50 protein-coding genes are annotated in these 47,638 nt (G+C 65.2%); 12 read left to right on the forward strand and 38 right to left on the reverse strand.

Annotation, left to right across the window (positions count from 1 at the left end; genetic code table 11):
- Positions 1 to 190: 190 nt before the first annotated feature.
- The 3 genes from FM113_RS16815 to FM113_RS16825 form a co-directional block, all read right to left on the reverse strand.
- Complete coding sequence (locus tag FM113_RS16815; RefSeq protein WP_087015986.1) at positions 191 to 4,009, reverse strand: AAA family ATPase; 3,819 nt, start codon at positions 4,007 to 4,009, stop codon at positions 191 to 193.
- Positions 4,010 to 4,149: 140 nt separating this feature from the next.
- The gene (locus tag FM113_RS16820) at positions 4,150 to 4,707 is read right to left on the reverse strand and encodes an OsmC family protein (protein ID WP_087015987.1); all 558 of its coding nucleotides are present in this window, start codon (positions 4,705 to 4,707) and stop codon (positions 4,150 to 4,152) included.
- A gap of 123 nt (positions 4,708 to 4,830) precedes the next feature.
- Positions 4,831 to 5,217, reverse strand: coding sequence for a DUF4260 family protein (locus tag FM113_RS16825; RefSeq protein ID WP_140393404.1), 387 nt, complete (start codon positions 5,215 to 5,217; stop codon positions 4,831 to 4,833).
- A gap of 101 nt (positions 5,218 to 5,318) precedes the next feature.
- On the opposite strand from FM113_RS16825, the gene FM113_RS16830 reads away from it, so the two are divergent.
- Positions 5,319 to 6,020 (forward strand): HAD family hydrolase, encoded by a 702-nt coding sequence (locus tag FM113_RS16830; protein ID WP_087015988.1) that lies wholly within the window; start codon positions 5,319 to 5,321, stop codon positions 6,018 to 6,020.
- A gap of 13 nt (positions 6,021 to 6,033) precedes the next feature.
- Here the strand turns inward: FM113_RS16830 and FM113_RS16835 are convergent, their stop codons facing one another.
- The gene (locus FM113_RS16835) at positions 6,034 to 6,396 is read right to left on the reverse strand and encodes a hypothetical protein (RefSeq protein ID WP_087015989.1); all 363 of its coding nucleotides are present in this window, start codon (positions 6,394 to 6,396) and stop codon (positions 6,034 to 6,036) included.
- A gap of 274 nt (positions 6,397 to 6,670) precedes the next feature.
- On the opposite strand from FM113_RS16835, the gene FM113_RS16840 reads away from it, so the two are divergent.
- Positions 6,671 to 7,432, forward strand: a complete 762-nt coding sequence (locus tag FM113_RS16840; RefSeq protein WP_176387281.1) for a MerR family transcriptional regulator — start codon at positions 6,671 to 6,673, stop codon at positions 7,430 to 7,432.
- Here the strand turns inward: FM113_RS16840 and FM113_RS16845 are convergent.
- On the reverse strand, positions 7,420 to 7,824 hold the full coding sequence (locus FM113_RS16845; protein ID WP_087015991.1) for a hypothetical protein: 405 nt from the start codon (positions 7,822 to 7,824) through the stop codon (positions 7,420 to 7,422). The two genes, FM113_RS16840 and FM113_RS16845, sit on opposite strands and share 13 nt — an antisense overlap.
- A complete protein-coding gene (locus tag FM113_RS16850) occupies positions 7,824 to 8,279 on the reverse strand; it encodes a MepB family protein (protein ID WP_087015992.1) in 456 nt (151 codons plus the stop codon). The genes FM113_RS16845 and FM113_RS16850 overlap by 1 nt, the downstream gene beginning before the upstream one ends.
- Positions 8,280 to 8,380: 101 nt before the next feature.
- Here FM113_RS16850 and FM113_RS16855 point away from each other — a divergent pair, with 101 nt between their 5' ends.
- Entirely contained in the window at positions 8,381 to 9,109 is a 729-nt protein-coding gene (locus FM113_RS16855; protein WP_254909067.1) for a DNA methyltransferase, read from the forward strand.
- Positions 9,110 to 9,277: 168 nt separating this feature from the next.
- A complete protein-coding gene (locus FM113_RS16860) occupies positions 9,278 to 10,438 on the forward strand; it encodes a calcium:proton antiporter (RefSeq protein WP_254909068.1) in 1,161 nt (386 codons plus the stop codon).
- Here FM113_RS16860 and FM113_RS16865 read toward each other — a convergent pair.
- On the reverse strand, positions 10,435 to 11,019 hold the full coding sequence (locus FM113_RS16865) for a TetR/AcrR family transcriptional regulator (protein WP_087015993.1): 585 nt from the start codon (positions 11,017 to 11,019) through the stop codon (positions 10,435 to 10,437). The genes FM113_RS16860 and FM113_RS16865 overlap by 4 nt on opposite strands.
- 53 nt (positions 11,020 to 11,072) lie before the next feature.
- Here FM113_RS16865 and FM113_RS16870 point away from each other — a divergent pair, with 53 nt between their 5' ends.
- The gene (locus FM113_RS16870) at positions 11,073 to 11,822 is read left to right on the forward strand and encodes an MBL fold metallo-hydrolase (protein WP_087015994.1); all 750 of its coding nucleotides are present in this window, start codon (positions 11,073 to 11,075) and stop codon (positions 11,820 to 11,822) included.
- A gap of 27 nt (positions 11,823 to 11,849) precedes the next feature.
- On the opposite strand, the gene FM113_RS16875 is transcribed toward FM113_RS16870, so the two are convergent.
- Both FM113_RS16875 and FM113_RS16880 read right to left on the reverse strand, forming a co-directional pair.
- Entirely contained in the window at positions 11,850 to 12,824 is a 975-nt protein-coding gene (locus tag FM113_RS16875; RefSeq protein WP_087015995.1) for a diaminopimelate dehydrogenase, read from the reverse strand.
- Positions 12,825 to 13,000: 176 nt separating this feature from the next.
- On the reverse strand, positions 13,001 to 14,593 hold the full coding sequence (locus FM113_RS16880; protein WP_087015996.1) for an isocitrate lyase: 1,593 nt from the start codon (positions 14,591 to 14,593) through the stop codon (positions 13,001 to 13,003).
- A 223-nt stretch (positions 14,594 to 14,816) separates the two neighbouring features.
- On the opposite strand from FM113_RS16880, the gene FM113_RS16885 reads away from it, so the two are divergent.
- The gene (locus FM113_RS16885) at positions 14,817 to 15,350 is read left to right on the forward strand and encodes a hypothetical protein (RefSeq protein WP_087015997.1); all 534 of its coding nucleotides are present in this window, start codon (positions 14,817 to 14,819) and stop codon (positions 15,348 to 15,350) included.
- A 9-nt stretch (positions 15,351 to 15,359) separates the two neighbouring features.
- Positions 15,360 to 15,722, forward strand: a complete 363-nt coding sequence (locus tag FM113_RS16890; protein WP_087015998.1) for an iron chaperone — start codon at positions 15,360 to 15,362, stop codon at positions 15,720 to 15,722.
- Positions 15,723 to 15,732: 10 nt separating this feature from the next.
- On the opposite strand, the gene FM113_RS16895 is transcribed toward FM113_RS16890, so the two are convergent.
- The 7 genes from FM113_RS16895 to FM113_RS16925 all read right to left on the reverse strand — a co-directional run bounded on the left by FM113_RS16895 (position 15,733) and on the right by FM113_RS16925 (position 21,300).
- On the reverse strand, positions 15,733 to 16,041 hold the full coding sequence (locus FM113_RS16895; RefSeq protein ID WP_140393405.1) for an SMI1/KNR4 family protein: 309 nt from the start codon (positions 16,039 to 16,041) through the stop codon (positions 15,733 to 15,735).
- A gap of 22 nt (positions 16,042 to 16,063) precedes the next feature.
- Positions 16,064 to 17,371 carry a replication-associated recombination protein A gene (locus tag FM113_RS16900; protein WP_087016000.1) on the reverse strand — a complete coding sequence of 436 codons (1,308 nt, stop codon included), beginning with the start codon at positions 17,369 to 17,371 and terminating at the stop codon, positions 16,064 to 16,066.
- A gap of 228 nt (positions 17,372 to 17,599) precedes the next feature.
- Positions 17,600 to 17,983, reverse strand: coding sequence for an MmcQ/YjbR family DNA-binding protein (locus tag FM113_RS16905; protein WP_087016060.1), 384 nt, complete (start codon positions 17,981 to 17,983; stop codon positions 17,600 to 17,602).
- A gap of 86 nt (positions 17,984 to 18,069) precedes the next feature.
- Positions 18,070 to 18,393: a putative quinol monooxygenase gene (locus tag FM113_RS16910; RefSeq protein ID WP_087016001.1), complete on the reverse strand. Its 324-nt coding sequence runs from the start codon at positions 18,391 to 18,393 to the stop codon at positions 18,070 to 18,072.
- Between the two features lie 149 nt (positions 18,394 to 18,542).
- Entirely contained in the window at positions 18,543 to 18,830 is a 288-nt protein-coding gene (locus tag FM113_RS16915; protein WP_254909069.1) for a HigA family addiction module antitoxin, read from the reverse strand.
- 10 nt (positions 18,831 to 18,840) lie between these two features.
- A complete protein-coding gene (locus tag FM113_RS16920; protein WP_087016002.1) occupies positions 18,841 to 19,119 on the reverse strand; it encodes a type II toxin-antitoxin system RelE/ParE family toxin in 279 nt (92 codons plus the stop codon).
- Positions 19,120 to 19,455: 336 nt separating this feature from the next.
- Positions 19,456 to 21,300, reverse strand: coding sequence for a hypothetical protein (locus FM113_RS16925; protein ID WP_140393406.1), 1,845 nt, complete (start codon positions 21,298 to 21,300; stop codon positions 19,456 to 19,458).
- An 83-nt stretch (positions 21,301 to 21,383) separates the two neighbouring features.
- Here FM113_RS16925 and FM113_RS16930 point away from each other — a divergent pair, with 83 nt between their 5' ends.
- Positions 21,384 to 21,944, forward strand: coding sequence for a hypothetical protein (locus FM113_RS16930; RefSeq protein WP_087016005.1), 561 nt, complete (start codon positions 21,384 to 21,386; stop codon positions 21,942 to 21,944).
- 18 nt (positions 21,945 to 21,962) lie between these two features.
- On the opposite strand, the gene FM113_RS16935 is transcribed toward FM113_RS16930, so the two are convergent.
- The 11 genes from FM113_RS16935 to FM113_RS16985 form a co-directional block, all read right to left on the reverse strand.
- On the reverse strand, positions 21,963 to 22,538 hold the full coding sequence (locus FM113_RS16935) for a DUF6434 domain-containing protein (RefSeq protein ID WP_087016007.1): 576 nt from the start codon (positions 22,536 to 22,538) through the stop codon (positions 21,963 to 21,965).
- A gap of 147 nt (positions 22,539 to 22,685) precedes the next feature.
- Complete coding sequence (gene mutM, locus FM113_RS16940) at positions 22,686 to 23,654, reverse strand: bifunctional DNA-formamidopyrimidine glycosylase/DNA-(apurinic or apyrimidinic site) lyase (RefSeq protein WP_087016009.1); 969 nt, start codon at positions 23,652 to 23,654, stop codon at positions 22,686 to 22,688.
- Position 23,655: 1 nt separating this feature from the next.
- Entirely contained in the window at positions 23,656 to 24,399 is a 744-nt protein-coding gene (rnc, locus tag FM113_RS16945) for a ribonuclease III (protein ID WP_087016011.1), read from the reverse strand.
- Positions 24,400 to 24,409: 10 nt separating this feature from the next.
- Entirely contained in the window at positions 24,410 to 24,613 is a 204-nt protein-coding gene (rpmF, locus tag FM113_RS16950; RefSeq protein WP_087016013.1) for a 50S ribosomal protein L32, read from the reverse strand.
- 13 nt (positions 24,614 to 24,626) lie between these two features.
- On the reverse strand, positions 24,627 to 25,241 hold the full coding sequence (locus FM113_RS16955; RefSeq protein WP_087016015.1) for a DUF177 domain-containing protein: 615 nt from the start codon (positions 25,239 to 25,241) through the stop codon (positions 24,627 to 24,629).
- Positions 25,241 to 25,735, reverse strand: coding sequence for a pantetheine-phosphate adenylyltransferase (coaD, locus tag FM113_RS16960; RefSeq protein WP_087016017.1), 495 nt, complete (start codon positions 25,733 to 25,735; stop codon positions 25,241 to 25,243). Before coaD ends, FM113_RS16955 begins: the two co-directional genes overlap by 1 nt.
- Positions 25,736 to 25,758: 23 nt before the next feature.
- Positions 25,759 to 26,451, reverse strand: a complete 693-nt coding sequence (locus FM113_RS16965) for a response regulator transcription factor (protein WP_087016019.1) — start codon at positions 26,449 to 26,451, stop codon at positions 25,759 to 25,761.
- The gene (locus FM113_RS16970) at positions 26,444 to 27,844 is read right to left on the reverse strand and encodes a sensor histidine kinase (RefSeq protein WP_087016021.1); all 1,401 of its coding nucleotides are present in this window, start codon (positions 27,842 to 27,844) and stop codon (positions 26,444 to 26,446) included. Before FM113_RS16970 ends, FM113_RS16965 begins: the two co-directional genes overlap by 8 nt.
- A 106-nt stretch (positions 27,845 to 27,950) precedes the next feature.
- The gene (locus tag FM113_RS16975; RefSeq protein WP_087016023.1) at positions 27,951 to 28,850 is read right to left on the reverse strand and encodes an ABC transporter permease; all 900 of its coding nucleotides are present in this window, start codon (positions 28,848 to 28,850) and stop codon (positions 27,951 to 27,953) included.
- Between the two features lie 37 nt (positions 28,851 to 28,887).
- Positions 28,888 to 29,799: an ABC transporter ATP-binding protein gene (locus FM113_RS16980; protein WP_087016025.1), complete on the reverse strand. Its 912-nt coding sequence runs from the start codon at positions 29,797 to 29,799 to the stop codon at positions 28,888 to 28,890.
- Between the two features lie 138 nt (positions 29,800 to 29,937).
- Positions 29,938 to 32,151 carry an ATP-dependent DNA helicase RecG gene (locus FM113_RS16985; RefSeq protein WP_087016027.1) on the reverse strand — a complete coding sequence of 738 codons (2,214 nt, stop codon included), beginning with the start codon at positions 32,149 to 32,151 and terminating at the stop codon, positions 29,938 to 29,940.
- A gap of 68 nt (positions 32,152 to 32,219) precedes the next feature.
- On the opposite strand from FM113_RS16985, the gene rsmD reads away from it, so the two are divergent.
- The 3 genes from rsmD to FM113_RS17000 are packed head-to-tail and all read left to right on the forward strand — an operon-like array spanning position 32,220 to position 34,512.
- Positions 32,220 to 32,825 (forward strand): 16S rRNA (guanine(966)-N(2))-methyltransferase RsmD, encoded by a 606-nt coding sequence (gene rsmD, locus FM113_RS16990; RefSeq protein ID WP_087016029.1) that lies wholly within the window; start codon positions 32,220 to 32,222, stop codon positions 32,823 to 32,825.
- Between the two features lie 52 nt (positions 32,826 to 32,877).
- Positions 32,878 to 33,204: a helix-turn-helix transcriptional regulator gene (locus tag FM113_RS16995; RefSeq protein ID WP_087016031.1), complete on the forward strand. Its 327-nt coding sequence runs from the start codon at positions 32,878 to 32,880 to the stop codon at positions 33,202 to 33,204.
- 3 nt (positions 33,205 to 33,207) lie between these two features.
- Positions 33,208 to 34,512 carry a type II toxin-antitoxin system HipA family toxin gene (locus FM113_RS17000; protein WP_087016033.1) on the forward strand — a complete coding sequence of 435 codons (1,305 nt, stop codon included), beginning with the start codon at positions 33,208 to 33,210 and terminating at the stop codon, positions 34,510 to 34,512.
- On the opposite strand, the gene FM113_RS17005 is transcribed toward FM113_RS17000, so the two are convergent.
- From FM113_RS17005 to gabT, 10 genes are all read right to left on the reverse strand, one after another.
- Positions 34,509 to 35,297 carry a TSUP family transporter gene (locus tag FM113_RS17005; RefSeq protein WP_217896043.1) on the reverse strand — a complete coding sequence of 263 codons (789 nt, stop codon included), beginning with the start codon at positions 35,295 to 35,297 and terminating at the stop codon, positions 34,509 to 34,511. The two genes, FM113_RS17000 and FM113_RS17005, sit on opposite strands and share 4 nt — an antisense overlap.
- 75 nt (positions 35,298 to 35,372) lie before the next feature.
- Positions 35,373 to 36,314: an amino acid ABC transporter permease gene (locus FM113_RS17010; protein ID WP_254909070.1), complete on the reverse strand. Its 942-nt coding sequence runs from the start codon at positions 36,312 to 36,314 to the stop codon at positions 35,373 to 35,375.
- Positions 36,311 to 36,970, reverse strand: a complete 660-nt coding sequence (locus tag FM113_RS17015; protein ID WP_087016036.1) for an amino acid ABC transporter permease — start codon at positions 36,968 to 36,970, stop codon at positions 36,311 to 36,313. Before FM113_RS17015 ends, FM113_RS17010 begins: the two co-directional genes overlap by 4 nt.
- A 71-nt stretch (positions 36,971 to 37,041) precedes the next feature.
- A complete protein-coding gene (locus FM113_RS17020) occupies positions 37,042 to 37,962 on the reverse strand; it encodes a glutamate ABC transporter substrate-binding protein (protein WP_087016038.1) in 921 nt (306 codons plus the stop codon).
- 94 nt (positions 37,963 to 38,056) lie between these two features.
- A complete protein-coding gene (locus FM113_RS17025) occupies positions 38,057 to 38,797 on the reverse strand; it encodes an amino acid ABC transporter ATP-binding protein (protein ID WP_087016040.1) in 741 nt (246 codons plus the stop codon).
- A gap of 227 nt (positions 38,798 to 39,024) precedes the next feature.
- A complete protein-coding gene (locus tag FM113_RS17030; RefSeq protein WP_087016042.1) occupies positions 39,025 to 40,008 on the reverse strand; it encodes a TAXI family TRAP transporter solute-binding subunit in 984 nt (327 codons plus the stop codon).
- Positions 40,005 to 41,375, reverse strand: a complete 1,371-nt coding sequence (locus tag FM113_RS17035; protein WP_087016043.1) for a HAMP domain-containing sensor histidine kinase — start codon at positions 41,373 to 41,375, stop codon at positions 40,005 to 40,007. The genes FM113_RS17030 and FM113_RS17035 overlap by 4 nt, the downstream gene beginning before the upstream one ends.
- 1 nt (position 41,376) lies before the next feature.
- Complete coding sequence (locus tag FM113_RS17040) at positions 41,377 to 42,051, reverse strand: response regulator transcription factor (protein WP_087016045.1); 675 nt, start codon at positions 42,049 to 42,051, stop codon at positions 41,377 to 41,379.
- Positions 42,052 to 42,231: 180 nt separating this feature from the next.
- Positions 42,232 to 43,701 (reverse strand): NAD-dependent succinate-semialdehyde dehydrogenase, encoded by a 1,470-nt coding sequence (locus tag FM113_RS17045; protein WP_087016047.1) that lies wholly within the window; start codon positions 43,699 to 43,701, stop codon positions 42,232 to 42,234.
- Positions 43,702 to 43,728: 27 nt separating this feature from the next.
- Positions 43,729 to 45,069, reverse strand: coding sequence for a 4-aminobutyrate--2-oxoglutarate transaminase (gene gabT / locus FM113_RS17050; RefSeq protein ID WP_087016048.1), 1,341 nt, complete (start codon positions 45,067 to 45,069; stop codon positions 43,729 to 43,731).
- A gap of 174 nt (positions 45,070 to 45,243) precedes the next feature.
- Between gabT and FM113_RS17055 the strand changes: the two genes are divergently transcribed.
- Entirely contained in the window at positions 45,244 to 46,824 is a 1,581-nt protein-coding gene (locus FM113_RS17055) for a PucR family transcriptional regulator (RefSeq protein ID WP_087016050.1), read from the forward strand.
- A gap of 40 nt (positions 46,825 to 46,864) precedes the next feature.
- Here the strand turns inward: FM113_RS17055 and FM113_RS17060 are convergent, their stop codons facing one another.
- A complete protein-coding gene (locus FM113_RS17060) occupies positions 46,865 to 47,497 on the reverse strand; it encodes an SIMPL domain-containing protein (RefSeq protein WP_176387282.1) in 633 nt (210 codons plus the stop codon).
- Positions 47,498 to 47,638: the final 141 nt, after the last annotated feature.

Here is a 47,638-nt window from a genome sequence, read left to right on the forward strand (position 1 = left end):
GGTCCACGGTCCACGGTCCACGGTCCACGGTCCACGGTCCACGGTCCACGGTCCAGGATCCACGATCCACGATCCACGGCCCACGGCCCCGAGGTCCCAAAGGTCCCAAAGGTCCCAAAGGTCCAGGGTCCACGGCCCACGGCCCAACGGCCCAACGGCCCAAGGCCAATGGCCCAAGAAACACCACCGCTTAGGCGGACGCCCGCTCCACATCGTCCTTCTGGATCCGCTGCCCCACAACGGCTGAAATGCCGTCCTGGCGCATCGAGACACCATAGAGGGCGTCAGCGATCTCCATTGTCCGCTTCTGATGGGTGATGATGATCAGCTGCGAGTTTTCCCGGAGCCGTTCAAACACCTGCAGCAGCCGCCCCAAGTTCGCGTCGTCGAGCGCGGCCTCAACCTCATCAACAATGTAGAACGGGCTGGGGCGCGCCTGGAAGATGGCCATCAGCCAGGCGACCGCGGCGAGTGAACGCTCCCCACCAGACAGGAGCGACATCCGCTCCACCTGCTTGCCCGCGGGCTTGACGACCATCTCAATGCCGGTGTTGAGCAGATCATCGGGATTGCTGAGCGCGATCTCACCTGAGCCACCGGGAAAAAGGATCGGGAAGACCTCAGCGAAAGCGAGTCGAGTGTCCTCGAATGCCTCCCCAAAAATGCCCTGCATCTTCTCGTCGAGCTCTGCAATGATCGAGAGAAGGTCGGCGCGAGTCTTCGTGAGATCCTGCAACTGCTCTGAGAGGAACGCGTGTCGTTGCTCGAGCGCGGCGAACTCTTCAAGAGCGAGCGGATTAATGCGCCCCAGTTCTGCCAACCGGCGCTCGGCCCGTGCGAGCCGCTTCTCCTGCTCAACACGAACATACGGCACCGTGGGAACGGATTCACGGGAAGAATCGCTCTCGCCAGCCTGAGCATCCGGTGCCGGATCCGAGGCGTCCTCCAGCGGCCCTGGACCGGGCCCCGTCAACCCCAGTTCGGCTGCGAGTTCAGCTTCAAGCCTGTTCGCGAACTGGGATTCGACACTATCTCCGGCCCCAGCTCCGGCACCGGCACCGGCACCGGAACTCGAACTCGACGCGGAGCCAGCTCCAGGTGCCGCGGCACCGACCCCGCTGAGGTCGGGCACAGGCTGATCCGGCCCGTACTCAGCGATCAGCACATCCTCGACCAAGCCAAGTTCGTTGCCGGATCGCTCGAGCAACGCCGAAAGATGCAACTTCCGCTCATAGCTTTGGAGCTCAGCACCGTGCACCCGTTCGGTCAGGGCCTGCAGCTGCTGACGAAGGGTGGAGTCCTCAGAGCGTAGCAGCGTAAGTTCTTGGCTATGCCTGGCGCGCTCCTGCTCCGCGCGCTGCTGCACAAGCCGCGCCTCCGTGAGCGAACGATCGCACGCATCAAGGATCGCGGGCAGTAGCCCGGCGACACGTTCGGCCTGCGCGACCTGACGGGCCCGCAGTACCGCACGCCGAGCAGCTTCGTCCGCTGCACGCTGCTCGGACGCGAGCTGTTCTGCAAGCGCGTCCCGCTGCGCCGCACTCACCCGAGAGCGCTCCCGCGCGGTCTCAAGCGCCAGCCGCGCCTCGAGCTCGATCGCGCGCGCGGCTTCGACCTCACCGAAGGCCAAATCGCGCTGGCTGGCGTCAAGGATCGGGCGCGGCTCGGACTCTGCCGCCGCCAGTACAGCAGCGGCTCGCTCGGCCTGGCTCTCTGTTTCCCGCGCCGACTCCGCAACGGCCGCAAGCGATTGGGTGGCCCGCTCGGCCTCGGCACCGGCGAGTTCCGCCCGGGTCACCAGGCGGTTCCGCTCCTTCGCGTGCTCGGCGAGGCGCGCATCTGCAGTGCGCAATTCCGCGAAGCTCTCGTGCGCCGCGGTCTTCGCGTGAGCAGCCGCAGCGCGAAGCTCCGCAAGTTCTGCGTCGAGGTCCGCGATGGCCTCCGCGACCTCGTTGCGCCGAGCGGCGGCCTGCTCCAGCTCAGCAGTGAGCTCAATGCGTGAGGGGGCTTGCTGAGACCCACCGCTGAGCGTGTGGGCAGTCAGCACGTCACCCTCGAAGGTAACGACAGTGTAGCCGCCGTGCGGGAATCGCTCCGTGATCGCGGATCTTGCCGCAATTGCTGCGTCGACGCTTGCTGCGATGTAGCTCCGGGACAGGAACCCGCGCACCCCGTCCGGAGCCGCGATCACCGCGTCGCCCGCGCGAGTGAGTCCTGCGATCTCGGGTGCCGGATCAAGCCCACGGCCAGCATCGTCAGAGCTTTCGCCGCCAGAACCCGCGCTGCCGGATCCCGCACCCGCACCCGCACCCGCACCGAGCACTGTGCGGAGCCGCCCAAGGTCATTTTCGCGTGCCGAGCGCACGGCCTCGGCGGCGCTCTCTGCGGAGTCCGCGAGCAACGCGTCGGCAAAGGTGCCGAGTGCCGCACCGATTGCAGCTTCGAAGCCCTCGGTGACACGCACGTGTTCGGCCACACGTCCCGAGATTCCTGCGGTTCCCGCCGCGAGCACCGCCCCAGAGGCGTCGCGTTGGTCTAGGGATCTGGCCAGCGCACTCATCCGGGCGTCGAGCCCAGCGCGTTCCTGTTCAAGTTCGTGGAGCTGATCCCGCGCGGTGTCGCGCAGCCGCTCGGCCTCGGCCTGCGTGTCTTGCGCGGTCTGGTACGCCTCGTCGAGTCCCTCCTCTGGGACATCACCGTGCTCGGACTGAGTTTCGAACTCCGCGAGCGCGCTCCGCGCCTCCGCGAGCCGGGATTGCGCTTGTTCGACCGCAAGCTCACGGCGCGTGATCTCCTGCCCCACGGCAACACGCTTCTGCGCGGCAGCCTCGCTCTGACCACGCAACTGAGAGAGTCGCAGATCGTGGGAGGACACGAGCGCACTTTGCGCGGCGATGTGCTCGTCGATCGCGTCAAGTTCGCGCTGCGCGGCCCGAGTCCCCGCACCGGCGCGTTCCCAAACAGCCTCAGCAACGGGTACCGCGGCGGCAAGCCGTTCCGCCTCCTGCGCTGCCTCGTCCACGGCGGCAGGGCTCAACCGAGTGACGTGGTCTGTTGATTCCGCCTGGGTAGCAAGGAACGTGAGGCGTTGCTGGGTCTGCGCGTACAGTCCACGCAGCTTGGACTGCGCAGATTCGAGACCGATGCTGACGCGACGGGCCGCATCAAGTTCATCGCTGTGTTGCTCCTGTTCCAGGCGCTGGATCCGGAGCTGCTTCTGCTCGACCTGCTCCTGCAGCACGATCCGCTCCGAGTGCTGCTCGGACTCCGTGCGGGAGAGCGCATCGAGTTCTCCACGCAGCCGGAACACGTCGTCGGCGAGGAGCCGGGCCTTCGCATCGCGCGCCTCCGCCGCGATACTCTGGGCGGCACGTGCGACTTCCGCCTGGCGTCCCAACGGTTTCAGCTGTCGCCGGATCTCACCCGCGAGATCGTTGAGCCGGGTGAGGTTCGTTTCCATCGCGTCAAGCTTGCGGAGGGTACGTTCCTTTCGACGGCGATGCTTCAGAATCCCGGCGGCTTCTTCGATGAATCCGCGGCGGTCCTCGGGAGTTGCCCGCAGCACTGCGTCGAGCTGGCCCTGCCCCACGATGACGTGCATCTCGCGCCCGAGCCCGGAGTCGCTCAGGAGTTCTTGCACGTCAAGCAGGCGGCAGGAGTCGCCGTTGATCGCGTAGTCGCTGGAACCGTTGCGGAACAGCGTCCGGCTGATCGTGACCTCGGCGTACTCGATCGGGAGTGCACCGTCCGAGTTGTCGATTGTGAGGCGAACCTCCGCGCGTCCCAACGGGCCGCGGGTCGCCGTGCCGGCGAAGATCACGTCCTCCATCTTGCCGCCCCGGAGCGTCTTCGCCCCTTGCTCCCCCATCACCCAGGCGAGCGCGTCAACAACATTCGATTTCCCAGACCCGTTGGGTCCGACAATCGCGGTCACGCCGGGTTCGAACTGGAAGGTCGTCGGCTGCGCGAACGATTTGAAGCCTTTCAGGGTGAGGCTCTTCAGGTGCACGCTGCCTCCTCCCGGGCTCTCGGTCGCTGGGTCTCCCCACTGACCTTAGCGCGTGCCCGGCCCACATCCGCGGAAAACCGCGGGCGCTTCGCGGCCCGGATCCCGCGTCCCACGCTTGACCCGGGCCACGATCCGGCAGCCTACGCCTTCGCGACGGTCACACTGACCGGCGTCGGGTTTGCGAACAGGTCATACACCGGGCAGTTCACGTCGACCGCATCGCGCAGCTGCTCGTAGCGTTCCTGCGTCTCCGGGCCGGTGATTTCGACGTGTACTCGAATGTCACTAAACCCGGGGCGCACCGCCGGGTCCTTGCCGAGCAGACGTGCAGCGTCGAGATCGCCCTCGGCCCGGACGTTGATGTCGTCTACCTGAATCCCGAGCGCCTGCGCGTAGAGTCGGTACACGACAACCTGGCAGCCTGCGAGCGCGCCTAGCGCAAACTCGACGGGGCTCGGCGCAACGTCATCTCCCGCGAGCGGGGCCGGCTCATCAATCACGAACTCGTGCTTGCCGGAACGCACGCGAGTCGCCACCGCACCCTCGCCCACGCCGGTGACGCGGTAGGTGAGTTTCGAGGAGTCGCGGTTCGCATCGATGTGATCGCTCCAGGCGGATCCTGCAGCGGCGAGGCGCTCGGCCCGATCCTGCGCGGTGATCTCGGGGATGGACGTTGTGGGTGCGGTGAGTGTGCTCATGCAGGTCACACTAGGTGCGGTCTGTCACCTTCGCACGCGGTGTCGACACACGGAGTTACGCAGCGTCATCCGACGTTACGTGGCGTCATCCCGCGTCACACAGTCCCCCCGTTCCGTCTCCGCTCACCGGACCGGAACGATGCGGCCCTCAGCATCGCGCAGCCCGAAGCCAAGCGCACGATCCGCCGCGATGTGCACAAACCAGGCCAGGCCCGCGAGCGCGATCCCCCAGAACCCCTCGGTGATCCCGCCGGTGAGAAGCAACACAATGAAACCGACAAGGATGATCGCCGCAGGCACCGCGACGGCGTGCATGAGGTTGTAGAAGCCGACCCGTTCCGGTTTCATGCGGCCGCGCTCAGCAAAGGCACCGAGCAGCGCGATGTCGGGAAGGACTCCGAAAATGACGACGACAAAGATGGCGGGCCACCCCCACCAGATGCACCACATCACCGCGACCGCAAGCCAGACAAGACCGCTCATGGCCCACATTGCACGAGAAAACACCATGGTCACAATCGTATCGGCCACGGCATGGGACGCACTGCGGCGAGCGCGGGCATACCGTGCACGATCGGGCCTCAGCACGGCCCCGCGATACCGTGGAGGGTGTGATCTCCCACGTCTACTTCGATTTCTTCGGCACGCTCGTCGACTACGACGCGTCCATTCACCCTGACCGAGCGAATGCGCCCGCCGAGGCCGTCTCCCGGCTCGGGCTCGAGCTATCACCGGGGCAGGCGAGCTCCCATTGGGGTCACGCGTGGGCTGAGCTCGACGGAAAAGCTCAGGAGACAGGCCGAGAGTGCTCGATGTGGGAGATCGCGACCCTGTTTTTCGAGCTCTGCGGCGCACACCGGGTCCCCCGCACGGAGCTTAATCGGCTCGTCGACGAGTATCTCAGGGCCTGGACCGCGAATGTGCGGCTGGCGGCCGGTGTTTCCGAGTGTCTGCGCACGCTTGCGGCGGCCGGTCTCAAGCTGGGCGTCGTGAGCAACACTCATCACCCCACGCTTGTCCAGGAACAGCTTGCCCGATTCGGCATCTCGGCATCGTTCGAGCGCGTGCACACCTCGGTAGAGATCGGGTGGCGCAAGCCGCATCGCGAACTGTTCGACGCGGTGCTCGCTCGGGACGGGATCTCAGCGGCCCAGGCTGCCTTCGTGGGCGACACCTGGGCCGCAGACGTCGCAGGCCCCCGGGCTGTTGGTATGCACGCCTACTACGTTGGCGCTCCTGCCCCGGGCCGTGAACCGATACGGATGCAGGATCTGCCGGCGGAGATTCGAAGCGCGGCCGGCCCTGTCGTGTGACACAGGGCGAGGACTATCGCACCCTGCGCAAACGCTCCTCCGTGGGGGTCTCCAGGGTGTAGTGGGTCCCATAGCGTTCCGGGTCTCCAAAGTCCACATGCTGCACAACGACACGATCAGGGCTTGCTTCGATGATTCGTACCGTCACATTCGCAGTGTTGTCTGGCGCGACAAGTTCCCAATTCCCCAACAGGTACTCCAATCCGAGGGAGTGAAGCAGCGCAGCCGCCGTGTCTCGCGCGACCGGCGCCGACAACGAACTCCCGAATACGGTGACGGGCACGCACATCGTGTCATCTCCTGAATCGGGCACCAGGAAGCCCAACAATTCATCGTCGTCGTCTCGATAGATTTTCGTCCAACTCGTGGGGATCATGCTCCCGCTCCTCATTGTCGTTCAGGCACGATTGTCGTTTAGGCACGATTGTCGTTCAGGCACGCCTACGAGAAGACCTGCACGTGGTCGCTGAATCGCGTGGGTTTCCCGCAGACGTGCCTACTCGCGTGATCTTCTCTCCTTCGATCCTTGCGCTCGTGCAGGTCAGCACTCGCTCACCGTCAAACGCTTTTGCGTTGGTCACGTCACAAGTCCTCATGCCCCGACGCTATTTCTTGACATGATGTCAAGGTCAAGCCCTACGCTCATCCATATGCGGATGTCGATCAGCGCCCTCGCAGCCCAGTCAGGGGTAAGCGCCCGCGTGCTGCGGCATTACGACACGCTCGGATTGCTTACCCCGAGTGAGGTCGGCAGCAACGGTTACCGCTGGTACGGCCACGCAGAACGACTCCGACTGCAGCGAATTCTCCACCTCCGGGAACTTGGCGTGCCACTCAAGATCATTGGTGAGATCCTCAGTTCGCATGACACCGAGCACGAACGACAGGTCTTGATCAGGCAACGCGCTCTCGTCGTCGAGGAACGCGACCGCCTCACGAAGATGTTGCAGACGTTCGACCGCACGCTGACGGAGATTTCTCACGGAACCCCCGTCACGGACACCGAGTTCTTCAAGGGAATGCGTTCCGCCCGCTCAATCTTGCGGGCCGAGGTGATCGCACGCTACAGCTCTGCGGCAGCGCAGGCATTCGAGCCTGAGTCTCTGCACGCTGGCCAGTGGGACGTCACCCAGTCCCAGGCGGCCGCCGACCGCAGTTCGAGGCTCTATCTGACGATGCGCACCGAGATGTTGGCGGGCCGACTCCCCGAATCGTCTGTGGCTCAGGCGCTCATACGCAAGCACTACGACATGATCTGCGAAACGTGGACACCGACGGGTGAGGCGTATCTTGGTATCGCCGATCTGCTCGGCCGTCCAGGATTCCAAAGAGACCTCGTGGCAAGCATCCACAATCGCCTGCCAGGGTGGCTCACCGCCGGGATGCGAGCCTTCGCCAATCACTTGTCCTGAATCGAGCCGTTCGAGTCTTGAGGTTTCGCGGCTCTCCGGTGCCTGATCATTCGCCCCAGTACCAGGAACGCCGCGGTGACCGCGAACCCCACGATGAGCATGTCTCCCGCGAACCACTGCCAGTGGACACTCGTCGCAATCGGATCGTCCCATGCGCGCGTGAAGTTGAACGGCACCGTCTGAGGGAACTCGGCATACGCGTAACGTGACAGGTCCTGCGTCACCCAGTCAAGTGGCCACCCATAGCTTGCGTGGGCAAGTTCTCCCGGTGAGTGCGCGGTGAAGCGGTCTCCAACGAGGAGGAAAAACGTAGCGAGCGCTGACAATGGGAGAAGGACAAGGTAGATCTGGACCAGGTCCTTGACCCGGGTTCGAACCGGCGCGGGACTCATCAGTTTCCCCCGAGGTCATGGAAGGCGGCGGCCTGCGCCGCTTGAGTACGTGCAGCGGCGCGGTTCAGTCCGGTGCTCCACGCGGGATAGACCCGGAAGCCGCGCTTGCCGGGGTGCACGGCTGATCGGGATACTCCGAGTTCACACAGCTCAGCCGTGGTGAATTTGAACACACCGAAGCGTTCCTCGTCCACGACAAACACCAACAATCCCGCGGCGGGATCGTCCGCGCCGAAGGGTTCCGTTGCTCCGGTGGGGTTTCGTTGCCAGACGGCAACAAACGCGCCGGGCTTCGTGGGAGTAATTCGGGCAGTCCGGATACGCCACTGCGCGTCCCCCAGTCGCACCGCGCCCGATTCGTACTCACTGTTCTGCTCTTCGGGTGTTGGCACACCCGGGGTCCCCCAGCGCACGCCGGGCAAGGTCGCGAAACGTTCGAAGGCGGTGAAGTTCATGTTCCGTCCTGTCTGCATAGGGGACGGGTCTCAGCGTACGGCCCGCCGGGACCAACGCCGTACACAGGGCCCATATCAGCCGCCCGGGATACACTGCAGGGGTGAGGAACACGCTGGATCAGCACCCGCGCGTGGCCCCTGGTCACGCTTCACCGCTCGACACCCGACTCGAGGTGACGCACGAGAGATTCGTCGCGGAACGCCCGCCCGGGGCCGAAGAAGACGTCCACATGATCGCCGAGATCGTGGATCACGTGATCGAACGGTGCACCACGCCCGGTGATCTTGTGTGCGACCCGTTCGCCGGATTCGGCACCACGATCCACCGCGCCACGGCCCTCGGCCGCCGGGCAATTGGTATTGAGTTACTGCCCGAACGGATCGCGCTCCTCCAGCAGCGCAGCCCCGAAGCCCGGGTGATCGAGGGCGACGCTCGCGAGATGCTCCGCCTCCTGGTGCCGGAACTGGCGGCGGATCCATCTTCCCCGCACGTGGATCTCGTACTGACCTCACCGCCCTACATGACGGCGGAGGATCACGCGGCTGATCCGCTCACCGCCTACGAGCTTGATACGGGCGACTACGACCGCTATCTGACCGAGCTCGGGCTCGTGGCGGCGCAGTGCGCACGAGTGGTGCGCCCCGGCGGCTTCGTGGTCTGGAACATGGCGGATATCGTGCACCGGGGCCAGCTGACCCCACTGATCTCAGATTGCACTCGGGTGCTGCGAGCGCACCTCCGCGAGGTGAGCGTTACCGAGATCGCGTGGGATCGGCACCCGCATGATCTTGTCGCAGACGCCCTCCTCGTGTTCCGTCGGCCGGAGTAACCGGAAAGCCACGCGCGCAGGATCTGCCCGGAGAGTGCCGGTAGTCTGGGGAGGCGCAGGCAATACAGGCGACCGGACGGGACGGCCCGGACGTGTGATCGGCGCGGGGACGGCCCCGCGGATGAGGAATCTCTCGTGACCACCGTAACTTCCGTAGAATCCGTAAGCGTGCGATCTATTTTTACCCGCTCCGCTATCATCCGCCTGATTCTCGGGTGGGGTGCGTTCGTTGCCCTGATGCTCTCGGGTTCCCTGCTGGACCCCCCGGTCCCCACTCCGCCGCTCGTCGGCGCACTGGTGATCATCATCGCGGTAATTCTCGTGTGTGCGTTCGGCGTAGTGCACGAAGCTGAGCACCTGGCGCACCGACTCGGCGACCCCTACGGCTCGCTTGTGCTCACGCTTTCGATCGTGCTGATCGAGGTTGTGCTCATCTCCGCGGTGATGCTCGGCCCGGGCAAGCAAGAGACAATCGCCCGCGACTCAGTCATGGCCGTTTCGATGATCATCCTGAACGCCGTTGTGGGGCTCTCCCTCCTGTTGGGAGGCCTGAAGCGAGGCGGCATGCAGCACAACAGCACGGGAACGTCGAGCTACCTGGCGCTGATCGTGGTGCTGTCCTCACTGGCTTTCGCGCTTCCGGCAATGATCGGCGTGGACGGCTCGTACACGCCCGCGCAGGTCATCCCCATTGTGGTGCTGACCCTCGCGCTCTACGCGTTTTTCCTGTACAGGCAGATGGGCACCCAGGCGGATGACTTCCGTGAGGTCGATCCTGGGCTTCGTGCAGCAGGAGAACACAGCGCGCCGGATCAGGCCGCAGCAACTCCTGATATCGCCGCACGCCCGAGTATCGGGCAGGTCTTCGCTGAGCACCGCACCGAGATCCTGCTCCGTGTACTTCTGCTCGTCATCACCGTGCTCCCGATCGTTCTGCTCTCGCACGACATGGCCACGCTGCTCGACGACGGCCTCGGCCGGATGGGTGCCCCGGTCGCGCTCGCCGGGATCTTGATCGCAATGATCGTGTTCCTCCCCGAGTCGATCACGTCCGTGCGAGCGGCATTGGGCGGCGAGGTGCAGCGCGTCAGTAACCTCTGCCACGGGGCACTCGTCTCCACGGTGGGCCTCACGATCCCCGCCGTGCTGATTATTGGGAGCCTGACCGGGCAGACGGTTGTGCTCGCGGAGACCCCCACAAACCTGCTCATGCTCGGCGTCACGCTGCTCCTCACCGTGACCACGTTCTCGGCAAAGAAGGTCACAGCCATGCACGGCGCGGCACACCTCGTGGTGTTCGCCGTGTACGGGTTGACAGTGTTCGCTTAGGAACGGCTCTCGGGGGTCGTGCCGTGCTGCTCCTGATCGCGGCCCCCGATGAGCGCCTCCATGCGAGCTACACCGAAGCGCCACGCGCGCTCGATGTCACCGTCGAGGTGAAAGCCGCCACCCAGTTCCATACTCACGAAACCCGTTGCCCATGCGGTCAGGGTGCGTGCAGCATCGAGCACATTGTCCGCGGGCACTACGCGCCCCACGAGGCGAAGTACCGCCGCGCTCGCCGCCGCGGGTGCGGCCGTCGTTGTGCTCCCCCCGGCCCTCGGCTGCCCCTGGCCCATAATCAGCCGGAACGATTCGGGTCGCTCATGACCAAATGCCCGGAACCGATCCGCGAGATCGGCGAGGTTCTGCGCCGCATCGAGCCGCGCTCCGAGCTCACGCAGCTTCGCGTCCGCCACAAGCTGGAGCAGCGTTTCCCGGCCGTCGACCCGTTTGTACAGCGACGGCGCACGCACCCCGACGCCCACGGCAACGGCCTGCATCGTGAGCCCGTCCACCCCATCACGCTCGAGAATCTCGCTCGCCGTGCGAACAATTTCGGGGAGTGTGGTCTTGTCGGGTGCGGCCATACCCCCACTATAGCTATTGACGTTAGCCATGATGGCTAATTAGAGTAGCCATCATGGAACTCACACCAGGCCTGCACCGCATCGGCTCCGACATCGTCGCCGCCTACCTCATCGTGACCCCCGAGGGCATCACTGTGGTCGACGCGGGCCTTCCCGGACACTGGCGCGACCTCAGAAAAAAGCTCGCACAGCTCGACCGCTCAGTCAGCGATATCCGCGCGGTGCTCCTCACCCACGGCGACTCCGACCATTTGGGCTTCGCTGAGCGACTCCGCCGCGACCACGACGTACCCGTGTACCTCCACCCGGGCGATGCTGACCGGGCCGGAGGTGGCCCGAAGCCGAAAAACGCGAGACAGACCTCCCGCCCAGGGGCGCTGCTGGGCTTCTTTGGCTACGCACTCCGCAAGGGCGGAATGCGCACTGCCTGGGTCACCGCAACGCACCCCCTCCGGGACGGAGAAACGCTCGATCTTCCCGGCACCCCACGGGTAATCGCGCTCCCCGGCCACTCAGCCGGGAGCGTTGCCTTCCACTCGCCACTCGTGGATGCTGTGTTCGTGGGCGACGGGCTCACCACACGCCATGTACTCACCGGCCACACAGGGCCTCAGCCAGCGCCATTCACTGACAAACCCGCAGAGGCACTCCGCTCACTGAACCACCTCATCGCTACTGGCGCGCGCTGGGTGCTCCCGGGGCACGGGGCCCCGTGGGGCGCCGGAGTAGACCAGGCTGTCACCGCGGTGACCAATGCCGCCCCCGCCGCTGAATCGCGCACACGCAAGGGCTCAATTCGCTAGGCGCCTCAGAGATCGGGAATCCCCGCGCTACAGCAGTTCGGCACGCAGCTGCGCTGCGGACTTCGGAGAAAGCAGGCCAGGCGCAATATCGAAGGGTGTTTTCGCCCCGTGGGCGCCGGTGGCCGCCAGGCGCGCGGCCGCGCGCGCGTACGCGACGAGAACGCTCGCGGTAAACTCTGGATTCGAATCGAGCTGCAGTCGGTACTCGATTGTCTGTGTGGCGCCAGGCGAGGACTCACCGCTCCGAATCACGAAGCCGCCGTGGGGCATGCCGGCGTGATCTCGAGCCAGCTCCTCCGCCGAGATGAACGTGACCGTCGTGTCGTACGGCGCAAAGTAGTCAGGCATGGTGACGATGGCCTCGCGAACCTGTTCCGGATCCGCCCCATCCTTGAGCACCACGAAGCACTCACGGTCGTGCTTGTCCCGCGTCGTCAGCTCGGGCTGCTCCCCCGCACGCACCCGCTGGATTGCCTCGTCGGCCGGGATCGTATACTGCACAGCACCGGCGACGCCCGGAACACGGCGCAGCGCGTCCGAGTGGCCCTGACTCAGCCCGCGACCCCAGAACGTGTACGTCTCTCCCTGCGCGAGGATCGCTTCCCCGTAGAGGCGGTTGATGGAGAACAGTCCCGGATCCCACCCTGTCGAAATTACCGCGGTTGTTCCCGCGGCCCGCGCTGCCGCGTCTACGGAGGCAAAGTGCTCGGGGATCTGTCCGTGATTGTCGTAGCTGTCAACCACGGAGAATTGCGCCGCAAGCTCGGGAGTTTGTTCGGGCAGGTCGCTCTTCGATCCGCCGCACAGCACAAGCACGTCGATCTCGCCGCGCCGACTCGCAAGCGAGTCCAGCGCAAACACCTCGGCCCCGCTCGTTGCCACCTCGGCTGGATCACGACGCGTGAACACGCCAACAAGGTCCATATCGGCCTGCAACCCGATCGCGGTCTCGACGCCCCGCCCGAGGTTGCCATAGCCAACAATGCCGATGCGGATGCTCATGAAGTGCCTTTCTCCCCGATGCAACACGGCACCGGTCCGATCTGAACGCGATGGCGCCCCAAACAGCCATGATGGCGTGAGCTCAGGCGCAGGGTCAACTTTCGGCGCTGCGGCACGCCCCGGGAACAACGAGGCGGGGCCCGGCTCTCGCCGGACCCCGCCCCAGTTCGTGAACCTTAGAACTGGTTCATCGTGTTGTCCTTGCCGCCAGCCTTGAGGGCTGCGTCACCGGCGAAGTACTCCTTGTGGTTGTCACCGATGTCACTGCCCGCCATGTTCTGGTGCTTGACCGTCGCAATTCCCTGGCGGATCTCCTCACGCTGTACGTCGCGGACGTAGGTCAGCATGCCTTCGTCGCCGAAGTAGCCCTTGGCCAGGTTGTCCGTGGACAGTGCGGCCGTGTGGTAGGTCGGCAGGGTGATGAGGTGGTGGAAGATGCCGGCGCGAGCTGCGCCGTCCTTCTGGAAGGTGCGGATCTTCTCGTCGGCGAGCTCGGCGAGTTCGGTGGTGTCGTACTCGACACTCATCAGCTTGTCGCGGTCGTACGCGGACACGTCCTTGCCCTCTTCGGCCAGCTGGTCGAAGGCCTGCTGGCGGAAGTTGAGGGTCCAGTTGAACGAGGGGCTGTTGTTGTAGACGAGCTTCGCGTTCGGGATGACCTCGCGGATGCGATCCACCATGCCGGCGATCTGCTCCACGTGCGGCTTCTCGGTTTCGATCCAGAGCAGGTCAGCACCGCTCTGCAGCGAGGTGATGCAGTCGAGCACGCAGCGGTCCTCGCCCGTGCCCTTGCGGAACTGGAACAGGTTCGATGCGAGACGCTTGGGACGGAGAAGCTTGCCATCGCGCTTGATGACAACGTCGCCGTTCCCGAGATCAGCCTCGGAGATCTCTTCCACGTCGAGGAACGAGTTGTACTGGTCGCCGAGGTCGCCGGGGGCGTTCGTGACGGCGAGCTTCTGCGTGAGGCCGGCACCGAGTGAGTCGGTGCGCGCCACGATCACGCCGTTGTCGATCCCCATCTCGAGGAACGCGTAGCGCACCGCGTTGATCTTCGCGGTGAAGTCCTCGTGCGGGACCGTCACCTTGCCGTCCTGATGGCCGCACTGCTTCTCGTCAGAAACCTGGTTCTCGATCTGAATGGCGCACGCGCCGGCCTCGATCATCTTCTTTGCGAGCAGGTACGTTGCCTCGGGGTTGCCGAAGCCTGCGTCGATGTCGGCGATGATCGGCACAACGTGCGTCTCGTAGTTGTCGATCTGCGACTGCAGGAACTCCACAGCGGTCTCGTCTCCAGCGACCCGGGCGTCGTCGAGCTGCGAGAAGAGCAGGTCGAGCTCGCGAGCGTCAGCCTGACGGAGGAAGGTGTAGAGCTCCTCGATCAAGGCCGGCACCGAAGTCTTCTCGTGCATCGACTGATCCGGCAGCGGGCCGAACTCGGAGCGGAGAGCGGCGACCATCCAGCCCGAGAGGTACAGGTAGCGCTTGTTTGTGGTCTTCAGGTGCTTCTTGATCGAGATCAGCTTCTGCTGGCCGATGAAGCCGTGCCAGACGCCGAGCGACTGCGTGTAGACCGAGGAATCAGCATCGTACTCAGCCATGTCGCGGCGCATGATGTCGGCGGTGTACTGCGCAATCTCGAGGCCGGTCTTGAACCGGTTCTGGGCACGCATTCGAGCGACGTACTCAGGATTGACCTGATCCCAGGAGGAACCGTTCGCTGCCTTCAGCGCCTCTACGGCTTCGATGTCGTTCTGGAATGCGGTCATGGTGACTCCTTTGTGGTGATGGCCTGATCACTTCGCGGTGATCGTTTCGGGCTACTTCTCACTCTGCACCCTCTGCAACCGCCACACCCGCCAATTCGAAGGGGAAAAACATGCGTATTTCTGCTCGTCGAAAAATCTCCGTCACTGAGGAGGGTTTCTGTGCTGCTCGCCGTTCGCCTCGATGCTCCGTAGGCTGGAGTTCCAGGCTCACGAGAGGAGCGAGATGACTCCCCCCGTTCCGAACCCGCACCCAGCCCGGGCGGCGAGCTCCGCCACAGCAGGCTCGCCCGGCACGTTCTCAACAACCGAGCGCGCACACGGTATCGCCCGCGTGGGCCCGCTCGTGGCACTGGGCATTGCGGCGGCGTTTGCAGGGGTCATCGCGTTCGCCACCGGGGTCGCGGCGACGTGGCTCCTCCCGCTTGCGCTGCTCGCGTTCGGAGCCTGGTTGGCTTGGGGTGCCAAAATCTCGGTCACGGTGGGCGCGGACCACGCCCGATTCCGCGCCCCGCTCGTGTCTCGCACCCTGTCCCGCTCCGACGTCACTGCGGTCATCGTCACTTCGGACGACGGCATGAACCCGAGCGCCATCAACTGGCCAGCGGCACCCGTCACCGTCGCTGGGGACCGCATGCTCCGCTTCAGTATGGGCGGCACCGCCGTCGTGACAGTCTCGACGTCCACCGGATCCGGCGTCCAGTTCGTGGCCCGCGACCGGGACACGGCGCAGCGCATCGCGGACGCGTTCCAGCATTAGGCTCGGGGCATGACCGAGAAGCCGCAGTCAATCGACGAGCATCTGTCGCGCCTCGACCCCGCACCCCGAGCGGAACTCGAGCGGATCCGACAGCTTGTGACCGCGCTCGTGCCCGAGGTCACCGAGACCATGAGCTACGGTATGCCCACCCTGAAGGTCCGGGACCGCGCGCTTGTCTATTTCACCGCGTCGAAGTCGCACCTGAGCTTCTATCCGTCTTCCTGGGCGATCGACGAGCTGCGCGATCAGCTCACCGGCTACGCCACGACAGCGCACGCCATCAAGTTCACGCTGGACACTCCGTTGCCGAGCGAGCTGATCGAGGCCCTGGTTCGCGTGCACCTGCGCGAGATTGAGGCCGGCCGGCAGTGAGCCCCGGCATTCAGGCCTCCTGCACGGACTCCTCGAGCAACGCCCGGAAACTCGGTGCAAGCTCACGCACCTGACCATTGGAATTGTGGTCAATCGTGAGCACGCGCCCCGATCCGGCAATCCAAATCGTGTTCCCAGCACCGTCGTCGGCGAACACCAGGCCATCTCCGATCTCAGCACCGTCGCGCCGCGCGCGCAGCGTCAGTGTTCGGTCGCACGCCCCAAAGCGCCCCGCGGAAACCGTGCCAGCGTTTCCGTGCCAGCATCTCCGTGCCAACATCTCCGCGCCAGCAGGGGCATCCACGGTTCTCGCTGCCACACGAGATGCACGATCCTTCGAGCTATAGGGCGTTGTCCCGCAGCTGCTGCCAGTGAGCAAGGCGCTCGGATATTGCTCGCTCATACCCGTTGCGCGTCGGTTCGTAGTATTGGCTTCGTTCGAGGCTATCGGGAAAGTAGTTTTGGCCGGAGAATCCCTCGGGCTGATCGGGGTCGTACGCGTATCCTTCGCCGTACCCGAGCTGCTTCATCAGCTTCGTTGGAGCGTTCAGAATATGCGCCGGCGGCATCAACGAGCCGGTTTCTTTCGCGGCACGCATTGCACGGTTTAACCCGCGATAGACGGCGATCGATTTGGGTGCGGTGGCGAGGTATACAACGGCTTGGGCCACTGCGAGCTCGCCCTCCGGGGACCCCAGCCTTTCGTAAACGTCCCAAGCGGCGAGGGCTTGCTGGATCGCTTGTGGGTCGGCCATTCCGATGTCCTCATTCGCAAACCGCACGAGTCTCCGGGCGATAAACAGCGGGTCCTCACCCCCCGCGAGCATTCGCGCGAGCCAGTAGAGCGAAGCGTCAGCATCGGATCCACGCATTGCTTTGTGGAGGGCGGAGATGAGGTTGTAGTGCGATTCCTGAGTCTTGTCGTACAGCGGCGCGCGCTTCTGGACGGTCTCAGCAAGACCGACGGTATCCAGCGGTGCAGTGTCGTTCGGAAGGGTGAGCAGCTGTTCCACGAGATTCAGCAGGTACCTGCCATCACCGTCTGCGAGCGCCACCAGAGATCCAACAGCGGCCTTCTCAAGTGGCAGCTCGCGGCCCGCGAGCTGTTCTGCCCGCGAGATGACGATCCGCTGCGCCGCTTCATCGAGCCGCTTTAGTACAAGCACCTGGCAGCGGGAGAGCAGGGCACCGTTGAGCTCAAAACTCGGATTCTCCGTGGTTGCGCCAACCAACACGATCGTCCCGTCCTCCACGTAGGGCAGGAAGCTGTCCTGCTGTGCTCGGTTGAAACGGTGGATCTCGTCGACAAACAGGAGCGTCCCCTGCCCGATCTCCCGCCGTTTCCCGGCGGCGGCGAAGATCTTTCTCAGATCGGCGACGCCAGAGAACGTCGCGGAAAGCGGCTCAAACTCAAGGCCAGTGGCTTCGGCGAGCAGCCTTGCGATCGTGGTTTTGCCGCAGCCGGGTGGCCCCCACAGAATCGTCGAAACGAGCTTGCCCTGCGCGAGCATCCGGCCCAGCGGGGCCTCGGCACCCAACAGGTGGTCTTGCCCGACAACCTCAGCAAGTGTGCGCGGGCGCAGCCTGTCAGCGAGCGGCCGAGAGGTGTCGTCCACGTCGAACAGCGAGACCTGCGTCGAATCCGCCATCTCGGACCTCCATTGCTGAATACGGTCGAATGAAACAGGACGCACGCGCTGAGTGGTTCCTCGCACAGCTCCCGATTCCGGTCGTTTCTCCTACCGTAGGTGCAGCCACTGACATTGGTGGGACAAATCGGTTGTACGTCCGTGAAAAGCGGACACTCAGTGTCTCCAAGCAGATCGAATACGCTCGCTCGTCGCCCGACCACGCTACGGCGTCGCCACTCAGTGAAGTCAGACGGGTTGCCCAAAGGTGTCCGGGTTCACCGGGCGTAGCCGCTGGGGAAGCTGCTCGACGACGAGCAGATAGGACTCCGTGACAAGATCCTCAACCATCTGCGCATCAAGGCTCCCGCCCGGTCGCAGCGTGATCCAGTGCCGTTTATTCATGTGATAGCCCGGCGTGATGTCGTCGTGAGCGTCTCGAAGCACCTGGCTGTCTGCGGGCGCAGACTTCAGCGTGACGATCGGTTCTCCGGCAACTTCGGACTGCAGCATGAAGACTTTGCCCTGCACCTTCCACACATCCCAGGCTTCACCAAACGGGTGGGTCAGCTCCGAGCCCGGAAGCTCCTCGGTGCGGTCAGCGGCCCGCCGCTGCAATTCGTCTGCGTGCATCGGTTCCACACTTTCGCTCTTGGCCCCTGCTTGGGGACGCCCAGGTGCCGCCGCAGGAAAACCCGCAACCGCTGAGCAATGTTGCACTAGTCGATCGTCAATTCACCCATCTCGCCCCACGAGTCGCCGTCGACCTTGCGGGAAACGATCTTCGGTGTAGCCACAAGGGCAGGACGCATCGATTCGAGCCCGGCCGTGAAGTGATCGCTATTCACGTGAGCGCCAGCGGCTTCGTCGTCAAGGAACGCCTCAACGAGCACAAACTCGCTGGGGTCGTCCACGCTGCGTGACCAGTCGAACCACAGGTTGCCCGGCTCCTGGCGCGTGCTCGAAGTGAATGGTCCCACAAGATCCATGAACTGCTCGGTGTATTCCGCTTTGGTCTTGAATTTCACGACGATGAAGTACATGCGTCAATTCTAGGCACCGCCGTTCCGCTCCCTCGAGCACCCCTGGGGCTGGCGCACGATGGGGATGCGATTCTCGGACGGTTCCTTGTGTCGCGCTTCCAGGCTGCAGGGAACTCGACGGGGGGATCTCCGAGGGCTATAACGAAGGACTAAGCCACATCCAGACGGCGCACGCAAGGCGTACCAGCCGCTCGTTCAGCGCCCAGGTCGTACGCCGCCGCCTGCATTGCGAGCCACGCCCGAGCGGTGCCGACGCCGGCGGCCTCAAGGCGGACCGCCAGGTTGGAAGACAGGCGAGCATGCTCATGCAGCACACGACTGAGCGCGACGCGCGAAATACCCAGCCGTGCAGCGGTCTCATTCACGGTCAACCCGAGCTCAGCGATCACGTCTTCCCGAAGAATTGCACCAGGATGTACCGGATTCTGCATCATCATCGCTCCCCTTTCAGTGGCAATCGCGATAGTCGACAAGTTCAACGTCTTGCTCAACGAATCTAAACGTGACTCGCCAGTTTCCGCCCACACGAACAGACCATTGGTCAGCCAGCTCGCCTTTCAACTCATGCAAGCGAAATCCTGACCTATCGAGGTCTCGCGCGTGCTGAGCGACGTCAAGCAAGGAGAGAATGCGCGTGAGCTTTGGAACGTGATCACTCTGCACTCCATTCCGTGAACCACTCCTATAGAGCGCCTCGAGCCCCTTATGACGAAAGCTGACAATCATACGCGGTTGTATCGCATAGCGATACAGAGACAAGTGCGTTATGCCCGCTTGTGTAGAGCGCCACGAACTCCGAGGCGCGCTCTAGTGCGCGCACTCAACTCGTTCGCCGGCGAGTCCGAGAAAGACGCACATACCCAGAATCTTCTGAACCGAAAGCCATGGTCGGTGGTGTCATCGACTCAGGCCCCCTCGAAGCATCTCATAAGCGCATACAGGCACCCCACGTCCCGACACCAGCGAGGTCGCTGCCGAAGGCCGGCAACATGCCCCCGCGGAATCAGCGTAGCTAGATCATATGAGGGTCTTGGGCACAAACCCGTCACGCGCGCTTGGCGGCTAGAGCTGCTGGGCGATCAGCGTCAGCGTGAGATAGCACGCCCCGAAGAGTACCGCGAACACCGTGCCCGCGCCGATGCCGAGGCGCAGGCGCTGGCCGCCGGGAGCGACACCGCGTTCCGGGTACGCCAGGCGCGAGCCGCTGCCCCCAGCGACGAAACGCGCGTCTCGCCATCGTTCCCACTGCGCGATTCGTTGGCCGACGGTATCCAGCGCGTGCGCCAGCTGCGCCCAGTCGGCCGGATCGCGGGTCACCATGTCCCGACGCGAGCGGAGAGTGAGCTGCCGATCCCGCAGCTCGACGTCGTACCCCTGCACGTCATCGACGAGCCACGCCATCACGTCGGGAGTGAAGAGGTACAGCGCATCCCGCTCATACCCTTTCGGTACGTACATCCGGAAATAGCGATCGAAGTCACCCTCGAGCTCCAGCCGTTGGCTGCGGTCCGGTGCCGTGTAGGCGGAGAGCGCCGGCAGCATCGGAGCATTCGACCGCAGAAGAATATGCGGCAGCGGGGTGCTGACCGTGAGCTCGCACACCCCACCGAACTGGGTACGGCTAGAACTCAGCGCGCTCGACCCCTGCGCTTCACGATTGGCGATCGTCAGCTCGGTCGCCGAATCGACCGCGCGCATTGTCAGTGTCAACAGCTCCGTTCCGTCAGCGCTCAATCGCGGCTTCGGCGCGTACACGAGATCGTTCTGACGCGCGAACTCGGCGAACACCAGGTGTTCGCCCACCCCAGTCAACCGGGCTCGTGCCCGGTTCGACCACCACAACAGCACGCCGCCACCCAGGAGCATGAGGGAGAGCACCGCCGACATCCCCAAGAGCTGCCTGGGTGTGTCTGCCTCACCGCTGAGCGCTTGCTGCACCATCCCGTAGCCCATTGCGATGACCCCGATGGGGAACACCGCCGCGACGGCACTGATCGTCCGGACCCGAACCACCTCTTCTGTGCGATGCAGCTCCGGGTGAGCGCGGACGAGGCTGCGTTGCTCGCCTCGGCTCGGCCGCCGCACGAGCGGGCGCGGGTCCCACCGGAATCCCCCGGGAACCCCCGCCTCAGTGAGGCCGGCATACTCCCACGCCAGCACGCGGGCGCTGGGCGAGGTCGAGCGCTCTCGGAGCTCTCCAATGTGCGCGCCGATCTCGGCACCCACCAGAAACGCGAGCGGGATCGTCCATGTCCCCGGACGCAGCGACGAGAGCAGCGGAGGGATCGCGAGGAGGAGCGGGATCCCGGCGACGATCAGCGGGCGAGCCCACCGGGCACCGGGGCGCGCAGCGTAGAGCGCACGCCCGAGGAGCGCCCCCAGAAACGCCAGGAACGGTGCGGCGAACATGATGCGCGGCTCCGTCGACAAGGTCAGGGCAGTCACCAGCACCCACGGGAGAATCGCCGCCAGCAGGCGCGCGAGGGAGCCTGGGCCGACCCCCACAACCCCGAGCATCAGGTGTGTTGCAGCCGATCCGAACACGGGCCGAGCACGATGCAGAGCGGGAATGTGCGCGTGGGGTGCGTTCCCCGATCCTCTACGCGACAGTTTTCGAAGGATCCGCCAGAGACCCAGGGTGATTAGAGTGACCCCGGTGGCACACCCCAGGATCAGCCCCACCAGACCGGGGACCCCCAGCAAGGGGTGCTCGGCGCCGGGGCCTGCACCCTCCGGCCCGCTCGCAACGATCGCGCCGGCACGCACCCAGAAGGTCACGAAAGCGGCGCAGATGATCACCCCGAGGAGCACGGCCACCAAGGCGCGGGGCACAGTGGTGATCGAGGGATTGTGGTTCGGAACCGTAAGACTCCGCGGTGAACGTTCTCCGACCACACTGCGTTCCATCACAGTAGGCTACCGGACCCACTTCTTGGGCTTCGCCCCGGGTACGATTGAGCCGTCAGTTCACCGTGCAATACGCACGCCGAATGGAGAACACCGTGCACCTCGTCACCGCTGATGCGCCCCGCCGCTTTGCGCAAATCTGGCCCAGCGAGTCCACCGGCGAGTGGGTGGTCCGGGAGGGCACGCTTGGCCGGGCCGGCCGCGTGCGGGAGACCGGCCTCGATCCCGCGACCACACCGCTCTCTCAGCTGGCTGCCCCCTTCCTTGACCAGGGGTTCCAAGAGGTTCAGGACGGGCACTATGAGTGGGTTGTTGCGCAGTTCCCCGCAGCAACGGCCGCTCGCGACCGCACCCTCATCGCGCACGCGAGCGAATGGATCGAAGCGACGCTCGACGAGCGTGGCCTCGGCCACCTCGACGGGCACGACCGCGGCAAGCGCGGCGATGACGGCAAGATCGTCGTCAATATCTTCGCGCAGGTCCTGGACGGGAACCTTGGCGCGGAAGCCGTGATGGCTGCGCTCCGCGCCGGCCGCGCAGACCCGACCCGCGCGTCGATCGGGTACCGCGTGGCAGACGCCGACATCTGGACTGTGCGATACGAACGACGCTCAGGCAAACTGCCCGGTCCGTTTCGCATCTGAGGCCGGCCCTGGGGGCGTTCAGCTACCTTCCTCGAGCCCGCTCCGCTCGTCGACCGGGGTATTTCGATACGCGCGCCATGCGACGAAAAGCTCCTCACGGGAACTGTCAGGATGTCGAGTGTGCCATGCCCGAGTGAAACGGTTGTATTCAAACTGAGCATCGATGGGTGTGCTCGGCCGCGTTCGGGTTGCAGCGAAGCACTCGAGAGCATCCTGCATCGTCTGAGTACCATCAGAGCGCGCAAAAAACTCCCGCATCGCGGCGTCAAAGTGGAAGTCCGCACCAAGTTGCTCGCTGAGCCAGGCGCGAACGACCTGGCTTGAGCGCTGACCTGCCGGAATGATCGTCGCAGAGGTGATCGGGGCGGTGAGCTGTTTCCCAGCGGCTCGCCTCGCTTTGGCGGGTTCGCGAAAGCTTCTCCCCGCGAGTGCGGCCGCGATGCGTTCGGTCAGCAGCTCCTTGTTCCCAGTCGCCCGAATCCCTTGCCCTCTGGCGAAGACTTCCAGCTCTGCCTTGAGCCAGTACCATCTGAGAAACTCTCGTTCGGTGAGGGCGTCAGTCAGTGCGGGTCTGGCCGTAGGCGGTGAAGTCACGAGCCAATTTTAGGGGCAAGGCGCCCCTTTTCGGCTATCCCGGATACGGCTCTCCCGGGTCGGCTGGGTACCATCGCCGCGCACAGGTGTTGCTGGATTCGGTTGTCGCGCACGAGCCTTGGTTCCCGAGCGGATCTCCGGCTGAGATCACCGACGCCGCTGACACCGCGCGCAGAAGTGACTCGAACGCCCACCAAACGGCACCCGCTTGATCGGGTCGCCGCAGCGATTGCACGCTTCTCCCCCACGACCGTACGCGTTCAGCGAGTGCGCGAAGTAGCCAGCCTGCCCGTTCACATTGACGTACTGCTCGTCAAAACTCGTACCGCCCTCGGCGAGCGCCTGCGTGAACACGTCACGCAGCGCCCCGAGCAATTCGCTGAGCTTGCGCACGCTGATCGCGTTGCCCGCGGTGTCGGGATGGAGCCGCGCCCGCCAGAGCGCCTCGTCCGCGTAGATATTGCCCACACCACTCACGAGCGACTGGTCGAGGATCAGCTTCTTGATCCCCGAAGCGCGGGAGCGCACCCCCGCCACAAACGCGGCGTCATCAAAACGGGGATCGAGCGGATCGCGCGCAATCCGCGCCGCCTGCATGGGGAGCAGTGAGCCGTCATCTGTGGTGGGGGCGAGGCGGTCGAGCGCGAGCGACCCGAACAGGCGCTGGTCGGCGAAGTCAACGCGGAGCTCCCCGTGCGCGGGGTGTTCGATCCAGAGCCGGATCCGCACGTGCCGATCGTCCTCAGCCGCGGTATCGCGCAGGAGCAACTGGCCGCTCATGCCGAGGTGCGCGAGTAGTGCCCACTCGGCACTCGCTCCCGGGTCGAGGGTAGCCACCGTCCTCGCACCCGCGACCGGCAGCCACATGAACTTGCCGCGACGCGCGGGCGCACCGAGCACGAGCCCGGTGACGCGCCGCTCGAAATCAGCGGCGCGTTCGGCCGCCGCCGCAGCCGGCATTGTCACGCCGTGACCCCCGAGCCCGTCGTCGCCCGAGAGCGGGAGGTGCCGTTTCAGCGCACGGGGATCGCGCACCTCGGCGGCAATCACCCGCGCACCTGTGACGGCGGGGGCAAGCCCGGCACGCACAACCTCGACTTCGGGAAGTTCAGGCACGCTAGCGCTTGCGGGCCCGGATACGCTCGACCGCGGCTCGCGCCGCAGCCAATTCCGCAGACTTCTTGCTTGTGCCCTGGCCGCGCCCGGTGACCCCGTCCAGCGAGACGCGTGCGAGGTAGCGACGGTCGTGATCCGGCCCCTTGCCCTCGGTTTCGTAGGGCGGGTGCGGGAGTCCCAGCTTCGCGGCCATCTGCTGCAGCGTCGTCTTGGGGTCCAGTTCGTCCGTAAGCCGAGTGGGGTCCACAAGTAACCGGTCGACCAGGCTGAGTACAAAGCGCTCCGCCTCAGCTGGCCCCGAGGACAGATAGACGGCCCCGATGATCGCCTCAACGGCGTCCGCAAGAAGTGAGTCCTTCTCCCGCCCGCCGGTCAGCTCCTCACCTTTGCCGAGCCGCAACACCTCACCGATACCAAGCTCGCGCGCGACCTCGGCAAGCGCCGTCGTCGATACGAGCGCGGCGCGGCGCTTCGCGAGGTCGCCCTCACTCAGCTCCGGGTAGTCCCGGTACAGCTTCACGGTGACCGCTTGTCCGAGGATAGAGTCCCCCAGAAATTCAAGCCGTTCGTTGTGTGCCGCACCGCCATGTTCGTATGCCCATGAGCGGTGCGTCAGGGCGAGCGCCGCGAGTTCTGGCTCAACCGCAACACCGAGGGAAACGAGAAAGCCGTCGTGGCCGCCCTGAGGCGACCCCGACGGCTGATCCCGGTCGGTGTGCGGGAGCGAAGATTCGTTCCCGTTCACGCGAGCAGTCTTAGATGTCTGCGACCTTGCGGCCCTTGTACTCGAGGAACAGGGGCGTGCCCTGCGAGTCCTCGACCACGCGTGCGCGGTGGGGCAGGCTGTACACCGTCTTACCGTTTTCTTCGGTCTTGACGAGCGTAGGGACCGCAGCCTTCCACGCCGAACGACGGTGACGGGTGTTCGAGCGCGACATCTTCCGCTTGGGAACAGCCATGATGTTCTCTTTCCTACTTGCTTTCAGACTCGGGGGTGTCCCCCAGGCCAGGTTTTCCTTCAACCGGATCGGAATCCGTTGAAACGTTGGTGGTGTCAAAGCCAGCCAGCGCCGCCCACCGCGGATCGAGATCCACTTCAGGCACCGCTGCAGCCTCGGCCTCGCGCAGCTCACCGGACTCGGGATCGAGTCCCGGGCAGTCCGGGCGACACACAGGCTGGAACGGCAGTGCAAGCACTACCGCGTCTCGGAGCGGGGGTTCAAGATCCACGTGATCACCGTGAACCCCATACTCGTCGGCCTCCGTAGGAGTATACGCGAAAAGCTCCTGGAATTCGACTTGGAACGGCGTGGTGAAATCTTTCAGGCAGCGCCCACACTCGGCGTGCATGGTCGTGTCACCCTGAACCGACACGAGAATCCCCTCGTGCACAGACTCGAGCCGGACCTCGATATCCAGTTCGGCTCCCGCGGGGATCTCTGCCAGCGCCTCGCCGAACTTCTCAGGCAGCACAATTGTGCGCGATCGCTCACGCATCTCGCCCGGCCGGTTCATAATGTCCCGAATGTTCTCCTCGAACACGCGCGAGACGCTGCCACCGCGTGCGGTGGTGTGCTCCCCCGACATCAGGCGGGCCGAGCTTTGTTCAAGAACCGGGCAACGGCCGGCGGCACGTACGGACTCACGTCGCCTCCGAGCGAGGCAACCTGGCGCACAAGCGTGCTCGAAACGTGGGCGTGTGCCGGATCCGGCAGCATGAACACCGTTTCGACGTTTGCGAGGCTGCGGTTCATCAGCACCATCGGCGTCTCGTACGCCACGTCAAGCTGCGAACGGATGCCCTTGACCAGCACAGACGCCCCCACCTCCGTGCAGTAATCGACGAGAAGCCCCACGGACCAGGACGCCACCAGAATGTTGTCTGGCACCTCCGGATCCTCTGCGAGGGACTTCTGGATCAACCCGACGCGCTCACTGAGGGGCAGCATCGCGTTCTTTCCGGGGTTATGCACCACCAGTACGTGGACCTCATCAAACACGCCCGCGGCGCGCCGAATCACGTCAAGGTGCCCCAGGGTGACGGGATCAAAGGATCCCGGGACGACTGCGATCTTGCTCATATCTCTAGCCTAGCCGTATCGGCTTAGAGTCCGTGCTGTTTGGCGAAGATGACGGCGTGCACGCGATCGCGCAGCTGGAGTTTCGCGAGTACGCGACCCACGTGGGTCTTCACGGTGGATTCGGACAGGAAAAGCTCCCCGCTGATCTCCCCGTTATTCTTGCCCTCAGCGATGAGACGGAGCACGTCGAGCTCCCGCTCAGTGAGCACCTCAAGCTCGGCGCGAGGGCCATCGACGGGAGCCGCGGCCGGCGCGCCGGGCACGCCGCCGCTGACCCGGAGCTGCTCCATCAATCGCTTGGTCACGCTCGGTGCCATCGCCGCGTCACCGGATACGACCCGACGGATGGCGTCGACGAGCTCCGTGGGGCGCGCATCCTTCAGCAAGAACCCGCTTGCGCCGGCCTGGATGGCACCCGTCGCATACTCATCGAGGTCGAAGGTCGTGAGCACCAGCACTTGCACCTCGGGAAAGCGCTCCACGACGGCGCGCGTTGCCTCAATCCCGTTCATTCCCGGCATTCGCACGTCCATAAGCACGATGTCGCATCCGGTTTCGGCACCGGCGAGGCGTTCAAGCTGCGCGAGGGCAGTGACCCCGTCGTTCGCCTCCGCGACAACTTCAATGCCGGGTTCGCCCAAGAGGACCAACCGGAAACCCGTGCGGATCAGTTCTTGGTCGTCGACGAACATCACTCGGATCGGGGTGTCAGGCATGGGCGTCACTTTCTTCAGCGTCGGGCGTGTCAAATCGTTCGAGTGCCGGGGTCCGAGCGGCGGCGCTCACCGGGAGGTTCGCCCACAGGCGCCAGCCGCCACCGGCGTGCTCGGGAACGGGGCCGGATTCGATTCGCCCGCCGAACACACGCGCACGCTCGCTGAGTCCTGCGAGGCCGCGGCCCGATCCGACGCCGGTCACAGGCCTCGGGGCGCCGGGAACGCGGCCATAGTCGCGCACCTCGACGCTTGTGCGGTCACTGTGGCGTTGCACGATCACCTCGGCGCGCGCACCCGTTCCTGCGTAGCGCAGCACGTTTGTCAGGGCCTCCTGCACCACGCGGTACACGGCGAGGTCCTGGCCGCGGTCACCCGTGGCATCGCCGGTCACTGCAAGGCTGACCCGGAGCCCCGCGTTCGTGAAGCTCTGCACAAGCTCCGGGAGGTCTTCCACTCCCGGCTGCGGCACGAACTCGGCACCGTCGTTCTCCGAGTGTAGGGCCCCGAGGAGTCGTCGCATCTCCCCCAAAGCGGTCCGACCAGTTTCGGCGCTCCGCTGCATCGCGTCTACTGCGGCCTCCGGGGCAGTCGCCGCGGCTCGCGCGGCACCCTCGGACAGTGCGATCATCACCGACACTGAGTGGGCCACGATGTCATGCATTTCGCGCGCGATCCGAGAGCGTTCCTCCACCACGGCGAGCTGGGCGAGCTGATGCCGCTCGCGAGCGAGCTGATGCGCGCGGTCAATAACGGCCTCGATGTAGCGCCGGCGATTGCCGAGGTTAATCCCGAGCAGGAGTATCGCCAGGAGCCACAGGGCACTCAGCATGCTGATGCCGATGAACTCGGTGGGTGAGCGCACAATGTCCGCCTCACCCATGAACACCCCGCCCGGTCCGACCTGGGCGGCTTGAGACCCCGCCCGGCGTACGTCAAGACCGAACTGCAGCAGGCTTCCCGTCAACGCGATCCCGTAGCCCAGCCAGCCCGCGGGAACACTGCGATAGACGGGCACAGCGTAAATCAAGAAGAGCAGCGCAACCCCGTTGGCAAGGCCTTGCATCCCCTGCTCGCCAAACATCACGAGGACCACCACGATAAGGCCGGCAAGCGGGTACTTTCGCCGGAAGAACAGGGCGGTACCCACGATCGCCATCCGCAAGACCGTGAGCGGCCACAGCGGCCAGTCCAGGTGGGGTGGGATCCCAAACCAGGTGCGCGCACCGCTCGCATCCCAGTCTGCGGCCCCGAGTAAGTCCAGGAGCACCCCGAAGAGGCTCCCGATCACAAACCAGACAACGATAAAGATGTCGACCACGATCGGGTGCGCTGCGAGCGCGCGCCGCACGACCCCGGGAGGTCTCGGCAAGCGCAGCTCGGCTTCGGTAATCACGTTCTCACCCTAACTTCTCACCTGAACTTTCCGGTGACCACACAAGACGCGGCGGGGCGGGGCGACCCGAACTGGCCGCCCCGCCCCGCCGCGTTGACGGGAACCGTTACCGCGCGTCGCGGCGCTGGAACAGGATCGCCGCAGGGATGAGGGCAACAGCCGCCCACAGCCCCATCGCGAGGAGCGCCGTCCAGTAGCCGGGATCCGCGGGCATGTCGGTGAGACCCATAGAGAGGGTGCCGCCGAGCGGAGTCGGGAGGTATGCGGCGGCAACTCCGACCCATTCCCAGCCGGTCATCGAAATGACCTGGAACACGATCTGCAAGACAAACGTGATCCCGGCGACCACGGCGATGCCGCCCGCTGTCGAGCGCAGGATCGCGGCGACACCAAACGCAAACAGGGAAATGAGCACGAGGTACGCGATAGTTCCGAGCACCCCGGACACGACGGGAACCGTGAAAAGCACGCGTGCAGCTTCGGGCAGGGCCAGCATCGCGATCCCCAGGCCCCCGAGCACAAGCACGGCGGCGGTGAGGCCCGAGGCGACCGCGAGCAGCAGCGCCTTCGCGCCGAACACTCGGCCGCGCCGCGGCACCGCGGTGAGCGTCGAGAGGATCATGCCACTCGAGTACTCATTCGAGATCGCGAATACCCCCAGCACACCAAACACGAGCGCGAGGAACGGGGCCGACAGGGTTGAGGCAAATAGCAGGTAATTCTGCAGAGCGGTGGTGCCGGATCCGAACAGAGCGTCCGGCCCGCCCACGATGAGCTGGCCGTTGACCTGCATGAGTACAACAAGCGTGCTGACACCGAGACCCATCAGCACAGTGATGAGGAGTGTCACGCGCGTGCTCAGCAGCGAGGTGAACTTGATCCGTTCGCTACGGAACACGCCGCCGAACGATTGCGCGGGGACGTGGGCAGCGGCCGCGCGCGGGCGCGCGGAGCCGGAAACCGTTGTGGGTGCCGAGCTGGCGTCGATCAGAATAGTGGAGGTCATGGTGATGATCCCTTCGGGGGTTCGGAGGCGGCCCGCGCTAGGCGGCCGCGTACTCCAGCTCGGTGCGGGTGAGTTCCAGGTAGGCGTCCTCGAGGGTCGCCGCGACGGGGCTGAGCTCGTGGAGCACGAGGCCGTGCGCGGCCGCCAGCTCTCCGATCTGCGCGGCAGTGAGGCCGGTCACGGTGAAGCTGTCCTCCCCCGCCGGTTCCAGCCCTGCGGTGCTATTCGGTCCGGACATGAGCAGCGAGGCGAGGCGAGCCGCTTCCGGACTACGCACGGTCACGCGCGTCTCCCTGCCCGCGGACACAAATTCCGCAATCGGAGCGTCCGCGACCACGCGACCCCGACCCAACACGATGACGTGATCGGCCGTCTGCGCCATCTCGCTCATCAGGTGACTCGACAGCAGCACCGTCCGGCCCTCGCTCGCCAGGTGGCGCACGAGCTGACGTACCCAGAGCACCCCGTCGGGATCGAGCCCGTTCACGGGCTCATCGAGGATGAGCACACGCGGATCGCCGAGCAGTGCCGCGGCGATTCCGAGACGCTGCCCCATTCCCAGGGAGAATCCGCCGACTCGGCGCTGCGCAACCGCCGTGAGGCCTGTCTGTTCGAGCACCTCGTCAACACGACGCTCTGGCAGACGGTGCGTGGCCGCGAGTGCCCGGAGGTGACTCCGCGCGCTCCGGCCGGGATGCACACCCTTGGCGTCGAGCAGCGCCCCAACCTCGTGCATCGGGGCGGGGAGATCCGCGTAGCGGCTCCCGTGCACCGTCACGGTACCGCTCGTGGGCCGGTCTAGGCCGACCATGAGTCGCATCGCCGTGGACTTCCCGGCCCCGTTCGGGCCGAGGAAGCCGGTCACTTGGCCGGGCTGAATCGTGAAGCTCACATCGTCGACGGCGAGCTTGCTGCCATAGCGCTTGCTCAGGCCACGTGCCTCGATCATGGGGTCTCCTTGGGGTAACTGTGCCGGAGTTCGGCGATACTTCCAAGGTAGGGTTCACCGGGCGCATGCACATCGGCCGGAGGTGCCTCTGTGGGTGGTACCTCGGTATGACGTTGCGCCGGATCGGACGCCCGCGGGCTACGACTTCGCGAGATTGTCGAGCTGGCCGACAACCCGTTCCCACTCGAGCCGCGCCGCAAGCTCGGGAGCGAAGCCCAGGTTGGGATCGCGATCCAACAGCGCCGCCGCCAATTCTCGAGTGTGCTCGATCAGTTCACGATGTTCCGCAACACGCAGCAGGCGAAGCTTGGATCGCCCGCCCGACTGCATCGTGCCGAGGATGTCGCCCTCGCGCCGCAGTTCCAGATCGACCTCGGCAAGCATGAAGCCGTCAACGGTGGCGGCTACCGCGTCGATGCGCTCGCGCGCCACTGTGCCCTGCTCGGCGGCGGTCATGAGGAGGCAGAGTCCAGGGTGTTCACCACGCCCCACCCGGCCGCGGAGCTGGTGCAGCTGGGAGATGCCGAAGCGGTCCGCGTCCCGCACGATCATGATGCTCGCATTGGGAACGTTGACGCCCACCTCGATCACGGTGGTCGCGACGAGCAGCTTGATCTCCCCGTCGGCGAAACCCCGCATGATCCGGTCCTTCTCGGGCCCGGACATGCCGCCGTGGAGCCCCTCCATCGGGATGCCCGCGAAGTCGGGCCGCGCGCGCAACTCCGCGAGGGTGTCTTCAACATTCGCGAGCGGGCGCTGCGGCGGAGCGCCGGATCCCGGGCCCGCACTGGACGCGACCGCGTCTGCCGCGTCCTCCAGCGGCTCACTGCCGGCCTCGACCTCGTCCGGGGCAATTGCCGGGCACACGATGTACACCTGGCGTCCGGCGTGCAGATCCTCGACCGCCCGTGTCCAGACCCGCGCGGCACGATTCGGCATCTCCAGCTCGGGTACAGCAAAGGTTGCGATTCCCTGACGGCCCGGCGGAAGCTCGCGGATCGTCGTGACCTCAAGATCACCGAATGCGGTCAGTGCAACGGTGCGCGGGATCGGCGTTGCCGTCATGGCGAGCACGTGTGGTTGCGCCCCTTTGCGGCGAAGCGCTTCGCGCTGCTCCACGCCGAAGCGGTGTTGCTCGTCTACCACAATGAAGCCAAGGTCGGCGAACGTCACGGTGTCGCTGAGGAGGGCGTGGGTACCCACAGCGATGCGCGAGGCCCCCGCAGCAAGGGCAAGCAGCGCACGCTTGCGCTCCGCAGCCGGCATCTTCCCGGTCAGCAGGACCGGGTGGAGCTCGGCCGCGAGTTCGGGGCCGAGGATCTCCGTGATCGATCGGAAGTGCTGGGCCGCGAGCACCTCCGTAGGGGCGAGAAGCGCGCTCTGACCGCCGCTCCCGGCAACCTGCAGCATGGCGCGCAACGCGACAAGGGTTTTCCCAGATCCGACTTCACCCTGCAGCAGTCGTTGCATGGGATGCGCTTGTGCAAGGTCCGCCGCAATATCGGCGCCCGCCATGCCCTGATCCCCCGTCAGTCGGAACGGCAGCGCCGCGTCGAAACGGGCGAGCTCGTTGCCCCCCGGCGGGCGAGGCGTACTGGGAGCCTCAGACGCGCGACGCCGGCGGTCCAAGAGCGCAAGCTGCAGCTCAAACGATTCCCGGAAGAGCAGGCTACGCCGGGCGTTACGCCAGTCAACGTCGCTCTGCGGTCGGTGCACAAGCTCCAGCGCTTCGTTCAGCCCCATGATCCCCTCGGTTGCGAGGATCTCGACCGGGAGTGGCTCGGGAATCGGCTCCAACGCGTCAAGCGCGACCCCCATCGCTTTCGCCACGGTCCAGCTCGGCACCTGCGCGGTGGCCGGGTAGATCGGGACCGGGGTTTCGGACCACATCTTCGCTGCGGCCTCGTCGAGCTGCTCGCCCCCGGGCGCATCGTGAACGTTCTCGAAGAGTTCGTATTCCGGATGCTGGAGCTGCAACGTGCTCTGGTACGCGCTGACCTTCCCCGCAAAGATGCCGCGCCGGCCTGGGCGCAGATCCTTGACGCGCCACTCCTGATTGAAGAACGTGAGCGAGAGGATCCCCGTGCCGTCGGTGATCCTGACCACCAGAATGTTGCCCCGTCGACGCTGCATCTGCCGTGATTGCGTGTCGAGGACCTGCGCCACGACCGTGATCTGCTCGCCCACAGGAAGACCCGCGAGTGGGGTGAGCTCTCCCCGGCGAGAATACCGTCGCGGAATGTGGGCCACCAGGTCGCCGACGGTCAGCATCTCGAAGCTCTTGTCGAGCGCCTTCGCTGTGCGGGCGCCGACGACGCCTGCAAGGCCGGTGGCAAGAGTGACCGTGGACATGTTTCCAGCGTATCGGTGAGGCCTGACATTGACGATGATCACCCCGGGACGCACGCTACGCTCATGGGGTGACCAGAGTAATCGCCGGAGCCGCGGGCTCGCTTCGCCTTGACGTACCGAAAGCAGGGACGCGTCCCACGAGCGACCGCGTGCGGGAGGCAATATTCTCCGCACTCGAGTCCTGGGGACTTGTGACCGATGCGCGCGTCTTGGACTTATACGCGGGGTCCGGCGCACTGGGGCTCGAGGCTGCGAGCCGAGGTGCTGCCTCGGTCGCACTTGTCGAGAAGCACCCGCAGGCCGCGCAGGTTGCACAACGGAACGCACGCACGGTGCTCGCGGCGTTCCGCGGGGGCGATGCGCCCACCGTCGAAGTTGTGCGCCAGTCCGTGCAGGCGTATTTGGATGCCGCCGGGGAACGGGATTCGCGACCCCAATGGGACGTCGCTCTCCTGGATCCGCCCTACGATCTGGGTGAGGCGGAGCTCACCGACAACCTCCGCTCGCTCATCCCCCTGCTCGCGGAGGACGCCATGGTGCTCGTGGAACGCAGCACGCGGACACCTCAGCCCTCGTGGCCCGCCGGGCTCGTGTTGGTGCGGGAGAAGCGCTACGGAGAGACCGTGCTGTGGTGGGCAGAGCTCGACGCTCCGCACCCGGTCGACACGCACTAGCTTGTCGAATCAGTGCCTAGATTTCTAGGCAAATCGGGCGTACTCTTCATATATGCCTGAAAAGTTAGTCACACGTCGTTGGCCGACGGAACGGTGGGAAGCGCACCTCGGTGAGCAGGTGCGCCGCGCGCGCAGTCTCGAACAGTGGACGCAGGCCGAACTCGCCCAACGTGCCAACGTCAACCGCAACTCCGTCAGCGCGCTCGAGCGGGGCGAGGGATCCAGTCTCGCGACCCTCATCAGGGTAGTCCGCGCGCTGGGACGCAGCGACTGGCTCGACGAACTCGCCCCCGATCCCGGGCCGAGCCCCATGGCCTTGCTCCGCGCGCAACAGCGCAGTGGGGCTTCCGCCCCACGCAACCGTGGAACGGAACAGTAGACCGTGGTGTTCACACAGGTCGACGTCCTCGAGGTCCGCGCGTGGGGCACCACCGTCGGGGCGCTCTCGAGCGGACGTGCCGGGATCGCGAGCTTCGAGTATGCCCCCGGCTGGCGGGATCTCGAGCTGTCCCCCCTCCAGATGCCCACCACACCGCGCGGGCGCATCTGGAGCTTCCCCGGACTTGCGTCCGAGACTTTCCACGGCCTGCCGCCAATGATCGCCGACTCGGCACCGGACCGCTTCGGCAACTCCGTGATCGCCGCAGCGCTCGCCCGCGAGGGCCTGCGCCCGGGAGAGATCCGCCCCATTGACCGCCTGGCCTATGTCGGCGAGCGGGCGATGGGCGCCCTGACGTTTCATCCGGCACAGTCCCCCGGCGCCGCAGCAAGCTCACTCGAACTTGCGCAACTCGTGGAAGCGGCGCGCGCCGCCGTGCACGGCTCCCTAAGCGAAAACGGGCGCACCGACGCAGTCACTGAGCTCCTGCAGGTCGGCAGTTCCGCGGGCGGGGCGCGAGCCAAAGCCATCATCGCGTGGAACCCCGCAAGTGACGAGATCCGGGCCGGCGGCATCCCGGCACCTGACGGCTTCGAACAGTGGCTCCTGAAATTCGACGGTGTCGGTCAGGATACCCAGCTCGGCGCGAGCGGAGAGTACGGGCGCACCGAATACGCGTACTCGCTCATGGCCCGTGCGTCCGGTATAGAAATGTCGGAGTGTCGGCTACTTGAGGAAGGCGGTCGCGCCCACTTCATGACCCGCCGCTTCGACCGCCCCGGGAGCACGGGCGAACGATTGCACATGCAATCGCTCTGCGCGATGGCGGCGGCGGACTACAACGAGACTGGCACCCACGACACCGCCACGCTGTTTCTCGTTGCCGAGGAGATCGGGCTCGGCCCAGACACCCTCGCGGAACTCTTTCGCCGAGCCTGTTTCAACGTCATCGCCGCAAACAATGACGACCACACGAAAAACCACTCGTTCATCATGGATCGCTCAGGCAAGTGGGCACTCTCCCCCGCATATGACGTGACCTACGCGTACAGCCCCGACAGCGAGTGGCTGCGACAGCACCTCATGTCGGTGAACGGGAAGTTCCAGGGCATCACTGCGGCGGACCTCCTCACGCTGGCAGACCAGTTCGATGTGCCGGGCGCTCGCGACACGATCGCGATGACCGTCAGTACCGTAGCGCGCTGGCCCGAATTCGCGGCGGTCGCGGGAATCTCTCAAGCTCGCGTCGCAGAGGTGGAGCTCCGGCTCGCCGAGGTGCGCGAGGAGCTCGGACTGCGGCGTAGCTAACGCAGGTTCTCATTCCAGATATCCCAGCCGAGCTTGGCAATAAGCACGGCAACGACGATCAGGAAGAGTACGCGAATAAACCGGCTCCCCCGAGCAATCGCCATCCGCGATCCGACAAGTGCGCCAATGAAGTTCGCCACACCCATCACGAGCCCGAACGGCCACAGTACCGCGCCCAAGGGGATGAAAAACAGGAGCGCACCCACATTTGTGGCGAAGTTCACGATTTTCGCCTGCGCGCTCGCGTGCAGGAAATCGTAGCCCAGAAATCCCACGAGGGAGATGATGAGAAACGTCCCGGTCCCAGGCCCGAGCAGGCCGTCGTAAAAGCCAATCGAGACGCCAATTGCGAGACCCGTCAGGAGATGCCGAGTCCCGCGATACTTCAATCTGGTGACGGCACCAAGCGTAGGTCTGAACAACGTGATCAACGCGACGACAAGCAAGGCCCCCACGATGACGGGTTTGAAGACTGACGCGGGCAGGAAGGACGCAAACGAGGCACCCCCGTATGCTCCCGCAAGCGCGATGCCCGCCATGGGCAACGTTGTGCGCAGCGACGGACGAACGGTGACGTAGTAGCTTGCGCTGCTTGAGGCCGTACCAAATACGGACGCGAGCTTGTTCGTGGCGAGGGCTTGAAGTGGGGTGATTCCGGGAACCAGCAGGAGCGCAGGCAGCTGCAAGAGCCCACCGCCTCCCACGACGGCGTCGATCCAGCCCGCGGCGAAGGCGGCAATGCAGAGGAGAACGAGCGTCTCCCAGCCCAGCCCGTCAGGCAACACCGCCGCCGCGGTCGTCGCCGCCGTCGCCGCCGCCGCGATCACAGACGGCCCGCCGCGGCCGCCCGTGATCCGGCGCTACCGATCACCATCTCGGTATTGCGTCGAGATTATCTCCGTGTTTGTGCCCTCGGGGTGCAACCGCGGATCGTTCGGCTGCACGGGCACGGTCGCAGTCACAGGGTGTGCACCGCCACGGCGCCCCCGGGTCCGCGGCGACTTATTCGTGCGCGCTTCGAGCCACTTTGCTACCCCCGAGAGAATGAGGCACATCGCGATGTAAATACCGCCGATGACAATCGCCGACGGCAACAACGGGCGCCCAAACTGCACATTGCTTGAGAGCTGCTTTGCCAAATACAGCAACTCGGGATACGTGATAATGAAGCCGAGCGCCGTATCCTTCATGGTGACCACAAGCTGCGACACAATCACCGGCAGCATCGCACGCACCGCCTGCGGCAGCAGGATAAGCCGCATCACGCCGCTCTTCCGCAAGCCGATCGCGTAGCCGGCCTCCTTCTGTCCGCGTGGCAGTGACTCGATACCCGCACGCAACGCTTCCGCAAGCACGGAGCCGTTGTAGATCACGAGCGCGATCACGACGGCCCAGTACGGCTCCATCCGCACGCCGACCGACGGCAGACCGTAGTAGAGCAGCATCATCATGACCAGCACGGGGACGGCACGGAACACCTCGGTGATCGCGGCGACAGGCACGCGCACAACCCGATGATCCGACAGCCGCCCAATCGCGAGCACAAATCCGAGCACGATACTGCCAGCGGCCGCCGCAGCAAACGCACTCAGCGTCTTTCCGAGCGCCTGAAGGATCTGCTCCCAGATCGTCGAGTACGTGAAGATTCCCCACTTCGCGGCCGAGAACTGGCCGGTGAGCGAGAACCTGTACACGAAAAAGCCGACGATCGCGATCACCACCACGATCGTGATCATCGCGATCACGCGGTTGCGCAGGATCGCCCGTGGACCGGGCACGTCATACAGCACCGAGGTACTCATCGTGCGATCCTCCATCTCTTCTCAAGCCGGTTCTGAATGAAACTGAGCACAAACACCATGAGCACAAACGCGAGCGCGACCCACAGGAGCACTTCCATCGGGTTGCCCGGCCGGCCGGCCGCATCGTTGATCGTGGCGCGCATCGCGGCGAGCTCAGCAACGGAGAAGCCTGCGGCGATCGTGGTGTTCTTCAAGAGCGCAATGAACACGCTCATCATTGGGGGCACCACTGAACGAAATGCCTGGGGAAGGACAACAAGCGTCATGACCTTCCCAAACGGGAGGCCGATCGCACGAGCCGCTTCAGCCTGGCCCACAGGGACGGTGTTGATGCCCGCCCGCAACACCTCGGCGACATAGGTGGCCGTATAGATCCCGATAGCAAGCACACCCAGGATCAGTGGCTCGACCCGAGTCTTGAAGCCCAGGGCCGAATACCCAAAGACAAAGAAAAAGAACACGAGCGTCAGCGGTGTGTTCCGGATCAGCGTCACATACAGTGTGCCCACAGCCCGGGCCACCGGCACCGGGGACACCCGCATCGCCCCGACGATCATGCCCAGACCGAGCGCGAGAATTCCCCCCAGTACAAAGACGAGCAGCGTGTTCCGAATCGCGGTTCCCCACAAATCGAGATTTCCGAAGATGACGTCCATGCGTCTTCCTCTCAGACAGGAATCCCGGGGTGGGTCGCATCTCGTGCGCCCCACCCCGAGAGTCATTCGGACTAGTAGGCGTCGACCTGGGGCTGGTCGACCGTGATCCCCGAGCTTCCGAGGTTCTGGTCAAAGATTGCCTGCCAGGTATCTCCGCCATCCGTGAACAGCGTGTTGATGTGCTCGCGCAACGCATCATCACCCTTCGGCAAGCCGACACCGTAGTTCTCCTCGGTGAGCAGCGGCCCGGTGGTGACCATCAGGTTGTCCGGATCCTGCGCCGCGTATCCGATCAGGATCGCCTGATCCGTCGTGACCGCATCGGCCTGACCGTTGATCAGCCCCTCCACGCAGGCGGAATAGAGATCAAACTCCTGAGCCTTGATCTTCGGGAAGTTCTCCTTGATGTTCTGAATCGGAGTCGATCCGGTCGCGGAACACACAGTCTTTCCGTCAAGCTCTTCCAACGACTGGTAGTCCGTGCCGTCAGACTTCACCAGGAGCCCCTGGCCGGTAACGAAGTACGGGCCCGCGAAGTCGATGTCCTGCTTGCGCTTGTCGTTGATCGAGTAGGTGCCGACGTAGTAATCAACGTCACCGTTCTTGATCGCCTGCTCTCGGTTCGCTGATGCGATCGCCTTAAACTCGATATTTTCTTCGTCGTAGCCCAGTGACGCAGCGATCCAGCGCGCCACATCCACGTCGAAACCACTGCGTTCCTTCGTCACGGTGTCGAGATAGCCCAGCCCGGGCTGGTCCTCTTTCACTCCAATCACAACCTCCCCGCGATCAGCGATCTTTGCGAAGGTGGGGCTCCCCTCGAGCGTCACCCCGTCGGCGACTTCCCAGGGTGTCGCGCTTGAGCTTGTGCCACCCTCGCCGGCATCGCCACCGCTGGCTTCCCCGGCAGGGCTGCCACTGTTGCAGGCGGTGAGCGTGAGCGCCGCGGCGGCAAGGAAACCGACCGTGGTCAGTGCTTTGGTGAATCGCATGTGTGCGTTCCCTTCATGTTGTGCGAGCCTGCCCGTCTCTGGACAGTTCTCGACATTGGTGAGTAAATCTCGTGGCTCAGCGACGCTGGAGCCCTCAATTCGTGATGAGCTTGGAGAGGAAGTCTTGCGCGCGTGCTGTTCGCGGGTTCGTGAAGAACTCCTCGGGCGTGGCTTGCTCGACGATCTGACCATCCGCCATGAACACCACGCGGTCCGCCGCACGCCGCGCGAATCCCATCTCGTGCGTGACCACGATCATGGTCATGCCCTCTTTGGCCAGACCGACCATGACATCGAGCACCTCATTGATCATCTCCGGATCGAGCGCGCTTGTCGGCTCGTCGAAGAGCATGACCTTCGGGTGCATGGCGAGCGCACGAGCGATGGCCACGCGCTGCTGCTGGCCGCCCGAAAGCTGCGCCGGCAGCTTCCCGGCCTGCTTCTCCACGCCCACCCGGGTGAGCAGTGCCATCGCTTCCCGGGCTGCGTCGGCTGCACTGAGCCCCCGCACCTTCAACGGACCCAGGGTGACGTTTTCGAGGATCGTGAGATGGGCAAACAGGTTAAATGACTGGAAAACCATGCCCACCTCAGCCCGCAGCTGCGCCAAGCCCTTCCCCTCAGCGGGCAACTCTTTCCCGTCGATCCGGATCGAGCCACTCGTGATCGTTTCCAGACGATTGATTGTGCGGCACAGCGTCGATTTCCCGGAACCCGACGGGCCGAGAATCACCACGACCTCGCCGGCTTCGACCGTGAGGTCAATGTCGGTCAGCGCCTGAAAATCGCCGTAGTGTTTCTGGACGTTTTCGACAACGACGAGCGGTTCGCTCATGCCTCATGCCTCTCATTCGGGGCCCGCTGCGCAGTGTGCGCGCCGCTGGGCCTGGACTTCTCTCCGACGGCCCGGAGAGGAAGCACCCGAGGATGGCAACATTTCCGACTGCTTCACCTTCGAACCGGTCTATGCCCCAAGGTAGGAGAGCCGAGCGAAGCTCTCACCCTCCTTGAGGGTTTCTTGAGCATCGAGGACGAGGACGGCCGCCGTACCGGCGGCGACGCCTATCGGCGGCTGTCGACGTAGTACCGGGAGGCCCCCGAGTGCAGGGCGACCGGAGCGGTGAAGATCGCCTGCCGCCGGTCCAGAAACTCAGCGGCCCGAACCTCTCCGGCTATCGTTGCACGCGAGCGGAACAGCACGTCAAGCGCATCAGCAATCAACGCTTCGGGTGCCGCAGCAGAGGTCACCAGGTAGTTTGGCACCGTCATTGTGGTCACGTGCCGTTCCACGCCATAGCTCCCGGATGGGAAATCTGCCACGCGATAGACGCCAGCGTGGCCCTCGTTCACCCGAGCGATCGTATCCGGGCCGATCGCCACCATCCGAATGGGCGTGCCCTCCGCGAGTTGTTCGATCCCCGGAGTCGGGAGCGCCCCCACCCAAAAGAATGCCTCGATTTTCCCCTCGCGCAGCGCGGTTATTGAATCGTCGACGCCGAGTGCGGCGTTCTGCACGTCGTCGATCGAGAGTCCAGTGGCTTCGAAGAGCCGCCCCGCGATAACCTGCACCCCGGAGTCTCGTGACCCCAAGGACACCGGCCGTCCCGCGAGGTCCGACAGGCTCATGATCGGGGAATCCTCGGGAACGACGATGTGCACGTATTCGTCGTACACGCGCGCGACGGCCCGGATCGGGAGTGGGCGGGCAAACTCGCCAGAACCCACCACGGCATCCGCCGCAGTATCGCCCTGCGCGAATCCGAGGAACGCCTCACCCGCGGCGACCCGGCGCAGGTTGTCAACTGAGCCTTGCGTTTCAGAGGTTTCGACGGAGATCGGCAATTCCGCGGTCATCGCCGCCGCGAGTTCAGTCCCGTAGCGCGAGTACACGCCCGCCGGATTCCCGCCTGCGATGACATACTGATCGCGTTCACGGGCATATTCCGGTGTACAGCCGGCCACAGTCCCGGCACCGACACACAGCAGGACCACAGTGCTGAGCAGGCCCAGCCACCGGCGCCGCCACGTCACACCGCGCCGCGTCATACCGGTTCCCCGGACGGGATCTGCAGCGTGACGCGAAGCCCCGCGTTGGGCGGCGAAGCAATTCGCACCTCGCCACCGAGACCCGCGAGGAGGTCGGTGGCAATAGCGAGACCGAGGCCCGAGCCCTGAACGTTTTGGTCTCGGGGACTGCGCCAGAATCGATCAGTCACCCGTTCGAGATCTTCTGGGGCGAGTCCGGGCCCCTGATCTTGCACAGCGATACGACACACCATACCGGCACGTTCGACGGTGACCCCCACGATGCTTCCCGCCGGAGCAAACTTCACAGCGTTGTCGAGCACCGCGTCGAGGGCGCTCTCCACAGCAGTACGGTCGGTGACGCAGAGCGCGGCACCGCGGATGTCGAGCAGCAACGTGACGTCTTTCCGTGCCGCGGCATCGCGCCAGGCTCTGACCCGGACGGCGACGGCCTCCGCAAGATCAACAGGCGCAAAAGAGCTATCGCGTTGATCGACTCTGGCGAGCCGCAGCATCGTGTCGAGAATGCTTGCCATGCGCCGCCCCTCCGCCCGCACTTCCTCAACCTCGTCGTCCCATTTTTTATCGAGCCCCATCGCCAAGGCCTCGAGGCGAAGCATCAGCACCCCGAGCGGGTTTCGTAGCTCGTGCGAAGCGTTCAATACGAACTCCTGCTGGCGCGATACAACCCCCTCGATTTCATCCGCCATGCTGTTGAACACACGGATCATGCGACCTGCCTCAGGGGGGCCCGTGTCGTCGGAGATCCGCGCGTCCATCTCCCCGTGCTCGATCGCGGCCATGGCGTCGTCGAGGCGCCGCATCGGTGCGAGTACCCACCCCGCCATGCGGATGCCCACATACACGAGCACCAGAATCGCGAGAACGGAAAGAGCGACAAGGACGCTCCAGCGCAGCAGGATATTCTCGCGGAGCGTGGCGAGGCTGAGCGTGATCATGACCGCACCGATGACCTTGCCATCGTCAAACACGGGCTCCACGACAGTGCTCTCACGAAAGGTCCACGGGAGCGCCCCGGGCGCAAGATCACTGCGTCGCCCCGACAAGGCAAGGTCGAGTTGCGCACGTGCGCTCTCGGAGCGGACGTGCCCATCACCGAAATCCCAGAGGTTCCCCGTGCGATCCGCGACCGCAATGTGCGCTCCATAGAGTTCGGCGTAGCGCTGCATTTCACTTTCCAGCATCCCGGGGTTTTCCGTGCGCAAGGCTTGCCTCGCGGACGTCAGGAAGTAACTCAGATCCCCCTGCTGCTGACTCACAAACTCCTGTTGCAAGCTGCGCGCTGCTGCCCACGCATATGCCCCACCCAGCGCGAGGAGGATACACAGGAGCGGTGCAAGAAACACCGTGATGAGACGGGCGCGCACGCTAGACCGCCGTGGCGAACCGGTAGCCCACTCCGCGCACCGTGGAGATCAGAGAGTCGCGGCCCAGCTTGCGTCGGAGCGACCCCACGTGCACCTCGAGCGCACGGCTGAACCCCGTCCACTCGCTCCCCCACACCTCACGGATCATCCGGTCCCGCGGTACTGCAACGCCGGGGTAGCGAACGAGCATCGCGAGAATGTCGAATTCCTTGGGTGTCAGATCGATCGGGTCACCGTCGACCGTGACGATACGCCGCAGCGGATCGACATGCAAGCCATCGAGACTGACGCCCGGTTCGGCGCCCCAGTCTTCCGGGGCAGCGCGCACCCGTCGCGTGACCGCTTCGAGCCGAGCCAGAAGTTCCCGTACGTCGTAGGGTTTCACGAGAAAGTCATCGGCTCCAGCGTGCAGTCCGCGAATACGCTCCTCGATCTGCCCGCGCGCGGTCGCGACAATGATGGGCACACCGGACACCGCCCGGATCCTGCGGCACACTTCGGTGCCGTCGAGGTCGGGAAGCCCGAGATCCAACAGCACTGCTTCAGTTTCTGCGTTCACCGCCGCGAGCGCGGAAGCACCGTCTGCCACACAGTGCGTGGCGTACCCGGATTTGCGAAGGAAGGCGCTGAGCGCGGCTGACATTCGCACGTCGTCCTCAACGATCAAGATGCGCATACCCCACCACCTTTGGCTCGCCCGCGCGGGTTTCCTCCACCCTAGTGGGCACAGGCTCGGTCTCGGAATCCGGCCAGGTTCGGGTGTCCTGTGGCGAGAGCGGCCGACACCGATCAACCTCCCACGCACGGAGGCCCCCGGGATCATGCGATCCCGGGGGCCTCCGTAGTGCTCAGCGCGTTAGTTGCGCGGCAGCAGCGTGTACTTCGACGAGAGGAACTCGTGGATGCCCTCGAAGCCGCCCTCGCGGCCGAGGCCGGACTGCTTGAGGCCACCGAACGGTGCCGCAGCGTTGGAGACAAGGCCGGTGTTCAGACCCATCATGCCGCTCTCGAGCTTCTCGATCATGCGGTGGCCACGGTGGATGTTCTCCGTGAACACGTAGCTGATCAGGCCGTACTCGGTGTTGTTCGCGATCTCGACGGCTTCTTCTTCTGTCGAGAAACGAATCACGCCGAGGAGCGGTCCGAAGATCTCCTCGCGCATGATTGCAGACTGCGGCGTGAGGTGGTCAACAACGGTGGGCTGGAAGAAGTTGCCCGGGCCGTCGATGGCTTCGCCACCGGTGACGACCGTGGCGCCCGTGTCCACTGCGTCCTGAACGAGACGTGCGGTGTTCGCCACAGCTTTGTCGTCGACGAGCGCGCCAATGTCGTAACCCTCTTCGGCACCGCGGCCGATCGAGAAGGCAGCAACCTTCTCGCTCACACGGCGCACGAACTCGTCCGCGACGGACTCGTGCACAATGACGCGGTTGGCGGCGGTGCAGGCCTGGCCGATGTTGCGGAACTTCGCGAGCATCGCGCCCTCGACCGCGCGGTCGAGATCTGCGTCTTCGAACACGATGAAGGGGGCGTTGCCGCCGAGCTCCATGGAGGTGCGGAGCACGTTCTGCGCCGCGGCCTCGAGCAGCTTCACACCCACCGGGGTGGATCCCGTGAAGCTGAGCTTACGCAGACGCGTGTCCGAGAGGAGGGCGCTCGACTGCGCGCTCGACTTGGACGTCGCGACGACGTTCACCACACCGGCCGGAAGGCCAGCCTCTTCGAGCAGCTGCGCGAAGAAGATTGTGGTGAGCGGCGTCAGAGCGGCCGGCTTGATGACCACGGTGCAGCCCGCGGCCAGAGCCGGAGCGATCTTGCGGGTCGCCATCGCAAGCGGGAAGTTCCACGGCGTGATGAAGTAGCACGGGCCGACAGGAATCTGCGAGACGAGCATGTTGCCCGTGCCCTCGGGGTTCTGGCGGTAGTCACCGGGGACGCGCACGGCCTCCTCGGAGAACCAGCGCAAGAACTCGCCGCCGTAGTTGACCTCGCCCCGAGCCTCGGCGATGGGCTTGCCCATTTCCATGCTCATGAGCAGCGCAAAATCTTCCTTGCGCTCCATAAGGAGGTCGAAGGTGCGGCGGAGGATGTTCGAGCGCTCGCGGCTGGGGGTCGCGGCCCACGCAGCCTGCGCGGCGACGGCAGCGTCGAGGGCGCGGACGCCGTCCTCAACGGTGGCGTCAGCGATCGACTTGATGACCTCGCCTGTCGCGGGATCGTGCACATCGAGCGTCGCGCCCGAGGTGGACGGCTCCCAGGTGCCGCCGATGCCGAGGCCGGACTGGACGCGGTCGAGCAGTTCCTGCTCGTTGGGCTTCAAAGCCATAATTCAGTGTCCTTTCGAAAGGAGCGGTTAGGCGTTTGCCTTGAGCGCGTCTGCAACGATCTGCAGGCCCTCGCGGAGCAGCTCATCGGAGATCGAGAGCGGCGGAAGGAAGCGGACCACGTTGCCGTAGGTGCCGCAGGTGAGGAGGATAACAGCCTCGTTCGCAGCGTGCTTTGCGATCGCGCTTGTCAGCGCTGCGGCGGGCGTGGTGGTGCCCGACTCGACGAACTCGACAGCCATCATGGCGCCGCGGCCGCGGATGTCGCCGATGCGGTCATCGGTCTTCTGCAGTTCGGTGAAGAACTCCGTGATGATTGCGCCGATCTCGCGTGCGCGCTCGGTCAGGTTTTCCTTCTCGTAGGTGTCGATCGTTGCGAGGGCTGCGGCACACGCGATCGGGCTGCCCGTGTAGGTGCCGCCGAGGCCACCTGCGTGAGCGGAATCCATGATTTCGGCGCGGCCGGTCACAGCCGACAGGGGCAGGCCACCGGCGATGCCCTTTGCGGTGGTGACGAGGTCAGGAACAACGCCCTCCTGGTTCGCAGCGAACATGTCGCCCGTGCGCGCGAAGCCGGTCTGCACCTCGTCGAGGATGAAGACAACGTTGTTCGCGGTTGCCCACTCCTGCAGTGCGGGGAGGAAGCCGGCTGCGGGCTCGATGAAGCCGCCCTCGCCCTGGATCGGCTCGATGATGATCGCGGCAAGGTTGCCGGCGCCCACCTGCTTCTCGATCTGCGTGATCGACACTGCCGCAGCCTCGACGCCGGACAGGCCATCGCGGTACGGGTAGGAGGTCGCGACGCGGTAGACCTCGGGAGCGAAGGGACCGAAGCCATCCTTGTACGGGATGTTCTTCGCGGTCATCCCCATGGTGAGGTTTGTGCGGCCGTGGTACGCGTGGTCGAAGACGACGACGGCGTTCTTCTTGGTGAAGTGGCGAGCAATCTTGATCGCGTTCTCCACTGCCTCTGCGCCCGAGTTGAAGAGCGCGGAACGCTTCTCGTGGTCGCCGGGGGTGACCTCGTTGAGCTTCTCAGCAACGGCGACGTAGCCCTCGTACGGGGTGACGGTGAAGCAGGTGTGCGTGAACTGCTGGACCTGTGCGGTCACAGCCTCGACAACTGCGGGTGCCGAGTTGCCCACGCCGGTCACGGCGATGCCGGAGCCCAGGTCGATGAGCGAGTTGCCGTCGGCGTCAACCATGACGCCGCCGCCTGCGGCGACGATCGACACGGGCAGTGCCACACCCACGCCAGCGGCAACTGCGGCGTTCTTACGCGCGATCAGTTCCTGCGACTTCGGGCCAGGAATGCTGGTAACAAGCTTGCGCTCCTGCGGAAGCGAGGGGCCGCCGATGACATCGACCATAAGGGTTCTCCTTGCGTGGGTTTCGCGCGTGCGGCAGCACCGCACACGCGTCCGATTGATTCGGGTTCAGCATAGCCCCGCTAGCGATCCCGCATCTGTGCCAGAATGGAGATCAATCAGACAATCTTTCGCCACATTGGCATTGCTTCTGGCAATCACGGTTAGGGAGCCCCTGTGACCCTCGCGACACTCCCGGATGGGGGCACCCATCCCACAATCGAGCTCGGCGAACTCCTGCATCAGTACCAGCTGAGCCTGGTACTGATCGCTGGCTCGGATGAGCTGACCGCGGCCAGGCCCGTGCAGTGGGTCCACGTCAGCGAGCTCGAAGATCCCACCCCGTTCCTCCCTGCGCGCACGGTACTCCTCACGACGGGTGCCCGTTTCGATGCGGTGCAGGATCAGACCGAGGCCGACGCCTATGCGAGGCGGCTCATCGACGCTGGCACCTCGGCGCTCGGGGTCGCTGTTGGGCTGCACTGGGACCGTGTTCCCGCGTCGCTCGTCGCCGCCTGCGACAGGCTCGGTCTGCCCCTCTTCCGCGTGCCCTACGACACCGCGTTTATTGAGATCGTGCAAACCACAGCCAGGCTCCTTGACGCGCAGACCCGGGATCGCGACATCTGGGCAATCGACTCACAGCGCGCCGTCACGACAGCGTCGTTGCATCGCGACGGCCTCGGCGCCGCAGTGCGGGAGGCCGCCGCGCGACTCGGCCGCTGGGTCGGGATCACTGATCGCTCCGGTCGACTCGTCGAGTTCGCGTCGTTTCCCGGCAGCGTCGCCCCGCAGCCGGACTGGATCCGACGCGAAACCCGCCACCTTGTCGAGCGCGGCCTCAGCGCCGGCCGGATCGGCGGGGAGAAAAGCGCGGAAGGCACCCCCAGCGCGGGGCTGCAAATGCAGGCGCTCGGTCGCCAGGGTCAGATCTTGGGCGTCCTCGTCGTCGCTGATGCGGGCGCCCCGGACACCGCGGAACGCACCCTGCTTGGACTCATCGCAGCCCTCGCCACCGTGCAACTTGAACACCGCGCAGGAATCGGAGCAGCACAGGCGTCGCTGCGCGGCGCAATTCTCGAGCTCCTCATCTCGGGTCAGATCCCGCTCGCCGAACGTCTCGCTGAGGGCACACTCACGCGCATTCCGGCCGGGGCCATCGCGGTCGTGCGCTACCGGAGCCCGGCCGAGCCGGATCCCAGCTTCACCGAGGACCTGCTCTCACTCGACGCAGGGAGTCCCGGGCTCATCGGGGCAAGCTACGCCGAAGCCCCTCTGATCGTCGCCGAAACCCGGCACCTGCCCGCCGTGCGCCGCCTGCTTGTCGCCCATCATCTGCCCGCCGGGATCTCCGAGCGCGGCACTCTCACCGGGCTCAGCGAACTCCTGGGCCAGGCCGATCGCGCGCTCGAGCACGCACTCGCCTCTGTCGCGGTCACCCCTGTCGATTACCGCCCCGAACTGCATGGCGGTGTCCTCCGACTCCTCGCGGGTCAGCCCGAGGCGGCGAGTCGCGCTGCCGCACTCCTGGGGCCGGTACGTCACCACGACGAACGGCACGACGACCGCATCGAAGAAAGCCTGGCGACCTGGCTCGCCCACCACGGGCAGACGAGCCCCGCGGCCAGTGAACTCGGCATCCACCGCCACACGCTGAAGGCGCGCGTGCAGACCGCCGCGAGTCTGCTCCAGCTCGACCTCGACTCCCCCGATGCGCGCGCTGAGCTCTGGGCTGCCCTGACACTCGCGCCGCGCTAGCCCGGTGATCACCTGACCAGCGCGGCGCGATGCGGGCCGGCTACTCGGCGGTTCCGAAACGCGCGTCGATCTCGACCCGCACGCCGATGTCGTGCACGGTGACCTCCGGCGGTGCCCCCGCGTCAGCCATCATCGCGAAGCGCGGGGCGCCAATCGGCGCGACGCCGCGGCCCGCACTTGTGTCGCGAATCTCGCGCAGCGCAAGCGCCGGCCCGCCCAGCGCGGCCGCATAGTCGGCGGCGGCGCTCTGGGCGTCCACAACTGCGGCCGCCCGCAACTCTCGCAGCACGGCCTGCCGCGCGGGATCGCTCAGCTTCCAGGACACGTTCGCATCGGTGCCAGCCTCAGCGAATTCGGTGGTGAGCGCACCGACGAGGTCAAGCGCCACGAGTTCCACACCCACGCTCACGTTGGCACGGTGTTCCACGATCTGTGCGCCGCGCTCGTCGCGCCATGAATTCGTGTACGTCGTCACTGCCTCCGCGGTATAGCTTTCCGCGGATCCGTCGGCCACGAGCTGCTGGGCACGCTCGACAAGCTGTGCGTGGCGCGCGCCCGCCGCAGCTACAACCGCGGCGCGTTCGGGCCCCGTGTGCGACGCGCCCAGCTGCACCTCTGCGCGATCTGCAGGTAACCGACCCTCCGCAGCTCCGGTCACAATGATCTCGGTCATGCACTCCCCCATTCGCTCGCCGCGGCCCCTCGACCACGCACTCCGAACACTACTCGCGCGTCCCGCGCGGGTCCAGGGCTGCCCGGTGTCCTGCCACCACATCCGCCCTCACCACTGATGATCATCCACCCCATCGATACC

The organism is Leucobacter sp. 7(1), assembly GCF_900163635.1.
Taxonomy (GTDB): domain Bacteria; phylum Actinomycetota; class Actinomycetes; order Actinomycetales; family Microbacteriaceae; genus Leucobacter.

What these genes read in the sequence shown, in the direction of transcription:
- FM113_RS17030 (WP_087016042.1), bottom strand. Translation starts at nt 40,008, where the DNA reads ATGACGCGGCGCGGTGTGACGTGGCGGCGCCGGTGGCTGGGCCTGCTC.
- FM113_RS16925 (WP_140393406.1), bottom strand. Translation starts at nt 21,300, where the DNA reads ATGGAACGCAGTGTGGTCGGAGAACGTTCACCGCGGAGTCTTACGGTT.
- FM113_RS16835 (WP_087015989.1), bottom strand. Translation starts at nt 6,396, where the DNA reads ATGATCCCCACGAGTTGGACGAAAATCTATCGAGACGACGACGATGAA.
- FM113_RS17040 (WP_087016045.1), bottom strand. Translation starts at nt 42,051, where the DNA reads ATGCGCATCTTGATCGTTGAGGACGACGTGCGAATGTCAGCCGCGCTC.
- FM113_RS17010 (WP_254909070.1), bottom strand. Translation starts at nt 36,314, where the DNA reads ATGAGTACCTCGGTGCTGTATGACGTGCCCGGTCCACGGGCGATCCTG.
- coaD (WP_087016017.1), bottom strand. Translation starts at nt 25,735, where the DNA reads ATGAGCAAGATCGCAGTCGTCCCGGGATCCTTTGATCCCGTCACCCTG.
- FM113_RS16870 (WP_087015994.1), top strand. Translation starts at nt 11,073, where the DNA reads ATGGAACTCACACCAGGCCTGCACCGCATCGGCTCCGACATCGTCGCC.
- FM113_RS16890 (WP_087015998.1), top strand. Translation starts at nt 15,360, where the DNA reads ATGACCGAGAAGCCGCAGTCAATCGACGAGCATCTGTCGCGCCTCGAC.
- gabT (WP_087016048.1), bottom strand. Translation starts at nt 45,069, where the DNA reads ATGGTCGATGTCATCGGCGGCCCCTCGCTTCCGCAGGAGCGCAAGCTT.
- rpmF (WP_087016013.1), bottom strand. Translation starts at nt 24,613, where the DNA reads ATGGCTGTTCCCAAGCGGAAGATGTCGCGCTCGAACACCCGTCACCGT.
- FM113_RS17060 (WP_176387282.1), bottom strand. Translation starts at nt 47,497, where the DNA reads ATGACCGAGATCATTGTGACCGGAGCTGCGGAGGGTCGGTTACCTGCA.
- FM113_RS16985 (WP_087016027.1), bottom strand. Translation starts at nt 32,151, where the DNA reads ATGTCCACGGTCACTCTTGCCACCGGCCTTGCAGGCGTCGTCGGCGCC.
- FM113_RS16995 (WP_087016031.1), top strand. Translation starts at nt 32,878, where the DNA reads ATGCCTGAAAAGTTAGTCACACGTCGTTGGCCGACGGAACGGTGGGAA.
- FM113_RS16915 (WP_254909069.1), bottom strand. Translation starts at nt 18,830, where the DNA reads ATGATGATGCAGAATCCGGTACATCCTGGTGCAATTCTTCGGGAAGAC.
- FM113_RS16875 (WP_087015995.1), bottom strand. Translation starts at nt 12,824, where the DNA reads ATGAGCATCCGCATCGGCATTGTTGGCTATGGCAACCTCGGGCGGGGC.
- FM113_RS16850 (WP_087015992.1), bottom strand. Translation starts at nt 8,279, where the DNA reads ATGAACTTCACCGCCTTCGAACGTTTCGCGACCTTGCCCGGCGTGCGC.
- FM113_RS17045 (WP_087016047.1), bottom strand. Translation starts at nt 43,701, where the DNA reads ATGGCTTTGAAGCCCAACGAGCAGGAACTGCTCGACCGCGTCCAGTCC.
- FM113_RS16920 (WP_087016002.1), bottom strand. Translation starts at nt 19,119, where the DNA reads ATGATTGTCAGCTTTCGTCATAAGGGGCTCGAGGCGCTCTATAGGAGT.
- FM113_RS16900 (WP_087016000.1), bottom strand. Translation starts at nt 17,371, where the DNA reads ATGGCGGATTCGACGCAGGTCTCGCTGTTCGACGTGGACGACACCTCT.
- FM113_RS16820 (WP_087015987.1), bottom strand. Translation starts at nt 4,707, where the DNA reads ATGAGCACACTCACCGCACCCACAACGTCCATCCCCGAGATCACCGCG.
- FM113_RS16955 (WP_087016015.1), bottom strand. Translation starts at nt 25,241, where the DNA reads ATGTCGGGGGAGCACACCACCGCACGCGGTGGCAGCGTCTCGCGCGTG.
- FM113_RS16910 (WP_087016001.1), bottom strand. Translation starts at nt 18,393, where the DNA reads ATGTACTTCATCGTCGTGAAATTCAAGACCAAAGCGGAATACACCGAG.
- FM113_RS16845 (WP_087015991.1), bottom strand. Translation starts at nt 7,824, where the DNA reads ATGAGTCCCGCGCCGGTTCGAACCCGGGTCAAGGACCTGGTCCAGATC.
- FM113_RS16930 (WP_087016005.1), top strand. Translation starts at nt 21,384, where the DNA reads ATGGAGAACACCGTGCACCTCGTCACCGCTGATGCGCCCCGCCGCTTT.
- FM113_RS16965 (WP_087016019.1), bottom strand. Translation starts at nt 26,451, where the DNA reads ATGCCTGACACCCCGATCCGAGTGATGTTCGTCGACGACCAAGAACTG.
- FM113_RS17020 (WP_087016038.1), bottom strand. Translation starts at nt 37,962, where the DNA reads ATGCGATTCACCAAAGCACTGACCACGGTCGGTTTCCTTGCCGCCGCG.
- FM113_RS16880 (WP_087015996.1), bottom strand. Translation starts at nt 14,593, where the DNA reads ATGACCGCATTCCAGAACGACATCGAAGCCGTAGAGGCGCTGAAGGCA.
- FM113_RS16905 (WP_087016060.1), bottom strand. Translation starts at nt 17,983, where the DNA reads ATGCACGCAGACGAATTGCAGCGGCGGGCCGCTGACCGCACCGAGGAG.
- FM113_RS17015 (WP_087016036.1), bottom strand. Translation starts at nt 36,970, where the DNA reads ATGGACGTCATCTTCGGAAATCTCGATTTGTGGGGAACCGCGATTCGG.
- FM113_RS16840 (WP_176387281.1), top strand. Translation starts at nt 6,671, where the DNA reads ATGCGGATGTCGATCAGCGCCCTCGCAGCCCAGTCAGGGGTAAGCGCC.
- FM113_RS16825 (WP_140393404.1), bottom strand. Translation starts at nt 5,217, where the DNA reads ATGGTGTTTTCTCGTGCAATGTGGGCCATGAGCGGTCTTGTCTGGCTT.
- FM113_RS16865 (WP_087015993.1), bottom strand. Translation starts at nt 11,019, where the DNA reads ATGGCCGCACCCGACAAGACCACACTCCCCGAAATTGTTCGCACGGCG.
- FM113_RS16975 (WP_087016023.1), bottom strand. Translation starts at nt 28,850, where the DNA reads ATGACCTCCACTATTCTGATCGACGCCAGCTCGGCACCCACAACGGTT.
- FM113_RS16885 (WP_087015997.1), top strand. Translation starts at nt 14,817, where the DNA reads ATGACTCCCCCCGTTCCGAACCCGCACCCAGCCCGGGCGGCGAGCTCC.
- FM113_RS17025 (WP_087016040.1), bottom strand. Translation starts at nt 38,797, where the DNA reads ATGAGCGAACCGCTCGTCGTTGTCGAAAACGTCCAGAAACACTACGGC.
- FM113_RS16980 (WP_087016025.1), bottom strand. Translation starts at nt 29,799, where the DNA reads ATGATCGAGGCACGTGGCCTGAGCAAGCGCTATGGCAGCAAGCTCGCC.